At 33.7% G+C, this 57,671-nt stretch carries 46 protein-coding genes (2 of these 46 cut by a window edge); 32 read left to right on the forward strand and 14 right to left on the reverse strand.

Going from position 1 to position 57,671, the window contains the following annotated elements:
- The 23 genes from BM088_RS03200 to BM088_RS03320 all read left to right on the forward strand — a co-directional run.
- Positions 1 to 313 carry the 3' portion of a M24 family metallopeptidase gene (locus tag BM088_RS03200; RefSeq protein ID WP_091979867.1) on the forward strand. Its footprint begins 905 nt before the window's first position, so 313 of the gene's 1,218 nt are visible here — the last part of the coding sequence; the start codon falls outside the window, past its left edge; it ends in the stop codon at positions 311 to 313.
- A gap of 251 nt (positions 314 to 564) precedes the next feature.
- On the forward strand, positions 565 to 1,818 hold the full coding sequence (locus BM088_RS03205) for a tetratricopeptide repeat protein (RefSeq protein ID WP_091979869.1): 1,254 nt from the start codon (positions 565 to 567) through the stop codon (positions 1,816 to 1,818).
- Positions 1,819 to 1,865: 47 nt separating this feature from the next.
- A complete protein-coding gene (locus BM088_RS27100; RefSeq protein WP_177207938.1) occupies positions 1,866 to 2,963 on the forward strand; it encodes a hypothetical protein in 1,098 nt (365 codons plus the stop codon).
- Between the two features lie 3 nt (positions 2,964 to 2,966).
- Positions 2,967 to 4,163, forward strand: coding sequence for a hypothetical protein (locus BM088_RS03225; RefSeq protein ID WP_218156446.1), 1,197 nt, complete (start codon positions 2,967 to 2,969; stop codon positions 4,161 to 4,163).
- Positions 4,164 to 4,342: 179 nt separating this feature from the next.
- Positions 4,343 to 5,869, forward strand: a complete 1,527-nt coding sequence (locus BM088_RS03230; protein ID WP_091979875.1) for a tetratricopeptide repeat protein — start codon at positions 4,343 to 4,345, stop codon at positions 5,867 to 5,869.
- 4 nt (positions 5,870 to 5,873) lie between these two features.
- Positions 5,874 to 7,949, forward strand: a complete 2,076-nt coding sequence (locus tag BM088_RS03235) for a PEGA domain-containing protein (protein WP_177207939.1) — start codon at positions 5,874 to 5,876, stop codon at positions 7,947 to 7,949.
- Between the two features lie 21 nt (positions 7,950 to 7,970).
- A complete protein-coding gene (locus BM088_RS03240) occupies positions 7,971 to 8,234 on the forward strand; it encodes a hypothetical protein (protein ID WP_091979879.1) in 264 nt (87 codons plus the stop codon).
- Positions 8,235 to 8,255: 21 nt separating this feature from the next.
- On the forward strand, positions 8,256 to 9,068 hold the full coding sequence (locus tag BM088_RS03245) for a MotA/TolQ/ExbB proton channel family protein (protein WP_091979881.1): 813 nt from the start codon (positions 8,256 to 8,258) through the stop codon (positions 9,066 to 9,068).
- A complete protein-coding gene (locus BM088_RS03250) occupies positions 9,069 to 10,364 on the forward strand; it encodes a hypothetical protein (protein WP_091979883.1) in 1,296 nt (431 codons plus the stop codon). It begins immediately after the preceding gene.
- A 4-nt stretch (positions 10,365 to 10,368) separates the two neighbouring features.
- Entirely contained in the window at positions 10,369 to 11,457 is a 1,089-nt protein-coding gene (locus tag BM088_RS03255; RefSeq protein WP_091979884.1) for a VWA domain-containing protein, read from the forward strand.
- Between the two features lie 11 nt (positions 11,458 to 11,468).
- On the forward strand, positions 11,469 to 12,473 hold the full coding sequence (locus tag BM088_RS03260) for a vWA domain-containing protein (RefSeq protein WP_091979886.1): 1,005 nt from the start codon (positions 11,469 to 11,471) through the stop codon (positions 12,471 to 12,473).
- Positions 12,474 to 12,516: 43 nt separating this feature from the next.
- Positions 12,517 to 13,119: a hypothetical protein gene (locus BM088_RS03265; protein WP_091979888.1), complete on the forward strand. Its 603-nt coding sequence runs from the start codon at positions 12,517 to 12,519 to the stop codon at positions 13,117 to 13,119.
- Between the two features lie 120 nt (positions 13,120 to 13,239).
- A complete protein-coding gene (locus BM088_RS03270) occupies positions 13,240 to 13,902 on the forward strand; it encodes a hypothetical protein (protein ID WP_218156447.1) in 663 nt (220 codons plus the stop codon).
- An 18-nt stretch (positions 13,903 to 13,920) separates the two neighbouring features.
- On the forward strand, positions 13,921 to 15,390 hold the full coding sequence (locus BM088_RS03275; RefSeq protein WP_091979890.1) for a M48 family metalloprotease: 1,470 nt from the start codon (positions 13,921 to 13,923) through the stop codon (positions 15,388 to 15,390).
- A gap of 94 nt (positions 15,391 to 15,484) precedes the next feature.
- Entirely contained in the window at positions 15,485 to 15,841 is a 357-nt protein-coding gene (locus BM088_RS03280; protein WP_091979892.1) for a hypothetical protein, read from the forward strand.
- Positions 15,842 to 15,966: 125 nt separating this feature from the next.
- On the forward strand, positions 15,967 to 16,569 hold the full coding sequence (locus BM088_RS03285; protein WP_091979894.1) for a hypothetical protein: 603 nt from the start codon (positions 15,967 to 15,969) through the stop codon (positions 16,567 to 16,569).
- A gap of 203 nt (positions 16,570 to 16,772) precedes the next feature.
- A complete protein-coding gene (locus BM088_RS03290; RefSeq protein ID WP_091979896.1) occupies positions 16,773 to 17,993 on the forward strand; it encodes a glycosyltransferase family 4 protein in 1,221 nt (406 codons plus the stop codon).
- Between the two features lie 222 nt (positions 17,994 to 18,215).
- Positions 18,216 to 19,442, forward strand: a complete 1,227-nt coding sequence (locus tag BM088_RS03295; RefSeq protein WP_091979898.1) for a threonine/serine exporter family protein — start codon at positions 18,216 to 18,218, stop codon at positions 19,440 to 19,442.
- A 195-nt stretch (positions 19,443 to 19,637) separates the two neighbouring features.
- On the forward strand, positions 19,638 to 21,026 hold the full coding sequence (locus BM088_RS03300) for a hypothetical protein (protein WP_091979900.1): 1,389 nt from the start codon (positions 19,638 to 19,640) through the stop codon (positions 21,024 to 21,026).
- A 233-nt stretch (positions 21,027 to 21,259) separates the two neighbouring features.
- Complete coding sequence (locus tag BM088_RS03305; protein ID WP_091979902.1) at positions 21,260 to 22,618, forward strand: tetratricopeptide repeat protein; 1,359 nt, start codon at positions 21,260 to 21,262, stop codon at positions 22,616 to 22,618.
- Between the two features lie 11 nt (positions 22,619 to 22,629).
- The gene (locus BM088_RS03310; RefSeq protein ID WP_091979904.1) at positions 22,630 to 24,192 is read left to right on the forward strand and encodes a FecR family protein; all 1,563 of its coding nucleotides are present in this window, start codon (positions 22,630 to 22,632) and stop codon (positions 24,190 to 24,192) included.
- Positions 24,193 to 24,204: 12 nt separating this feature from the next.
- Positions 24,205 to 27,888 carry an outer membrane protein assembly factor BamB gene (locus tag BM088_RS03315; protein ID WP_091979906.1) on the forward strand — a complete coding sequence of 1,228 codons (3,684 nt, stop codon included), beginning with the start codon at positions 24,205 to 24,207 and terminating at the stop codon, positions 27,886 to 27,888.
- 50 nt (positions 27,889 to 27,938) lie between these two features.
- A complete protein-coding gene (locus BM088_RS03320; protein ID WP_091979908.1) occupies positions 27,939 to 30,125 on the forward strand; it encodes a CHASE2 domain-containing protein in 2,187 nt (728 codons plus the stop codon).
- A gap of 3 nt (positions 30,126 to 30,128) precedes the next feature.
- On the opposite strand, the gene BM088_RS03325 is transcribed toward BM088_RS03320, so the two are convergent.
- The 9 genes from BM088_RS03325 to BM088_RS27105 form a co-directional block, all read right to left on the reverse strand.
- Positions 30,129 to 31,355 carry a hypothetical protein gene (locus BM088_RS03325; protein WP_091979910.1) on the reverse strand — a complete coding sequence of 409 codons (1,227 nt, stop codon included), beginning with the start codon at positions 31,353 to 31,355 and terminating at the stop codon, positions 30,129 to 30,131.
- Entirely contained in the window at positions 31,340 to 33,619 is a 2,280-nt protein-coding gene (locus tag BM088_RS03330; protein ID WP_177207940.1) for a bifunctional diguanylate cyclase/phosphodiesterase, read from the reverse strand. The genes BM088_RS03325 and BM088_RS03330 overlap by 16 nt, the downstream gene beginning before the upstream one ends.
- A gap of 82 nt (positions 33,620 to 33,701) precedes the next feature.
- The gene (locus tag BM088_RS03335) at positions 33,702 to 34,352 is read right to left on the reverse strand and encodes a cupredoxin domain-containing protein (RefSeq protein WP_091979914.1); all 651 of its coding nucleotides are present in this window, start codon (positions 34,350 to 34,352) and stop codon (positions 33,702 to 33,704) included.
- Positions 34,353 to 34,452: 100 nt separating this feature from the next.
- Entirely contained in the window at positions 34,453 to 35,661 is a 1,209-nt protein-coding gene (locus BM088_RS03340; protein WP_091979916.1) for an iron-containing alcohol dehydrogenase, read from the reverse strand.
- 83 nt (positions 35,662 to 35,744) lie between these two features.
- The gene (locus tag BM088_RS03345; RefSeq protein ID WP_091979918.1) at positions 35,745 to 37,418 is read right to left on the reverse strand and encodes a methyl-accepting chemotaxis protein; all 1,674 of its coding nucleotides are present in this window, start codon (positions 37,416 to 37,418) and stop codon (positions 35,745 to 35,747) included.
- 89 nt (positions 37,419 to 37,507) lie between these two features.
- Positions 37,508 to 38,074 carry a DUF4136 domain-containing protein gene (locus BM088_RS03350; RefSeq protein ID WP_091979920.1) on the reverse strand — a complete coding sequence of 189 codons (567 nt, stop codon included), beginning with the start codon at positions 38,072 to 38,074 and terminating at the stop codon, positions 37,508 to 37,510.
- An 81-nt stretch (positions 38,075 to 38,155) separates the two neighbouring features.
- On the reverse strand, positions 38,156 to 39,304 hold the full coding sequence (locus BM088_RS03355) for an HlyD family secretion protein (RefSeq protein WP_091979922.1): 1,149 nt from the start codon (positions 39,302 to 39,304) through the stop codon (positions 38,156 to 38,158).
- Positions 39,304 to 39,645, reverse strand: coding sequence for a DUF3302 domain-containing protein (locus tag BM088_RS03360; RefSeq protein WP_091979924.1), 342 nt, complete (start codon positions 39,643 to 39,645; stop codon positions 39,304 to 39,306). Before BM088_RS03360 ends, BM088_RS03355 begins: the two co-directional genes overlap by 1 nt.
- Before the next feature lie 113 nt (positions 39,646 to 39,758).
- A complete protein-coding gene (locus BM088_RS27105; RefSeq protein WP_177207941.1) occupies positions 39,759 to 39,905 on the reverse strand; it encodes a hypothetical protein in 147 nt (48 codons plus the stop codon).
- Positions 39,906 to 40,411: 506 nt separating this feature from the next.
- Between BM088_RS27105 and BM088_RS03365 the strand changes: the two genes are divergently transcribed.
- Genes BM088_RS03365 through BM088_RS03375 form a run of 3 tightly spaced genes read left to right on the forward strand, consistent with a single transcriptional unit; the run spans position 40,412 to position 43,958 of the window.
- Entirely contained in the window at positions 40,412 to 41,680 is a 1,269-nt protein-coding gene (locus tag BM088_RS03365) for a PqiA/YebS family transporter subunit (protein ID WP_091979926.1), read from the forward strand.
- Positions 41,677 to 43,335, forward strand: a complete 1,659-nt coding sequence (gene pqiB / locus BM088_RS03370; protein WP_091979928.1) for an intermembrane transport protein PqiB — start codon at positions 41,677 to 41,679, stop codon at positions 43,333 to 43,335. Before BM088_RS03365 ends, pqiB begins: the two co-directional genes overlap by 4 nt.
- Complete coding sequence (locus BM088_RS03375; RefSeq protein WP_091979930.1) at positions 43,335 to 43,958, forward strand: PqiC family protein; 624 nt, start codon at positions 43,335 to 43,337, stop codon at positions 43,956 to 43,958. The genes pqiB and BM088_RS03375 overlap by 1 nt, the downstream gene beginning before the upstream one ends.
- Positions 43,959 to 44,116: 158 nt before the next feature.
- Here BM088_RS03375 and BM088_RS03380 read toward each other — a convergent pair whose 3' ends face one another.
- Positions 44,117 to 44,881 (reverse strand): peptidylprolyl isomerase, encoded by a 765-nt coding sequence (locus BM088_RS03380; protein WP_091979932.1) that lies wholly within the window; start codon positions 44,879 to 44,881, stop codon positions 44,117 to 44,119.
- Positions 44,882 to 45,180: 299 nt separating this feature from the next.
- Between BM088_RS03380 and ushA the strand changes: the two genes are divergently transcribed.
- Positions 45,181 to 46,833, forward strand: coding sequence for a bifunctional UDP-sugar hydrolase/5'-nucleotidase UshA (ushA, locus tag BM088_RS03385; protein ID WP_091979934.1), 1,653 nt, complete (start codon positions 45,181 to 45,183; stop codon positions 46,831 to 46,833).
- Here the strand turns inward: ushA and BM088_RS03390 are convergent.
- Entirely contained in the window at positions 46,820 to 47,755 is a 936-nt protein-coding gene (locus BM088_RS03390; RefSeq protein WP_091979936.1) for a hypothetical protein, read from the reverse strand. The genes ushA and BM088_RS03390 overlap by 14 nt on opposite strands.
- 2 nt (positions 47,756 to 47,757) lie before the next feature.
- Positions 47,758 to 48,639 (reverse strand): type 2 periplasmic-binding domain-containing protein, encoded by an 882-nt coding sequence (locus BM088_RS03395; protein ID WP_245763743.1) that lies wholly within the window; start codon positions 48,637 to 48,639, stop codon positions 47,758 to 47,760.
- Between the two features lie 217 nt (positions 48,640 to 48,856).
- Here BM088_RS03395 and BM088_RS03400 point away from each other — a divergent pair, with 217 nt between their 5' ends.
- Together BM088_RS03400 and BM088_RS03405 are read left to right on the forward strand one after the other, a co-directional pair.
- Positions 48,857 to 49,711, forward strand: coding sequence for a S1/P1 nuclease (locus tag BM088_RS03400; protein WP_425439270.1), 855 nt, complete (start codon positions 48,857 to 48,859; stop codon positions 49,709 to 49,711).
- 57 nt (positions 49,712 to 49,768) lie between these two features.
- The gene (locus BM088_RS03405) at positions 49,769 to 52,987 is read left to right on the forward strand and encodes a TonB-dependent receptor (protein WP_091979938.1); all 3,219 of its coding nucleotides are present in this window, start codon (positions 49,769 to 49,771) and stop codon (positions 52,985 to 52,987) included.
- Positions 52,988 to 53,020: 33 nt separating this feature from the next.
- On the opposite strand, the gene BM088_RS03410 is transcribed toward BM088_RS03405, so the two are convergent.
- The gene (locus BM088_RS03410; protein ID WP_091979940.1) at positions 53,021 to 53,467 is read right to left on the reverse strand and encodes a MarR family winged helix-turn-helix transcriptional regulator; all 447 of its coding nucleotides are present in this window, start codon (positions 53,465 to 53,467) and stop codon (positions 53,021 to 53,023) included.
- An 84-nt stretch (positions 53,468 to 53,551) separates the two neighbouring features.
- Here BM088_RS03410 and hmgA point away from each other — a divergent pair, with 84 nt between their 5' ends.
- Entirely contained in the window at positions 53,552 to 54,874 is a 1,323-nt protein-coding gene (gene hmgA / locus BM088_RS03415) for a homogentisate 1,2-dioxygenase (protein ID WP_091979942.1), read from the forward strand.
- 2 nt (positions 54,875 to 54,876) lie between these two features.
- On the forward strand, positions 54,877 to 55,518 hold the full coding sequence (maiA, locus tag BM088_RS03420; protein ID WP_091979944.1) for a maleylacetoacetate isomerase: 642 nt from the start codon (positions 54,877 to 54,879) through the stop codon (positions 55,516 to 55,518).
- Positions 55,519 to 55,623: 105 nt separating this feature from the next.
- Here the strand turns inward: maiA and BM088_RS03425 are convergent, their stop codons facing one another.
- Positions 55,624 to 55,857, reverse strand: coding sequence for a TIGR02647 family protein (locus tag BM088_RS03425; RefSeq protein ID WP_091979946.1), 234 nt, complete (start codon positions 55,855 to 55,857; stop codon positions 55,624 to 55,626).
- A 276-nt stretch (positions 55,858 to 56,133) separates the two neighbouring features.
- Here BM088_RS03425 and BM088_RS03430 point away from each other — a divergent pair, with 276 nt between their 5' ends.
- Positions 56,134 to 57,671, forward strand: partial view of a DUF4856 domain-containing protein gene (locus BM088_RS03430; RefSeq protein ID WP_091979948.1) — the 5' portion only. The gene runs 163 nt beyond the window's last position; 1,538 of the gene's 1,701 nt are visible here — the first part of the coding sequence; it begins with the start codon at positions 56,134 to 56,136; the stop codon falls past the right edge of the window.

Below are 57,671 nucleotides of genomic sequence, written 5' to 3' on the forward strand. Positions count from 1 at the left end.
ATGTGGAGAGGTAGATAGTGCAGCGCGAAAAATCATAGAAGCAAATGATTATGGCCCTGACTATGAACTTCCTGGTTTGCCTCATAGAACAGGACATGGTTGTGGATTAGATATTCATGAATGGCCATACTTAGTAAAAGGAACACACACTAAACTTGCAACAGGAATGGTATTTAGCAATGAACCTATGTTGGTGCTTCCTAATGAGTTTGGAGTTCGCTTAGAAGATCATTTTTACATGGACTCTAAAGGCCCAGTTTGGTTTACGCGACCTTCGCACTCTCTAGATGATCCTTTTGGATTAGAGGCTTAATAGATACTTTAAAAGCACTATTATTTATAGTGCTTTTTCTTTATAAATAGAATCTTAATTAAATTTTAAACATATAATTTTTATCGTCTATACTTAACGTAAATAATTAGACTTTGAAATAATTAATAAATCAAAGTACTGAAATAAAAAAGATAAAGCGTACATATAATCGCTAGCAAATAGAAATACTCTGTCAGGGAACTTACTCAAATAGATTTCGTCCGTCATTGGTGTGATTCTGGAGATTAGTTATGACAAAACCTGAGCAAATGCATACTTTTTTGTTATTTTTAGTGATAACTTTATTTTGCACTATTTCATATAAAGTACAGGCCACAAAAAACCCCTTTAAATCTTCTGAAAATATAGAACAAACTCAAACATTAAAACAACAAATTAAAGCATATGAAAATGCAATTGAAACGATAGAGTCACAAGATGGTGTTTATAGCGATAAATTAGCACAGCAACTTGCAAATTTGGCTGATATTTATCAACGTCAAAACAAACATGACTTAGCAATAGATACTTTCAATCGTTCACTTCACCTCAATAGAATTAATGATGGCTTATATTCTAAAGCACAAATACCCCTACTAAAAAAAATAATAGCGAGTTTAAAAATACAGAAAAAATGGAAAATAATCGATCAAAGGTATAATTATTTATACTGGCTACATAATCGTAATTTTTCTGAAAATGATGAAACCATGGTTGAAGTACTACTTGAAATTGCAGGCTGGAACCTGACTTCTTATGCAAGACGATATTCAAAAAAACCTATTGAAAACTTATATAACTCACATATTTTATACACTAAGGCTTTAAAGATAAGTGAAGAACAATATGGCCAGTTTAATGAACGTAATATACCTATATTAAATAATATAATGATAGCCAACTATTTTTTTGCAACTGCAGATATTATGACATCTGACTTAATAGAACCAAATGAATATGCGGCAACAACTAATTTTCAAAACTTAGTGGCGACCCTCAAACGCAAAAGCTTCTCTTCAGGCAAAGAAAATATTCAAAATGAAATACAAATACTCGAAAATCAGGATGAAATAAATCATTTTCAGATCTCAAATGTCAGATTAAAACTTGCAGACTGGCATTTATTATTTGAGAAGCGTCAAACAGCAATGCGTTTATATAATGATGCCTACCTGTATGCATCAATAAATGATAGCCAAAATATTAACGATTTATTTAATAAACCAATCGCCCTTCCTAACTTACCTAATTTAAAAACTAATACTCGAGAAGGCATAACACATGAAGCCCTAGCGTCTAATACTAAGTTTATTCATGCATCTTTTGATGTCACGAGATATGGACGCGCTAAAAACATACAAGTAATAAATTCTAATATGAAAGAAAGTACAAGATTGAGATCTTTAGCCTTAAGATCATTGAGATTCACAAAATTCAGACCTAAGCTAGTAGGCGGTTTACCAATCAAAACTGAAAAAATGAATCTACATATTTTTCCAGAATAATTATAACGATTAAACTGTCGTATACATGAAACAACCGGAGCAATAAAATGACTTTAATGTCCAAGTACATAATGATGATTTTTGTATTAATGATCTTTACTGGTTGTAAGTCAACAGAACAAAAATCTTCTCCAAGTACCCCATCAAAACCAAGCATGCCATCAAAACCAAGCATGCCATCAAAACCGAGTAATCCATCAGCTTCAAGTAGTCAGTCTCAACCTAAAAATAAAACTGAGCCATCATCACAACAATCAGCGCAACAATCAGCGCAACAATCAGCTCAACAATCAGCTCAACAATCAGCTCAACAATCAGCTCAACAATCAGCTCAACAATCAGCTCAACAATCAGCGCAACAATCAGCGCAACAATCAGCTCAACAATCATCACAACAATCAGCACAACAATCAGCGCAACAATCAGCGCAACAATCAGAAAGTGACTTTGGTGATGAGTCAAGTCAAGTATCTCAAAAAGAAATTGACTTCTCACAAGAAGAAACAACTTCAAGCTCAGAATCAACTTCAAGATCAGAATCAACTTCAAGCTCAGAATCAACTTCAAGCTCAGAATCAAGTTCGGGCTCAGAATCAACTTCGAGCTCAGAGTCAAGTTCGAGCTCAGAATCAAGTTCAAGCTCAGAATCAAGTTCGAGCTCAGAGTCAGAGTTAGAATCAAGCCCAAATTCTGGCGCATTAACCAGAGGAGAAAACATTGCAAAACTAGATGAAAAGCTTAATGATTCTATGAGTGAATATGATGGCATGATATTAAGTGAAAGAGCATATATTCAAAATAAAGGCAACGAAGAAGGAAGTGAAGAAGCCGTGGAAGATGCAAATAATGGCTCCCTTTACGATGATGTACTCAATGGTGAAGTACAAAGTGATAAAGCCACAATAGCAAGTATGCCCTCATCATCTGGTCAAGGGAATATGCCCATACCTAATACTCAAAAAGGTGGCGATTTTAAACATACGGAACAACAAATTTATACACCTCCAGCAGATATACCCAGTGGCCAAGATGATGATGTAGTTGCACGTCAAATCAGGGAAGCAGCATTAAAAGAAGCTGACCCTAATATTAGAGAAAAGCTCTGGCAAGAATACCGTAAATATAAAAATCAAATTAAGGAGTAAAAAATGAATAACATAATGCTTGCTCTTAAGGTTAAACTGAATTTAATTACATCCTTAATATTAATGATATTTTTAATTGGTTGTGCAACAACAGAAGTTAAAACAACAAAAGTCACCCCCGTGATTCTAGAAACAGCTGAAATACCTGAATCTAGTTTATTAGATATAGGCATTCAAGTATTTGACCCAGGTTTGGATAAACTCGAACAACTTGATGATGACGCAATATATTTTCCAGAAATTAGAATTGCTGAAGCAAGCTATTTCCCATATTTACTTATGGAAACATTACAAACTAGCTCTGCTTGGGGAGCTGTAAGGGTTATACCGCAACAACATGATTCGGTAGATGTATTAGTTAAAGGGGAAATAATCCAATCAGATGGCGAGTTACTTACTTTAAAAGTCACAGCAAGTGATGCAACAGGACAACATTGGTTTACTAAAGATTACACACAAAAAGCCAGTCGTTATTCATATGATTCTAAAATGCAATTACTAAAGGAACCGTTTCAAAATATTTATAATCAAATAACCAATGATCTCTATTTTTATCAAAAAAAATTATCAAAAGAAAAATCAGTTAAAATAAGACAAATATCTGAATTGAAATTTGCACAATCATTTTCTCCTAATATGTTTTCAGAACACTTAAAACAAGATAAATCAGGAATTATAACGGTTAATCGCTTACCTGCTGAAGGTGACCCTATGATGGATAGGATCAAACAAATTAGAGAAAGAGATTATTTGTTTGTTGATACATTACAGGAATATTATGGACATTATGTAAAGGGAATGAAAGCGCCCTATCAAACTTGGCGTAGTGAAAGCTATCAAGAAGTGATAGCGATGAGAACAATGCAAAGAAAAGCGACAAATCAAAAGTTAATTGGTGCAGCATCAATTATCGCAGGCATTTTTGCTGCAGGTAATTCCAGCGGTGCAACTCGCGCAGCTGGTGCTATCGCCGTTGCAGGCGGAAGTTATATAATTAAAGATGGTTTTGATCGAGATGCCGAGTCACAAATTCATATTGAAGCATTGCAAGAGCTAGGCGACTCATTAGAAGCTAATTTAGAAACACATGTGATAGAGTTAGAAGATCGAACTGTTACTTTAACGGGCACTGTTGATAATCAGTATCAACAGTGGAGAGAAATTCTTAAAGGCATATATAAAATAAATGTAGCTGAATAAAACACTCTGGCCTGATATTTACAAAATAGAAGATTTTATTTTTACAATATCTTGGTGATCAAATAATTAGATCTATTTTTGATTACCCAGATAAAAATAATGCAAGAGCTTAATTTATCAACTATAAATTAAATATACATAAGGAAAAATATTTAAATATAAATCGATAAGGGGGTTTGATGGCTCATAATGAAATTCAAAATAAAGACAATGCTCCTTCGAAGTCTAATGTTTTAAATTCAGATGTTGTTACAAAAAATACTCAAATAGCCTCTTCTTCTAATCATCATTTTACAATTAATAAATTTTATATTGTTTCTTTTATTGTTTTAGGTTTTATTTTATTTTTTGTCATTTTTTATTTACCACAATCAGTAGTACAACCTAAATTAGAGTCTGACAGTAAAGTCTTTATGGCTAAAGAAATGCGCAAACCCATAGATGAATCTCCATGGCATCAAGCTCAATTAGCAAAACATAGAAAAACGTCTCAACAAATTCTAGCTAATGTACTAGAAAAGCAAAGTCACCTTGAAAATTTACATATTGAGTTATGGGCAAAAAATGAGTTTAAATCTGCATTGGAAATTGCCCAAAAAGGTGATTTGTCATACAGAAGCCAAGAGTTTGATACTGCAATTTCTCTATATACTGAGACTCTTCAAGCACTCATAACGATAGAAAACAAAATCCCTGAAATGTATAAAAAATATCTAGCGATTGGAAACAATGCACTTGATAACAGTAATTCAAGTATTGCGATAGACAATTTAAAAATCGCTATGTATATATTACCAGATAAAATTGAAGCTCAAGAACAATATGACCGGGCACTTGTACTAGATAAAGTTCTCTCTTTTGCTAAAAATGGTAAGGCATTAATGCATGACCAAAAGTTCGAAGCGGCTAAAGATATGTTTACGCAAGCATTATCGCTTGATAAACAGTCACCCATTAATAAGGAATTGTTATCAGAAGTTAATACAAAGATAAAAAATAGAAACTACTCTAAAGCGATGTCTCAGGGGTACATTAATTTAAATAACAAAAAGTATGACCTTGCTGTAAAGTACTTTACCTCAGCAAAAAAAATAAATTCTGAATCAGGTGATCCTCAAAACGCAATAAATCAGGCAAAAAATGAAAAAACGCAATCCAAAATATTAGTTTATTTAAGTCAAGCAAAAAACTTAGAGCTTCAGCAAGCATGGCACACAGCTAATCAAAAATATCAAAATGCATTATCACTTGACCCTTCACTTATTGATGCACGTATTGGGAAAATGCGCACAGCAGCAAAAAACAAACTAAAATTAGAAATGCAAGCAATCATCGAAAACCCAATGCGGTTATCAAACAATAATGTTTACCTTGAAGCAAAATCAACTTATATAAAAGCAACTAAAATAAAAAGCCCTGGTTCCCACCTAAAAAAGCAAATTTCATTAGTTAAATTAGCTTTAAAACAAAGTACTTCAGACATTAAAATACAAATTATGTCAGATGATTTAACAACAATTACCATTTATCAAATTGGTAATATTGGTCACTTTACAAATAAGCAGCTCACATTAAAACCTGGTGAATATACAATAATAGGTTCAAGAAATGGTTATAGAGATGTAAGAAAAATTTTAACGATAAAACCTGGTAGTCAAAATAATGTAATTTCGCTCAAATGTAATGAAAAAATAACCAATGGGTGATAATGTGAATAACGATAAGCAAGCTCATACCTTAACTAAAAAAAGTGTTATTCAACCAGCTACCTTTACACCTTCAAGTGAAACGGTTGATAGCACGAAATATCGTTTTAAACGCAAATATTTTGCATCCTTACTTTTTCTCATGATAAGTTTGATAGCATTAACTTATCTATTTATTGCAAAATCAGTTGTATTTGAAACAATTCCAGAAACAAAAAACTTAGAAGTATCTGGGGGTCTTCATCTGAAATTATCAGATCATTATCTAATGATCCCTGGTGACTATGAGCTTAACAGCACATTCCCTGGGCACTACCCTTTAAAGCAAAACTTCACTGTTAAAGAAAACCAAAATCAAACATTTAGTTACTCATTTAAGAAATTACCTGGAAAACTGCAACTTAGCATAAATCCTAAAATAAAAGTAACTGCTAGCATTGATAACTCTCAAGTTTTGATAAAAAAAGGACTTATTTCTAATATCGAAGCAGGTAACCATACGATTATTATTTCTGCAGATAAATATTTTGATTATGAAGAAAAAGTCAATATAAAAGGCATGGAAACAACACAAGAATTAGCGATTAACTTATCTCCAGCGTGGGCAAAAATCGCATTAAATACGATACCTTCACAAGTCAGTGTATATGAAGGAGAAAAATTAATAGGAGTCACCCCTTTATCAGTTGATCTACTTGAAGGTACACATCAATTAACGTTAAAGAAAATAGGTTATAAAGATAGTAGTAAAGAAATTAATGTAAGAGCTCAAAAAGATAAAAGTATTCCATTAATTAGTCTGACTAAGCTTGCAGGAAAAATACATTTAACATCACATCCTACAGGGGCTAGTGTGACATATGGTGATAATTATTTAGGTAAAACACCATTAAAAGTAAATGTTATTCCAGATAAAAAACAATCATTATTAGTTTTTAAAGATGGTTATTCCCAATTTATACAAATATTATTAATAAAGTCAAATAATACATTTACAAAAAAAATAACGCTTGCTCCGATACTTGGCAAAGTTAATTTTAAAGTATCTCCATCAGATGCACTTATATATATTGATGACAGACTTATGGGCAGAGCAAATCAAACCATTACCCTTGGAGTTAAACAACAAAAAATTACAATCAAAAAAGAAGGGTATGTTAGCTATCAAAATAGTATCTTACCTCACCCTACACTAGCGCAAACGTTTAAAATTAATTTAAGAACGGTTGAGCAAGCAAAATGGGATAATATTAGCCCCGTAATATCAGACCCTTCAGGTGGTAAATTAAAGTTATTTAAACCTAAAAAGACATTTTATGCGGGCGCTTCTAGAAGAGAGCAAGGGCGCAGATCAAATGAAGTCAAAAGAACATTAAATTTATCACGTCCATTTTATTTAGGTTTTACAGAAGTAACCAATAAGCAATTCAAAAAGTTTAAAGCTGAACATTCTTCAGGCCATGTAAAAGGTAAAAGCCTTAATGGCAATTACCAACCTGTTGTGAATATTCCTTGGATCCAAGCTGCACAGTTTTGTAATTGGTTATCAAATAAAGAAAATCTTAAAACTGTTTACAAAATTGAAAATAGTATACTCGTTTCATTCGACTCCCAAGCTAATGGTTATAGACTGCCTACTGAAGCCGAGTGGATTTGGGCAACCCGTTTTATTGATGATCAAATGTTAAAATATTCATGGGGTGATGCGCTTCCACCAATAAAAGGCTCTGGCAATTTTGCGGATGTGTCTGGCGCTGTAATTTTAGGTAATGTTCAACCTAAATATAATGATAAATTTCCAGTTTCAGCTCCAGTTGCATCATTTACTAAAAATGAGAAAGGCATTTTTGATTTATCTGGTAATGTCGCCGAATGGAGTCATGATTTATATGAAATCCAAACAGGTTTGTCCACGAAAACCGAATTTGATCCTATGGGACCATTATCTGGTGATTACCATGTGATAAGAGGTTCCAGTTGGGCGCATGGAACAAGAACAGAGTTAAGGCTTTCATTTAGAGATTATGGCAATGAAAAAAGGCAAGACTTAGGCTTTAGGATTGCTAAATACGCAAATTAATTTCACATTTGGAGTTCTTTTATGAATTTAAAGATTATAACGATAATTTTATTTGTCATATCAACAATAAGTTACGCTGAAACTAAAATACAAGAAGATGAATTAAAACCACAAGCATCAAAAATTAAAAGTGTTATAAAAAAACCGGCTAGAACCTTTAGTTTAACCGCTAAGAATACTGATAAAAAAGAAGCAAAACCTAAAGAGCCTAACTCAAATAGAAAATTCATTCCGACTGAATCAATATCAGAAGATTTATCAGTCTCCTTCCCCGTTGATATTTAAAATATAAAAGGATTAATTAAAATGAAGAGATCTTCAGGTTCCGAATTTATTTACCAATTATTTTCATTATTAATATCAGTTATTTTAGTTCATGCTATTTATGTCACTGTGATAAGACCCAATGCTGAGGCCATTCAACAACAGCAGCATGCTCAGCAATTAGCAGGAAGTGAAGTCAATAGCCAAAGATCAATTTATATTGTACTGAAAGATTATGAGCAGGAAACATGTTTTATATTAATGTTATGGGTATTGATGATCATGGCGTATAAAGCAAAACTAGCCTTGCGTGAAACAACGATGCTAAAAACATCTATTTTAAATATTCAGCAAGGGATCCGTATATTACCCCAAGATGCGAATAATTTATGTAGGCCAATTCAAAATATGTCCTCAGAAAAACAAATTTTACTGATCCCCAGAACCTTATTAGTTGCGCTCAAACGTTTTATTGCAACAGAAAATATTGCAGCAGTAGCAACTGCAATTAAAGATACTTGTGAATCTGAAGCTGATAGATTAGATAGTGAATTAGCAATGATCCGATATATTTCTTGGGCAATACCCTCAATTGGTTTTATAGGCACAGTTCGAGGGATTGGTGAAGCACTAGGTCAGGCACACAAAGCCGTTGAAGGCGATATAATTGGTGTGACTAACAGCCTAGGTGTTGCATTTAACTCAACTTTCATAGCATTAGTTATCAGTATTTTCATTATGTTTTTTACCCATCAATTACAATTATTGCAAGAGCGACATGTACAAAATACGCAAGATTATTGTGATGAGAACTTATTAAATCATTTAAAAAACCCTGCAAGTGAGGACAATTAAATGGATCTCATTATAATTAATATTAATGATTATCAGCTTTATATATATGAAAAGAGTAATTCAAGTGTCTATAGCGGCTGTGCATATATAGATGAAAATAAAGTTGTTTTTGGACAACATGCTTTAGACAAAATTAAAACATCCCCTACAGATTTTCATTCTCATTATTGGCAACATTTAGGATATGAAAAATTAAATACAAAAAATAAGCAAGTAAAACATTTTGCAGATTTAGCATATTTACAATTAAAAGAAATAACAAAAAAGTACTCCAAAGGTATTGAAGTCGTTTTTCTCGTTCCTTCGTATTATACGAATGAACAACTCGCTTTACTTTTGGGGCTTGCTGATAGTTGTGAACTAAAGACTGTGGCTTTACTCAGTAGTGAGGTTGTATATTTTAATGATGATTTGAAGAGTACTCAAACTGTTGCAGATCTCGGTCTTCATCATATTAACTTTTCTCAGCTCTCATTTAATGAAAATGTAAAACTTAGAAATTATACAAATCATCCCGAGCTTGGCATGATTGAATTAATTAACTTTATTTGTAACTGGTGTAACGAAATACTCATAAAACAATATCGTTTTGATGCGATGTATAGCGCTCATTCAGAACAGTTATTATTTGTACAAGTTGAAACTATTTTGAATAACCTTGCTGTTGCTGGTCAGTTAACAACAGATTTAATTTCAATAAATGAGAAAAGTATCAAGATTTCTCAAAAAGATTTAAATAATCAAATGACAGTGTTTTTTGCTCCGGCCTTTAATTATGTAAAAAATGACTCTTTAATTTATCTAAAAAATCATTTTTTCAATCTTATTTCTAATACGCAGTTCAGCTCTCTTTGCAAAAAAACACCTAAAATACCTTTATATACAATTGTATCTGAACATATAAAAAGCATTAACCAACAAAATGGTATTTCTTTAATTACTGAATTAACTAGATTTAAAAAACCGAATACAAATAGTGTGGCCCTAAAGATTATAACTCCCTACATACTCACGCAAAATCAAGCCGTTTTGATTAACCACAACCCTTTATACTTAAACAAACAAACAAACGAATTTAATCAGAAACATTTGACATTAACGCGAAGTTCCAATGATCAATCTTTTGCTTCGATCACTTTTATCAATAAAAATATTGAGCTCGATGTTTTACTTAATAAAGAAGTTAAAATAAATCAAAAAACAACGAGTGGACACGCTAGTTTGAATATTGGTGATGTAATTACTTTTTTAAATGAGCCTGCTTTTTCACTGATTAATGTGAATAAGGAGTTGTAATTTAATGAATAAAAAACGTCAGTTTACAACGTTTAGTTTATCATTTCTGGATATTATGTCTTGTGGATTTGGCGCTGTGATCCTTGTTTTTTTAATTATTAAACATGATGTTGATACCATTATTGAAACTCAAAATATTACATTGCAAGCCGAAGTCAATCTATTAGAAGAAGAGGTAATTGAAGGTGAAAAACACTTGGTAAAAATAAAAAATACTATCTCTGCTTTAGATCAAGATATTGTACAAACCAATGGTTTGGCGCGTAGGATCAATGATGAAATTGATGCCGTAGATAATAAAATAACAAAACTTGATGACCCAGATGATGATCAACAAATATTACAGCTTAAACAAAAAATTAAAACATTAATGCTTGAAAAAGAAAAATTGGAAGATGAACAAGCCAAAGGTAACGATGCAAGAGAATATTCAGGACAAGGAAACCGACAATACCTTACAGGTCTTCAACTTGGTGGTGCAAGAACCCTAGTATTATTAGATACATCGGCCAGTATGTTAGATAATACGATTGTTAATATTATTCGAAAAAAATACATGCCTAATGATATTAAAAAATCATCAAGTAAATGGATCCGAGCGGTCTCAGCCGTTGAATGGTTAATCGCTAAGTTTCCTGTTCAAAGTCAATATCAAATTTATCATTTTAACAATGAAGTATCAGCATCAATTAAGAAAACAACCCATCAGTGGCTTGCTATATCAGATCAAGAAAGCTTAAATTCAAGTGTGAAAAATTTAAGAAAAATCATACCAGAAGGTGGTACAAATCTAGAGAAAGCCTTTCGTTCTGTGAGTTTTTTAGATCCCTTGCCTGACAATATTTTATTATTAACTGATGGTTTACCGACCTTAGGTAATACATCTAAAAGCGTAAAAGCGACAGCGAATACGATCACAGGTCCTCAACGAGAAGCATTATTTGAAAAAGCAGTGAATACTTTACCTGAAGGGATCCCCGTTAATGTTTTATTATGGCCAATGGAAGGAGATCCCATGGCAGCTTCTGCATTTTGGCAATTAGCGCAATATACATCAGGATCATTTATGAGCCCATCTAAAGATTGGCCATAGGAGCGTGTTTAATGAAAAATAAACGTCGTTTACAGCAAGAATCAAGTATTGCATTTTTAGATGTTATTTGTTGTGGTTTTGGCGCAATCATTTTACTTCTTATGATCACAAAAACGGTGCAACCTATTGTATTAGAAGAATCAGTCATTAATTTAGATGCGCAAGTCGAAAACTTACAAAAAACGTTGTTTGCCATTAGAGGTGAAACAAACATATTCAATCGAGATCTCACTGCAAAGCATGAGCAAATCGATTTAGAAAAAAAGCGCCTTGCTATCCTCAGAACACGATTAGCCACTATTGAGGCGCAATATGCTCAAATTTCAAAAGCTGCTACCTATAGCTTAAAAGAAAAAGGAAAATTGGCCATTGCGTTACAGTCTTTATCAGATGAAATGACACGCTTACTTGGTTTAAATTATCAAAGTAAAAATAACTTAATTGGCGGTATTCCTGTAGATAGCGAATACTTAGTTTTTATCATAGATACCTCAGGCAGTATGTACAATTATGGTTGGAAAAGACTTCTTGAAGAAATCATTGCAACTTTAGATATTTACCCAAAAGTAAAAGGAATTCAAATAATGAATGATATGGGGAAATATATGTTTACTAATTATCGCCGTAAATGGATCCCAGATACACCCGGTCGTAGAGAGGCAATTATTAAAAGATTAAGAACTTGGAACCCATTTAGTAACAGTAGTCCCGTTGAAGGGGTTCAAAAAGCAATCAGTACTTTTTTTAGTCAAGATAAAAAAATTAGTTTGTATGTTATGGGTGATGAGTTTTCAGGAAGGTCCATTGAAAATGTTTTAAATACCATTGAGCGTATAAATAAAGTAAGTAAAAACAATGAACGTTTAGTCAGAATTCATGCTGTTGGTTTTCCTGTTCAATTTATGCGTCCAAAACATTTACAAACAACGGGAATTAGATTTGCAACATTAATGCGTGAATTAACGTATCGAAATGGTGGTACTTTTGTTGGACTCAATGACTTTAAAGTTCAATAAACTATCGGGTTTGTTTTTGTTGAATACTACAAAGGACTAATAAATGAAAATATTTATTTTTAAGCTAACAATACTCACTTTATTATTTTTAGTTTTAGGTTGTAAAAGTACACTTACTGTTAAAGGAGACTTTCCTACACCAGTTGTTAATAAACTTCCATTCACATTGGGAGTAATTTATGACAATAAGTTTAAAGATTATCAATACTCTGAAGTTGATGAAAAACGAGAAGAATGGGAAATTTCCGTAGGAGATGCCCAACTTCAGTTGTTTAAAACTGTTTTACCTGCGATGTTTTCAAATGTAATAGATGTATCAGACTTTAATTCGACAGAAAATAACAGCATTGATATATTTTTTAAACCCAGTATTGATGAGCTTCAATATAATGTACCTGCAGAAACTAAACTTAACATGTTTGAAGTGTGGATCAAATACAACATGAAAGTGTATGACAATAATGGACAACTACTGGCCGATTGGATATTAACCGCTTATGGAAAAACCCCCACAGCTTTTATGAAGTCGCAGGAAAGTGCGTTAAACGAGGCTATGGTAATAGCGCTAAGGGATGCAGGAGCTGGTTTAACTTTAAAATTCAGTCATATACCAGAAATAAATACCTGGTTACTTAAAAATAAATGAACGCCAGTGGAGTAATTTATACATTAGAACTATGCTTAATTTGTAAACAAAAAATTATAATAATATAAACATGCGCTAATCACTATATTGCTCAATTAATAGGTAATAATGATGATAAATATGTCTTATATAAGAGTAAAGTTCCTACCCTTTTATTTACTAATATCTGCAGGTTGCACTACCGTAACAATTGAAGAAGTGCAACATACTGAAGCCACATTGGTCGAAGGCGAATCAGTTGTTGTGATTGGTCGAAGGACCAGTAATGATTATGAAACAGAGCCCGAACTCATTTCCTGTATTGGAAAGGTATTATCAAAGGGAGATAATCAACTTAATGTCATTCCAGAGCAAACTTTTATGGATAATTTATATCCTTGGTTTGAACCTAGAACTGCACCTTTAAGGGTACGCGATCTACAAAGGTTATTGGCATATGATGCTGTCTCTCAAAAATTTGATGACTTTAATGTACATTACATTATTTGGATTGATGGTAATACTGAAACAACTCGTAGTAGTGGCAGCATTACATGTAGTTTAGGAACTGGTGGTATTGGCTGTTTTGGTTTTGGTACGTGGGATAAAAAAGCTGAATATGAAGCTTCTATTTGGGATTATAAAAATAAAAAACTAATCGGAAAAGTCAGTAGTGAAGCTGACGGCACATCTTATATGCCAGCAATTGTGATCCCAATTCCTATAATTGCTCAAGTACAAGCTGATGCATGTAAGGGGATGGCAGTACAACTAAAACACTTTTTTAATAATTCACAAGGCTAAATTAAAGCAGGACAAAATATGACTCATTCTTTACCTTTAATTTTCAGACTCACTTTGATTTTTTTATGTTTTCATTTAGTTTCCTGTTCAATCAATCCAGCAACGGGTACTCCGGATATTGTTTTAATGTCTGAAAGTTCAGAGATTAAAATGGGTAAAGAGATGCATGAAAAATTAATGAAATCTATGCCTATTTATCAAGATGAAAAACTAACAGCCTATATAAATAAAATTGGACAAAAAATTGTTAAAAATAGCCATAGACCAGATATAAATTACCAGTTTACAATAATTGATGCTCCAGATATTAATGCATTTGCACTTCCCGGTGGCTATATATATATTAATCGAGGGCTACTCAGTTACCTTGATTCTGAAGCACAATTAGCAGCTGTATTAGCGCATGAGGTTGGTCATATTACGGCTAGGCATGTAGTGAGACAAGACTCTGCAAGTAAAGGTGCAAGTATTTTGTCTGTATTATCTATATTTACAACGGGTAGCACTGCGATTGGTGATGTTACGAACCTTTGGGGCACAGCTGCTGTAAAAGGGTATGGAAGAGAAATGGAACTGGAGGCTGATGGATTAGGCGCTGATTATTTATTTAATAGTGGATATGATCCCCTTGCCATGGTTCAAACAATTGGTGTATTGAAAGACCAAGAAAAATTTGCGCGATATAGGGCGAAAGAAGAAGGTAAAAAAGCTAAAAGTTACCATGGTGTTTTCTCTACTCATCCACGCAATGATGTCAGATTAAAAGAAGTTATTGCAAAGGCCGGTACTTTTAATGCTCATTCCACTGTAAATAATAATAAGCAAAATTATAGAGAACAAACAGAAGGCATGATTTATGGTATTAATTACAATGCCCAATTAAAAAAAAGGCCTGTTGAGAAAAACAGATACGTGCATGATAAATTGGGATTTTCATTGTTATTTCCCGAAAATTGGACTGTCAATAATACCCGTAAATCAATTTTAAGCCAGCCACAAAATAAGTCAGCTCAAATAAAGCTGTTAGTTTCAAAACGTGTCAAAAATGTATCCCCAGGCGAGCATTTGAGAAAACAAACTAAAGTGACTATGTTGAAGCGCTCTGAAGATTTTAAAAAAAATGGATTAATAGGTCATACTGGGATCATACCTAAAACAGCAGATAAACATGAGCAACGTGTTGCCACTATTTTTCAAGGAAGCAGAGCGTATACATTAATTTCAAATGTTTATAAACCTGAACCTAACATAGATTATGATGCTTTATTTCTCAAAAGCATTCATAGTTTTAAATCGCATCAGCCGCAAAGGAAATCTAAAAAATCTAAAGTTATTCATTATGTTAAAGCTAATGAGCAAACAAAGTTTTATTTATTAGCAAAGAAATTAAAAATAGGCTTATATGGAGAAGAACAGCTTAGATTGATCAATGGACTATACCCCCGTGGAGAACCTGAACCTGGTTCATGGATAAAAATAATAAAGTAATATTTTAAAACTTAATATCCTTCAATTATTCAGTGCAATTTCTGTTTTGTTTGATTAAACTGCGCTTTTTAAAACTAACTGAAAGGATATTGACTTGATAGATGAGTTACGAGAACAGCTGACACTAATGAATGAAGACTTTGTTGAAAAAAAATCGGGTTTTAAAGTTAAGATCATTCCATATTTTTGTTCTGTTTTTATAAAAAAAAGTGTAAAAAAAGAAGAGGTTCTTACATTTTATACAAATCAATTGCTTAAAGTTGTATTAGTTGTTTTATTTTTATTATTTGGGCTTACAATTTATGATCTTGAAAAGGGTATAAATCATGGGCCAATTCAGTTAGCTTTATCTGTTCTTATTTTTATCAATTTAGTTATCAGTCAAATGGCAATCGAATCACTCAAAACTCGCATATTTTCTTCCAGATTAAATAATGATTTTAATGTGTGAAATTTTAAGTAACAATATCATTACATTAATAAAAGTATATATTTTGTCTGTATATTGAACAAATGAACATAAAGTGGTTTAATCGGGGTCTAAAAATAAAAAAATAAATTGAGCCGTCATTTAATATGGATTTTACTAACGAAGAACTCGACTTTTTTCAGCAGGTTTTCTCTCCTGGAGCGATTGAAACTGGCTGCAAGCTTAAAAAACACGATTTAACCGTTCAAACTAGCATACCTAAAAGCATTGCCCATATTCTAGGCAGTTCTAAATTAACATTATTAGCAGAAATTAGTCATTACCAACTTTGGTTTCCACTGTCCCTTTCAATGGATGAAGAGGGAGAGTTTTCTCCGAAGTTAGGAACGCCTGAAATTATTGATATCCAAGGTATTGATCGAAGTTGGCGCGTTATGTCACCAAAAAATGTCTCCTTGCATAATGAAGGGACAAAACAACAGGTTGAAATACTTTCCCTTTCAAGCTCTGGCATAAAAATGCGTGTAAACTGCCCTGTCAAAGCTAAAAAATTATTTGAAAATAAAGATTTAGAAATACACTTACCAAACCAAAGCCAGGTTAAACTTGCTTTAGAGCCTGTCAGAACCGATAACAATGTGCTTGCTGCAAAGTTTAAAGATGTTGCCCATGGCAGAGATTGCCTGCGTAAATTTCTGTTTAATTTACATCGTTCTAAGTATTCTGAACTATATAAGAATCTTAATTAATCATTTTTCAAAATTAGGATATAACACCTCTTTGTTACATCCTGAACCCTATATCTACCTACCCCATAAATGATATAATGGTTTAATTGTAACTGTTCAAAAATATTAAATCAGGCTTATAAAACCTCCAATCTATTTGCTTTATAGATTTTTCTGAAATTTATATCCAAATTAAATACGACTGATTTGTAAGAGAAAATATCATGAAAAAAATCCTCGTTATCGGCTACGTATGGCCAGAGCCTAATTCTTCGGCAGCTGGTACTCATATGCTCTCCTTGCTCCGTTCATTTAAAAAACAAGATTGGTTAGTTGAATTTGCAACACCTGCTCAAAAAACTGAACATATGACGGATTTAGATTTTGAAGGGATCACAAGTAAAATAATTGCTCTTAACTGCACAAGTTTTGACGACTACATTCAAATTTTTCAACCTGATATTGTGATGTTTGATAGGTTCATGATGGAGGAACAATTTGGCTGGCGTATTGATAAATATTGTCCTAATGCACTTAAAATTCTGGATACAGAAGATTTACAGTGTTTAAGAAATGCGAGGCACTCAGCTCATAAAAAAAATAGAGATATGGAATTAGTTGACTTACATAGTGATATTGCAAAAAGAGAGATCGCAGCTATTTTGAGGTGTGATATTTCATTAATTATTTCTACTTATGAAATGAAATTATTATCTGATACATTTAAAATTTCCTCTAAAATCCTCCACCACTTACCTTTCATGGTTGATTTAAAAAAAGTTCAGGGTAAAACAAAGTCATACGAAGAACGTATTGATTTTATGACCATAGGTAACTTTCGTCACGCCCCTAATTGGGATGCTGTTTTATATTTACAAAAAATTTGGCCCCTGATCCGAAAAGAACTACCAAATGCGCAATTAAATATTTATGGCTCTTACCCTCCGCCAAAAGCAACGGCTTTACACAACCCTAAAATAGGTTTTCATATTAAAGGCTGGGCAGATAATGCTCTTGAAGTAATGGAAAATGCAAAACTTTGCTTAGCACCCTTACGATTTGGTGCTGGTATTAAAGGGAAACTATTAGATGCTATGATAGTTGGCACGCCTAGTATAACAACTCAAATAGGTGCTGAAGGAATGTTTGACGATGAAGTTTGGCCTGGTGCTATTGCTGATAACATTCATGATTTTGTTCATCAAGCTGTAACCTTATATCAAGATGAAAATAAATGGCACCATGCAAAAACATCCGCAAATACCTTACTTAAAAACAAGTATGATAGAGCCTTACTCGAAAAATCATTTATTTCTAAAATAAATGAAACTATCAGTGAGTTAGAAGTTCATAGGCTCGGTAATTTTACCGGGAGTATGCTGAAACACCATACTATGGCCAGTACAAAATATATGGCTCAATGGATAGAAGCAAAAAATAAATAAAAAAAAGCGTGACAGTTTAAATTTTCAATTTAGAATTCACCTAAAAATATTGCGCAATCCTATTGATGACTTTGTGCAAATGAAAAGTTAAAACTTTAAATAATATCAAGAGTATCAATTTTTATTTATCTATAATAATTAATTTATACTTTTGATAAACCTATCGCTACTCTCACTTTATTTTGGCTATAGTTTATTTAAACTTATCTGTGGAATATATTGTTGAACAACGCTACTTTTACACAAAAAAGAAAATTCATTGTTAAGCTCGGTAAGATGCTACACAAATACGGCACACCAGCTTATCGGTTAGAAGCTCACTTACTGAATGTTGCAAAATCTTTTGGTTTACGCGCTTCATTTATTATTACACCAACAGCCTTAACTTTTGTGATTTGGACTGAGGGTCATGAAAATGAATATACACATGCAGCTAGGGTTGAGCCAGGTGAGCTTGATTTAGGGTCTTTATCTCGTACAGATGAACTTGTTGATGAATTATCGAACGGCACACGTACTCTGAGCGAAGCGGATGAACGTTTAGATTATATCAACGACTTACCTAACCCTTATAATCGCATTGCTACCGGAATTGCATTTTCAATGTCAGGTGGTGCATTTGCGATGCTAATGGGCACTAGCTGGAATGATGCATTTTGGTCTGCTTGTCTTAGTCTAATTGTGTATATTTTTGTATTATGGTCTGAGCGCTCAAAAGGGGTTGCTCATATGCTCGAACCGCTTGTCGCTGTTGTTGCTGCATTACTTGCTTGTGCCATCAGCACATATCTCGATCCAAGTATAAATATACGCTTAGTGATACTATCTGCTATTATAGTTTTTATTCCAGGGCTTGCTTTAACGCTCGGTTTAGCTGAGCTTTCTGCTCGGCATCTTGTATCTGGAACAGCGAGAGTAATGGATGCCATAATGCTGTTATTTAAACTCTATTTTGGTGCATTTTTAGGAATGGCTATTGGGTTTGCCTTATTCGGTCAAACTGAGTTTATTCCACCCCAGCCACTAGAAAAATGGACATCTTTAATTGCAATTGCCGTTTTATGTTCAAGTCTAATTGTTATTTTTAAAACAAAAGCCAAACATGCGACCTGGTCAATAGTATCTGGTTTTATTGCTTTTGGGTCGAGTTATTTAGGTGGTATATACTTAGATTTTACGCTAGGTGCTTTTGTGGGGGCTTTTGCTGTTGGAATATATAGCAATCTTTTTACTCGCATAAAAAATGCACCTGCTTGCATTGTCTCTATGCAGGGACTCATTGTACTGGTACCTGGTAGCAAAACTTATATCGGTTTAAATGCTTTAATGTCAGGGCAAGAATTTTTACATACTGAACATATTGGACAACAAACATTTATTATTTTCATGTCACTTATTGCTGGATTAATTTTCGCTAATGTTGCTCTTCCACCTAAAAAAAGTTTATAAAACAGGTCTAAATATCATCTTAGATCTTTGGGACTCTAGTCATATTATACCTAAACTTTCTCTTGCCCCTCTAAATTCAAGAGGCAGTTTAGGCTGTAACTCAATGTAATTATTGGTAATAGTGAGTAATGCTTAATTATTCTTTTATATTGATGTGACATACTGGCCTTCATTGATAGTAAACAGGTTCTAAAAATGAAGTTAAATCCCAGATATAAAAATATGAGTTATATAATAATCACACTAATACTTTTTGGCTGTGGTGGTAGCTCAAATGACTCACATGAAAACGGCTATATTCAATTTTACAATGGCTCTTATAATAGCCCCAATACAACTCTTGTCATTGAAGATGTTATTCGCACAGGAGCTAACTTTGGGGAAGTTTCTACTCGCCATGGCTATCAAGCGGATACCTATGAAATAAGCTATGAGCATCAAAAAGATGATGGAGATTGGAAATCAATTTATCAACAAGATATCAAAATAGATTCTGGGTATAAACAGTTATTACTAATGACGGGAGATTTTAAAAACCCAGATTTTACAGAAGTCACAATTAAAAACATAGATGTGAATGACAAAAACATTTTTAACCTTTCATTCATTAATACTATACGCTCGGATGTAAATTTTGATGTTTATATGGCTGTTGACAATACCAGCTTTTCAGAAGCTAAATTAATAACAACAACCACTTCATTAATGGAAAGTGATTTTATTAATTACTCACCTAACAGTTATACATTTTATATGACTAAAAGTGGTGAAAATGAAGTTATATTTAGTTCTGAGCAAACAAGTTTTTATGAGGGTTCTAGCTATTTAGCAATTATACGAGATGGTTTGAGTGTTGCTGATAACAGCATAATAATTGATATTGTCTCTGATACTAACCATACTACGACATTAAAACATTCAGATGCCAAAGGGCAAATTCATTTTTATAATTCACTTAACCTATATGACAATGTGACATTCACTGCAACTAATCTTAATAACAGTACAGCACCAATCATTGCCGATACCTTTTCAAGTTACATCAAACTTCCTCCGGCTGATTACAGCATCAGTATGAAAGATGAATTAACGGGTAAAAATATTATTGATAATTATCTAATAACACTCAATCATGAAGAAAGCCTAGCTGCAATTGTTTATCAAGATGATAATCGGATTAATCCAAGCATGAAATCAATTACTGAAAACTTAACTCCAAACTCAATTTCTCATGATATTCAAATTATAAATTTAATAGATTCTTATGATGATATTTCTCTAAACCAGGTTGATGTTTATTTTACAAAAACAGGACAAAGTATTGAAGATACAAAAAATCATGCTAAAGATATCAATAAATATGAACAAAAATCTTTAACTATTGATAATGATATTTATACAATACAAGTTGTTTTTGATGATAATGGTCAACTAAGAAGTTTAGTTACTATGACTGAGCAAGCTTTTACAGAGGAAGGACATTACGTATTAATACTTGAAGAGATTGATCATAGTGAAAACCATCCTGGTAAATTCAAAGTTACAATCGAACATACCCTAGCTAGCGCTTTTAAAAAGTATTAACGATTTCATCTTTAGGAAATTATAAAAAATCACTAAATACCACTAATACAAATATTTAGGCAAGGATGCCAATAAATAGCCGTCAACATTCTCAATTATTTAAATTTAGCCTCATTATTGTTCGTTTTATGTACTATTATTATTCTATTATTTTACTTGGTTGATGTATTTGTTGTAGCCAATGATAAATTGAAAATATTCGTTATTTTCGACTTAGCTTTAAGGTTGTAAATATGGCAAATTTTAAGCTCAACTTTCTTAAAGTACATGAATACATTAATTTTTTAATGTGCATGACGATATTAATTGCAACTCCTAGCTTCTGCTGGGCAGAAGAATCCTCCTCTATTGATAAAGTATTGTTATTTAAACAGGCTAATAAATTACTTTCTGATAATCAAATGCAACAACTACTTGATTACCTTTCCCCTCATGAACTTAATCTCGCTGGTAATGTACAATACGATTATTTATTAGGTATTGCTTTGTTGGATACTAAAAACGCAAGTTTAGCAGTCCAAGTTTTACAAAGAGCTATCGATGTATCTCCTAATTATGCCGGAGCTAGGCTTGCGCTTGCGCGTGCTTATTTTGATGTAGGCGACTTTGAAAGAGCTCAATATCACTTTGAGGTACTGCAATCACTGCCCCCTCCTGAAAATATTGCAAATGTAATTGATGAATACCTGCTTGCAATTCGAAGGAATTCAAACCAGTACTCACCTCACTTAATTGGTTGGATTGAAACAAGTTTTGGTTATGATACTAATGCCAATGCAGCAACTGCCGATGATATTTTTCTTGGCTTTAAACTAAATGAACTTAATATTGAAAGTGACTCTGCATTTGCATCTATTTTAGCTGGTGCCTTTTATAATTATCCAATTAATACGCACTGGAATGTTAGTTCAGGTATTAATTTATCGCACAGGGTTAATACTGATGCGCATTTTGTAGATTTATCTAAATACCAAATAGATGCACGCATACAAAGAAAGTTTAATTTTGGAGATATATATTTTAAAGGAGAAGGAATAAAGACGTTAATTGATAATCACTCTAATCATAAACGTCTTCAAGGAGAATTTGGACTCAATATTAATGTAAACGATGACTATACAATAAATCTCAATACTTTATATGCAGAACAAGATTTTACAGATATTTTAGAAATAAGAGATGTAGACTCTTACATGCTATCTTTAGGATTGATCCGTAATTTTTCAGGGTATAACCAAATAGGTATGAATATAAGTTACGCCGAAGATGATGCGGTAAACTTTTCTAGCCCCTACTCTAATCAGCAAAAAAGTGTACAAATATTTTCTCGATATCTCGTTGGTCAAAAAAGCTTTATTCGATTACAAGCTGCCGCAATAAAAATTGAATACGATAAACAATACTTCTTTTTTGGGACCGAGAGAGAAGATGATAAATATGTTATTTCTGCAAGCTATGCTTGGTTAGATTTTCCAGCAACAAATTGGCAACTCACTACAAGCATTGATTGGATCAAACATGATTCAAATGTAAGTCTATATCAATATGACAGATTGCAAACTGCGCTTTATTTACGTAAAACGTTCAACTAACTGGGTGTATTATGCGTTATTTTATTTTCATAATTTCTTTAATTATATCAATTTTAATGAGTTTTAATGCCAGAGCTAATGTAGGTACTGTTTTATTTGCGATTGGAAAAACATCTGTTGAAAGACCATTGGTATCGGTCTTAAAAAAAGGAGACATTGTTTTAGTTGGTGACACGATAGTGACAGGAGATAAATCACGTGTGCAATTAAAAATGTCAGATGGTGCGCGTTTATCTATCAGACCTAATTCTAAACTTAATATTGAAAACTATTTATTTACTAAAAGTTCATCTGGCGCTGCAACAGCCTCAACTAGTGCTTTAAACCTACTTAAAGGTGGGTTTAGAACAATTACAGGCGCTATTTCGTCAGGACAAAATAAGTCTGGATATAAAGTTAAAACAGCTGTTGCGACTATTGGGATCCGTGGTACTGATTACAGCGTTTTATTATGCCAAAGTGACTGCCAACCCTTAGAAGCATCTACCAAAACCCAAATTGATAATGGATTATATGCCGGTGTTTCTCAAGGAGCGATTGTCCTGCTTAATAAGGCAGGAGAACTTCAACTTAATGTTTCAGAGTCTGGCTATGTTGCCTCAATAGATACTTTACCCATTAAATTATTAGGTCCCCCAAGTTCTCTATTTGGACAGACAGTTCCTGTCAAAGAGTCTCAAACAAAAGAAGAGCCAGAAAATGTCACTTTATTGAGTGAAGTTAAAGTTTCTTCACCAAAACCTATGGTAACAAAAGCAAATACTGCCATTGCAAAAAATGAGCAGGGTTTTGAAGAGGAAGTCATAATATCTCAAGTTGTTACGGATAGTAGTGGCAATGAAATTATAATAGATAATGGTATTATTGATACAAAAAACAAATCCTTAGCTATTTCTCTCGCTAGCCAAAATACAACGCAATTGATTTTTAATGACCCCGACAGTCTCACTTTTGATAATCAAAGTAATCTAACGGGTTTCATATTAAACCAGCAAGCTGTAAATATTGGCACTGCCCAAAACTTAAACACGGGTTTTGACTCTGTAACCGGGTTTAGGTGGGGACGATGGAGCAATGGATTTACCAGTAGTGTCTCTGGGGACTCAATAGATCTTTCCGATCAAAGTTTACATTGGGTAAATAATGATAGCTTTAATAGCAGTATAGCCCTGCCACAAAGTGGTCAGGCACAATATGCTTTGACAGGTAATACAGATCCAACAAATAACTTAGGAAATACAGGTATTTTAGGAACTGCTGATTTTTCAGCTAACTTCACTAATCAAACAGTTTCAAGCCGAATCTTATTAGGTATTAATAATCAGGTATGGCACGCAAATGGTACTGGCTCTATTGCTTTAGGGCTAAATCAGTTTAATGGTAATTATAACTCGGTTTTAATTGATGGCTCTGAAGATGGTTCAGGTTCATTTTCTGGTTTTTTTAGCAATATGTTCAATGACTTACAAATACCAGAAGGAGCAGGTATGACTTACTATTTGCAAAACAATTCAGGTACGCAACAAGTTACCGGAAGTCTTATTTTTGGTAAAGCTCTTCAAGTACCACGTTAAGGAGTGGTTGAAATGAATACAAAATTGCTACCATTTTTAGATACATATTTTAAAAAATGTTTATTAATTATATTAAGTCTTTGTTTAATATCTTGTGGTAATAGTGAAGAAAGCGCAACTAACTCAGCATTGTTGGCATCACAATATACGATTAATGGCACAGCAGCAAAAGGCGCATTGATTAATGCAAGTGTAAATGTGTATGAAATGGATCAGACTGGTATGGTTATAAATTCAGAGCCTACTTTTCAAACAACAACAAATGGATCTGGTCAATTTTTAATTACTCTGAATTCATTTGAACAACCTCTGTTAATTAAAACATCTGGTGGTAAATATATTGATGAATCTGATCAAGAGCCAGATATTAATTTAAAGAGAGTGATTAACTTTACCCAAGAACAAGGGCTCAGTTCAGTAATTAATCCAGGCGATAGCACGGCGGCGGTTACCATTTTGACATCAGCATTATTGCAGAAATCTTTAAATGAAACTCATGGAAATGCATTTTTTGCTACGTTAAATAATAATCGTGATAATGCACAGCAAGTATTTGGCTTTGACATTTTTTCAACGCAACCTGCTGATACGATTTCTCCTGATGAAGCTTCATCTGAACAGGCAAAACAATACGCACTGTTATTAGGTGGCTTTGCAAATATTGTTAATAGATCAGGACTAGAGCTGGGTTTTTCAGTACCTAATTTTGATATTGTAGATGCGATTATAACTGATTTTAGTGATGGCATGCTTGATGGTAAATTGAATAATAATTTCATTTCAAAACAAAACTCAAATGATATAACAACGAATATTCCATCAAACATTAATTTAAATGACGAAATAAATCGGTTTAAAAATAATAACTTTACAAGCTTTTCTCAAACAAGTTTGATCGAAATTGATGAAAACACACTGTCTCAAGATCATGCAGACAATAAGATGCCATCCATTGATGCAGGCATAGATATCATAGTAAAAGAAAGTGAAGCAATACAAATAAAGGCAACTGCCAGCGATTCAGATGGCAGTATTGTACTAATACAATGGGAGCAAATATCTGGCCCCGAATTAATACTTTCAGACTCTCTCGAGTTTTCAATGACAGCACCTGAAGTGACACAAACAACAAGCGCAGTTTTACAAGTAACAGTGACTGACAATAGAGGCGCAATAAATCAAGATCAAATTAACATTACCATTGAGGATGTTGCAATTAATCAGAATCCAACAGCCAATGCAGGTCAAGACCAACAAGTTAATGAAGCACAAGTAATTTCACTATCTGGTCAAGCTTCAGATTCAGATGGCACGATAGTTGGTTTTAATTGGCAACAAACATCAGGTCCTAATGTTTCAATTTTAGATAATGATAAAGCAACAGCCAGTTTTACTGCTCCAAATGTATTATCAATTACTGAATTAATATTTAATTTCACTGTTACCGACAATAGCGGTGGCCAAGCAAGCGATCAAGTATCAATATTTGTATCTCCAGTTAATCAACCACCAAATGTAAATGCTGGGGCTGATCAATCTGTTAGCGAAAATACACAAGTCACAATAACAGGAAGCGCACTAGATACTGATGGCAGCATTACAACATTAATTTGGACACAAACTTTTGGTCCAAATGTAGTCATTAATAATGCAAATACCTTAACGATGAATTTTACAGCACCATCAGTTAGCCAAGCGACCACATTTACTTTTAGCTTATCGGCAACAGATAATGAAAATGCTACAAGTTCAGATAGTATTAATATTATCGTTAACCCTCAAGGTAACTTAGCACCGACAGCAAATGCTGGCATAGATCAAGCGGTAGACTCAGGCACTAGTGTGAATTTAACCGGTTCAGGTTCTGATAGTGATGGGACTATTATTAGTTACTTATGGTTACAAACTTCAGGTACATCAGTATCCTTAATAAATGCTAATACAGCAAATGCCCACTTTGTTGCTCCCAATGTTTCATCAACTGAAATTTTAGTTTTTAGTCTCACTGTCACTGACAATTCTGCTGCAACAGGAGTTGATACAGTAAGCATTACCATTAACCCAATAAACCAAGCCCCAACAGCTAATGCAGGTATAGATCAAACGGTAGACTCTGCTGCTACAGTTGATTTAATTGGCACAGGTTCAGATACAGATGGCACTATTATTAGCTATCTGTGGACTCAAACTTCCGGCACAGCTGTTTCACTCAATAATGCAAATACTGCAAATGCAAGCTTTACAGCCCCTACTGTCACTTCAACAGAAATACTTATATTTAGTCTAACGGTGACAGATAATAATGATGCGGTAGGCATAGATAGTATCAGTATAACAGTACAAAGTGCTAACCAAGCTCCAACTGTAAATGCAGGTATAGATCAAAATGTAACATCAAACTCAAATATTACATTATCAGGCTCTGCATCAGACTCTGATGGCTCGATAATTAGCCATTTATGGAAACAAACGGCTGGTACAAGTGTTTCACTTAATAATGCAACATCGCTAAGTGCTACTTTTACGGCGCCAATATTAAGCACGACAGAAGTACTTACATTTTCTTTAACTGTAACTGATAACTTAGATGCAACAGCAAGTGATTTGATAAATGTAACTGTAACACCGTTACAAAGCGGTACTTTATTATGGTCTTTTCAAACATCTGGTCCCGTTTTATCTTCACCAGCACTCGATGTCAGTGGCAATATTCTTATTGGTTCAGATGATTTAAATTTATATTCAATATCTCCTACAGGAATCAAAAACTGGAACTTTACAGCAACAGGATTTGTTAGATCATCACCTATGTATACAAATACGGGTAACATTTATGTCGGTTCTAGCGATAATAAACTTTATGCGATTGATAGTTCAGGAAATTTAATTTGGAATTTTCCAACAGCAAATGCGATTATTTCATCTCCAACGTTATTACCCAGTGGCAATATCTTTATTAGCTCTGTAAATATAATCCATAGTGTCACAACACAAGGCAGTGAAGCATGGCAGTTTACAATTCCAACGGGAGAAACCAGTTCTGGTGCCATTTCAAAAGCAGGTACTTTATTTTTAGGTTCAGGTGATAATTTTATATATGGCTTCGATCAACCGGCTGTTCATCCACCTAAATGGGAATTTCAAATCGGTACTCCTGTGCATGGTGCACCAGCAATAGGTTCCGATGGTGCTATTTTTATCGGGGCTGATGATAATAAAGTATATGCTTTTGAATTAAACTCTGACGGTACAAATACATTAATTCAACGGTGGGTTTTTACAACATCAGCAAAAGTAAAAGCCACACCTGCATTGGGCGCCAATAATGTACTTTATGTTGGCTCTGAAGATAATAATTTTTATGCAATAGATATGACAACTGGCTCATCAGTTTGGAGTTTCCCAACCTTAGCTTCAGTAGTATCATCTGCTGCGATTGCAAGTGATGGCACTATTATTTTTGGATCAGGAGATGGCAATGTATATGCGTTAAATCCAGATGGCACACTTAAATGGAAGTTTCAAACTGGGGCTTTAATTTCATCCTCTCCTGTGATCAGTCCAAATGGTACCGTTTTTATAGGTTCAGCTGATGGAAAAGTATATGCAATATTTGATAATAATGGCGGTCTATCAACAACTGCACCTTGGCCGATGTTTAGGTTTAACTCAACCCATACCGGTAATATAAATTAGTTTTAATGGCCCTATCCCAGCATTATTTTACTTAATGCAGGAAAGCATATATGAATATTAAAAAATTGATGATCAGAGTTTTTCTAACTGGCATAGTTTTTATTTCAATTGTATTTCATAGCTCTGGGCATATAAGTTGGAAAGTCATTAATCAAGTTGAAAACTTTTTTTATGATGCGCGCCTACTCTATTTTATGCCTGATACGGTTGATGAAAAAATTATCATTTTAGATATAGATGAAAAAAGTCTTTTAGAACAAGGTCAATGGCCATGGACAAGAGATAAACTTGCATCATTAGTTAATACCTTATTTGATCACTATGAAATAAATAGCTTAGGGTTTGATGCCGTTTTTGCTGAACCTGACGATAGTTCTGCATTAAACTTGCTAAAACAGCTTCAAAAAAACAATTCATTCATAGATCAAACCGAGCTTAATAAATGGCATCAGAAATATGATACAGACCAACAATTTTCTGAATCGTTAATAGCAAGAAATCTTGTATTAGGTTATGTGTTTAAACAAAGCCATAATCAAAAAACCCTACTTGCATCTGGTTTATTGCCGCCTCCTCTGGCTAAAAGTAGTTTACTCAACTCGGCAAAAAAAATGCTATTTAAACCCGTTGGATTTACTTCAAACATTCCCATATTACAAGATGCGGCTATATTTGGTGGTTTTTTTGATTATGTATCTACTCAAGATGTTTTAAGAAAAGTACCTTTAATACAAGAATATAAAGACGAAATTTACACATCGCTTGCCTTAGAACTAACCCGTCTTAGTTTAGGCTTTCCTGAGGTAAACTTTGTTTTAAGTGAAAGCTCTGATGTAATAGAGTCTATTCAATTGGGTGATTTTTTAATTCCTGTAGATAAAACAGGCTCTATTTTTGTACCTTATCGTGGTCATTTAGGAAGTTTTAAGTATATTTCAGCAACCGACGTACTTTCATTAAATGTAGCTCAGAACATACTTAAAAATAAAATTGTTCTATTAGGAACAAGCGCGGCGGGTTTACTTGATTTACGTTCTACACCAGTAGGAGAAAGCTTTATAGGTGTAGAAGTACATGCAAATATTATATCAGGAATATTAGAGCAAAGATTTTTAAAACAACCAGATTATATTCTTGGAATAGAATTAAGTGTGTTATTTATTTTAAGCTTAATCATGACTTTTATTTTCCCCCGTTTAAAGCCCATAATGGGCGTCATAACAATTATAATATTAAGCTTTGTTTATATTAGTCTTAATTTATATTTCTGGTCTAATCATCAACTTGTTATTCCATTAGCAACGCCTCTTCTACTGCTTGCTGGTTGCGCTTTTTTGCATATTAATTACAATTTTTTTATTGAACAAAAGCATAAACGTCATTTATCAAAAGTATTTAGTCATTATATTCCACAAGAGCTTGTTAAAGACTTTGATATTAATGAAGCACAAATGAGTCTTACAGGTGAGAGCCGTGAAATGTCGGTATTATTTACTGATGTTCGCAATTTTACTGCTATGAGTGAAAATATGCCTGCGACAGAGCTAACACAGTTAATGAATGAGTTTTTAACACCTATAACAAAAGCAATTCATACTAGAAAAGGGACGATAGATAAATATATGGGGGATGCCGTAATGGCATTTTGGGGAGCGCCGGTAAAAAATCTTAATCATGCCCATGATGCAATACAAACAGCATTAGATATTATTGAACAAATGCAGGGGATCAGCACAGCTTTTAAACAAAAAGGTTGGCCTAAAATAAAAGTTGGTATAGGTGTGAGTAGCGGAAATATGAATGTTGGTAATATGGGATCTGAATTCCGTATCGCCTACACTGTAATGGGTGATATTGTAAACTTAGGCTCTAGATTAGAAGGACTAACAAAAATATATGGTGTAGATATTATTGTCAGTGAAGCAACAAGTAAGCTGGCACCCAAATTTAATTATCGCACTTTAGATAAAGTTCGGGTGAAAGGCAAACAAGAACCTATCACTATTTATCAACCTTTAAATATAGACGCACAAAAAATAAATCGATTAAAAATATACCATGATGCACTCACTTTATATTGGCAACAATGCTTCAGTGAAGCAAAAATGATTTTTATAGCACTGTATAGTGAAGCGCCTGAACTTCTTATTGATGTTTATATCAATCGCTGCGAATTATTTGAAAAGTCCCCACCAGATATTAATTGGGATGGTGTTTTTACTCATACAAGTAAATAATTCTCATAAATTAAAATAATGCCTGAATGCCACTTGAAATTGATGTTCGGTTAAATTTATTTCTTGTTTCAAATACCAGCGTGAAGGCCTTTTTGATTGCAACCAATTTAACTCTGTTTGAATAAAACTTCTTTTATTTAATTTATATCTATAGCTTAAAGAGAGTCCTTTGCCATACTCTTGATTGTTATCTCCCCAAGTACTATCTAAATCTGTTACATTAAATTCCTCAGCCCTCATGGCTATCTGGTGCTCATTCCAGAAGTGACTTAACATGATATAACCATTACTAAAATCATTATCTACCACTTTATTTCCATAAGGTGATTGCATGAACGTGCTACCATTCATATATTGTGAAATGAGTTGAGTTTGTTTGTTCAATTTATATTTAAAACCAAAATGCAAAAAATTGGTATCCCACGTATATTGGCCTGCCTTTACAATACTTGGATCTGCATTATTATCATAAATACCCACTGAAAATTGTAAAGTACGATATTGCCAACTTCCTGCTAAATGTCTTCCCCACCGATTATCTAACTCTAAAAATGGATCTGATTTTCCAGCTTGGGCACTTAAAGCCGTTTCTCTTGCTGCAAAAGGTTGCACAATAAGCTTTTCATTTAGTAAAGTTTGTCGACTGCCTATCGTCCAGCCATGCCAAGACAAAAGTGCACCTGCGGTATCATTGTTTTTGAAAAAAGCGAGGTCCAGATTAAAATTATGTTGTGAATTAGAAAACTTTCCAAGTTTGTTTAACGACAGTTCAAATCCTGTGTGCCTTAATTCTTCTCCGATCCAATTATTCAAACTTGAACTTGTTAGTGTATAAGGTGTAGACCAAGCTGTTGCTATATTTTCCAGTGATATTTTAGGATAAAAAACACCCGCTTTAGATTTTAAACGCCAGCCACCTTCGCTTGGTAAACCTTTATAAGATAAAAATACTTCGGTTAAGCCAATACCATTGTAACTCCCATCGGAAAATGCATTGCCTATCACGTGCACAGAAATATTATTTTCCCACTGCGCACTATATTGCAAGCCCAATTGTGCTAATGCGAGTTGCGCATTTGAATCATAACTAAATTTCCCATAACCACCATTTAAATAACTTTCCTGATCATCTGATACAGCAACAAAGCGTGAATCAATAATGCCATTCAAAGACTGCTCAGCACTTAATATAACCGGGCTGAATAATAATAAAATTATAAACTTAGCCATTTTCCTTCCTTTTCCAAAGCGTAAGGGCATTCCTTTAACCAAGTTTCAAATAAATGCGCTTCTATCGGTCTACTTATAAAATACCCTTGTGCTAACTCACAGTTATGCTCTTTTAGCCAAAGTAAAGTTCTTTCATCTTCAATGCCTTCAGCAACAACACTTAAGCCCATATTGTGGGCAAGCTCAATGGTTGATCTGACGATAATTTGATCATCTTTATTTTGCATTAGCTGTTGAACAAATGATTTATCAATTTTCAGTTCCTGAACGGGTAACTGCTTGAGCTGTGCTAAGGAAGAATAACCTGTGCCATAATCATCAATTGAAAGCTTAAAACCATGGGACTTTAAATACGTTAAAACTTCAGTTGCTTGTGCGGGATCTGATAAAACGGCATCTTCTGTAACTTCCAAGGTAATTTCATGATCTGCAATATTGTTATCATTTTTTAAAGCGATAACAAAATCACTATATGATTTATCTTTTAGATTTTCAGCTGATATATTAATCGCAATCTTAATATTGATGTTTTTTTTCTGCCATATAAGATATTGAGTAATTGCTTCTTTTGTTACCCAGCGTGTTAAAGAGTCCATTTGGCCCGTTTGCTCTGCAATACTAATAAATGCATCAGGTGGAATTAACCCATTGATAGGATGTTTCCATCTTACCAGCGCCTCCACATGACTTATTTTCATTGTATTTAATGACATTTTTGGTTGGTAAAATAAAACCAGTTGATCTTGTTCAATGGCTGTTTTTAAACTATTTATTAAATGAAGGCGTTCAACAGTATTAAAATCAAACTGTCTATCATATAGCTGGTGCAACTTCTTGTTTTTCTTAGCATATTGCATTGCTACGTCAGATTTTTTCAATAAATCTGTTGCATCTGTATCAATGTGATCAGGAAATAAGGCTGTCCCGATTGCATATTGTAGATGCAAGCTTAAATTATTAATCTCAAATAAAGGTTCTAGATTTTGTGAAAGTACGGACAAAGAATTTTCAATTGATAAATCTTCTGATAATAAAATGAATTCATCTGCACCTAAATGAAATAGCTCACATTGCAATTGAGATAGCTTCAATCGATTTGCTACTTCAATAATGACTTTATCACCGATCTTATGTCCTAACGTATCGTTCACTTCTTTTATTCTTCTAATATTAACTTGAAAAACAACAAAAGGGGTCGCTCGTTCTTGTTTATACTTTAACGTCTTAATTAGACTGTTCCGATTTGGCAAGTCTGTTAGAGGATCATGATATGCACGATGACTAATCATTTTTTCTCTGGTAACAACTGAGGTTTTCATATGATTAAATTCATTGGCTAACTGCATTAATTCATGGCTATTTTCAATACTAACCGTTTTATCATAGTTACCTTGGGCGATTGATTTAACCTGTGTAATGAGAGATTTAACTGGTCGAGTAATACTTGCAGATATCACATAAGCACTGATCAATGAAAATAGTAACGTTAATAAGAATAGCAATACAAATTGCCCCCAGTCTGCCTTCACACTTTTAAGTATATCTACCTTAGATTTAAAGACTAAAGCGATTAATTCATCGGAGTCAACAGTACCAAGGTAAAATTGGGAAGCGATATAACTCTCATTTTTATTTGAAAGTATTTCTGATAACAAAGTATTTGAAAATACATCTATGGATTGTGAACTGGCAAGCAAAGATAGGTTATGATTTATTTTATTTTTTAATAAAAAACTTACATTTACATTTGTTATTTTTGCTAACTCATTTGCTAAGTCTTCATTTAATACATAACCAAAACCTATCCACCCTATGATACGAGTACCACTTTTTAATGGTGCTAAACTTAATTGATATAAATTATTGGATAAAGGATAGAGTTGTTCTGATGTTTCTGTCTCTAACCAGTCTAAATGCTTAAATTGTTTGCCTTGCTCTATACCAACTTTAGGCTTATTTTCATTATTATTGTTTTTAAAAGTGACCAGTTCTCCAACAATTTTGCCACTTGTATTAATTGCAATTGCAAAATTTGCATCAATTCTCTTTCTGTGATTATCTAGCGCACTTAATAAACTTTTAACGTCATCTTCAATTAATGATTTTAATGCATGATCTCTTGCCACTGTTTTAGCATAAGCAGATAAATAATAACTTCTGCTTATAAATTGAGCTTCAAATACCTGTTTTGCTGTTAATAATTTATTATTCAGTTGCGCAACTTCAGATTTATTGTTTGCCTGGTAGGTTGAGTAAAATGACATTAGCTGGACACAAAGCAATAAAAATATAAATAAAATAAAAATTCTACTTTGCAAACTTTTCATAATCGATAATGTCACTAGTTTAATATCCTTGTAAAAATTCAAACTCTTCTTGATTTGCTTGCTCAGGTATCGGTAATAGTTTTCGAGGTAACGTAAAATCCCATTGCTTGTTTCCCGTAATATTGATTGTTTTAACAATTTGATTATCCGGGGTATCAAGTTGAGGGTGCCAAATTACAAGCTGATATTCACCTAATAACATATTCTCGAAGGTTGCAATACTTTGACTGTTCGTTTGCGTATAAAAAGGAGTGTCTACAACTAATACAAAACCACTCATCCAATCGTGAATATTGCAGCCCATGGCAACTTCACCAAGCGAATTTAACTGGATATTTCTATTTTGAGTTTCAGATTTAATTTTAAAATCAAATCTATTATTTGTTGATACGGAATAGACATGGTGGGTTATATCATCATTATTTTTAAAAACAACAGATTGACCTTTTTGGATAACACCAATATAAGGATTAAATTGTTTATTTTTTTGTGTAACAACTAAAGGAGAAAGTATCTTTTGTTTTATGCTGTTTGAATTTTTAGGTGTTAAAGAAACGACAGTATTTTCAATATTAGATAAATCTGAGTCTAATACTTTTATTTTAATTGTATTAGCAGATGTGCTTAAACTGTACACCAAAAAAAAACTGATAAAGATATGTTGCAACAAATGAATTATCTCCTAAAAATGGATATTTTAATTTTTTAAATTAAGATATCCCAATAGACCTTTTATTTACAAAATAAATTTCAATGCTTTGATTTTAGCTTTAAATTAATAATTTATGTAATAATTCCTCGCATTCATTTTGTGACATAAATTTTGGGACCGGATAATCAGGATGCGCCTCCGAGAGTGCTTTTTTAGCTAATAGTGGAATATCTGATACTTTTAATTGAGCTAATCCTGTTGGAATTTCCATATCCTTATTTAACTTTTCTATTGCCTTAATAAATGATTTCGCTTTATCAGTATCACTGGTAGCTTCATTGGCGATATTACAATACTCTGCCATTTTAGCCAGTGCCTGTTCTGCGGAACGACCATACCAATGTAATATATAGGGTAATACAATCGCATTCGCTAACCCATGAGGTGTGCCATACAAGCCCCCTAAATTATGAGCAATTGCATGTACATACCCTATTGATGTGCGTGTAAATGCTTCTCCCGCATAAAAAGATGCTAACAACATGGCATTTCTTTGAGACACGTTATCTCCATTTTGATAAACGGAAAATAAATTTTCAAAAATCAATTTGCAGGCCTGCAATGATTTATTGTTAGTAAATTTATTGCCATTCACCCCAATATAAGCTTCAACTGCATGTGTTAAAGCGTCCATGCCTGTTGCCGCAGTGATATGTGCAGGTAACCCTAAAGTTAACTCAGGCGATAATACTGCAACTTTAGGCATAAGTACTAAATCAGTAATTGCATATTTTTGTTTATTAATTGGATCTGATACAACAGCTGCAATTGTTGTTTCTGAACCTGTACCTGCGGTTGTTGGAATCGCATATAAATCAGGAGTTTTTTTAAGAACTTTAAACAATCCCTTTAGTTGTGGTACTGACTTTTTAGGCTTAACAACACGAGCTCCAATTAATTTCGCACAATCCATAACAGAGCCGCCACCTAAGGCTATGATCCCTTGACAGCGTTCAGTTAAAAATAATTGCAATCCATTTTCTACATTATCAATTGTCGGGTTAGGTTGCACATCACTGAAAATAATTGCAGAAATATTATTTTTCTCTAAAACGGCTAGCAAAGGCTCTAGCAAACCTAATTGTTTTAATACACCATCGGTAACAAGTAATAACTTATCTTGTTTTTTTTTGCTTATAGCGTTAACTAATTGCGTAAGCGCACTGCTTCCTTGATACAAAACAGGCTGTGGAAAAGGGATTAAAGAGCTGAACATTTTTAAAGAAAAGTGGTAACTGCGATAAAAAAGCTTTGTTGTTGGCCACATAAGGTGATCTCATTTTTATTATTATGAGATCACCTTATCGTTTTTTTGAATTAGTTCAAAGTGAATTAGAGTTTTAATTCTATTTACACTTTAAATTTTGCAAGCTCTTCAGTTAGAACATGCGCTTGTTTTGACACTGCATCTAAGTTATCAAGTATATTTTGTAACTCTGTTAAAGACTCCGTTGATGAATCATTTAAATGATCAATGCTTTTTTCCATGCTCATTGACATTTTAGATTGCATATCCATAGCCGTTGCTATTTGTTCTATCGAATTGGCAACCGTACTTTCAAGCTCCTCAGTATGCTCAAGCCTATTTGCTACTTTATATATATACTCTTGTGCATGTTCAGTAGTTTTATTGCTATTTGCTACGTTATCAACCGCTTGCTTACCTAAAGTTTGCAGTGAAGCGATTGTAGTTTCAATAGCCGATATAGAATCTTGTGTCCGTTTTGCAAGTGCTCTTACTTCATCAGCAACAACAGCAAAACCTCGGCCTTGCTCACCAGCTCTTGCCGCTTCTATGGCTGCGTTAAGGGCCAATAAATTAGTTTGTTCAGCAATATTTTTTATAACATCAAGTACAGAGCCAATTTCACCACTTTGTTTACTTAGCTTTGATATAACATTAGCCGTTTCATTCATATTGCCTGATAACTTTTGAATGTCATGCACGCTGACTTTCATATTTGCCGTACTTTCTTTTATTTCGGAGTCAGTTTCTTTCGTATTTTCAGATGCAAGTTCAGTATTTTGACTGATATCTTGAATATTGGATGTCACATCATGAATATTCTCTGTGATTTCTTTAGTTTGGCTTCCTTGCTCATTTAATTTATTTGCAATGGCACCTGTCGCAATCTTAACCTGATTAATTGCATCTTCTACTTTAGCTGCATTTTCTATAATGCTAATAACTAAACCTCTAAAAGTTGTCAAAAACTGATTGAATTTTTCGGCCACATCACCAATTTGATCATGCTCCCCTACATCTAATTCAGTTGTTAAATCACCTTTGCCTTGTGCTAATAATGATAAAGAAGAGTTTAACTTGTTTGTACGTGATAAGACTATTTTGTTAAATGACCAACTCATAATACCTGCGATAGAAAGCATAATCAGACCTGTAATGATAATGATCTGAACCCTAACACGTGTTGCTTCTGCGTATATGGTACTAAGAGGTTTATTGACAATGAGCACACCTCTCACGTCTCCCAATTTCCAATCTGTTTTTGGCGATTTTGAGTGTGAATTATGACAATCAACACAACCTTGAGCTTGCATGGTATCGGCTAATGCGACTCTTAAAACTGGCTCACCTTCTAATAATGTTTCTTCAGAAATTATTTTCTTAGGATTTTTTGATAAAATGGCCCATGCTTCTTTTTGGAAGTCATCTAATTTTCTACTGACTCTGTTTGGAAATGGGTATTTACTATATAGCTGAAAGGATGTGCCATCTTTTGCAAAAATATCACTGAGTTCATGAACCAAAGTTGCAGGTAAGGGAATACTATTTGGGTTATCTTTATGTTCATAATCAGGTTTCATACCAAATTTTTTAGCTTTTACTATTACATTTTTAGTGTAATAACCTCGCAATGTTTTTATTTGATTAACCGTATTAATTGCATCTTTTTTACTGAGTTCGATCATATTCTGTTCTTGTATATTTGGAAAGAATACAGCAACTAAAACGGCTATAATGATCAATAAAGTAAATATAGGTAATAAAAATTTTTTTAACATAAATAAACCTTAGTTCACAGGCCTGCACTAAGGTTAAGTATAGAAGCTGTACTTGAATTTTCATTCAAATCAAACAAAAATAGCAAATATTAAAAGTTTGCTAAGGTACTAGAAACAATCAGCTTAATTAAACCTTCAATGTTTTCTTTATCATCTTTAGTCAACTTTTTTGTCGCCCAACCATGCCAAGCAGGTTGCTTGGTTTTAACATCATATATATCTATAGCAAGTTCTCCTTGCGTATAATTACGCACATGAGTTTCTGTACTCATTCCTATTCTGCCATAACGGCCATAATATCCACGACCCCAGCCAAAGCCACCTTGAAATGTTGCAGGGTATGAATCTATTTGTATTTTATCTCGACTTCCCACAGTATATGAGACTGCTAAATCAGCTTTTGAAGTATCGGTTACGAATGTATAACCTTTATTTTCAAGTGCTTGTTCTATTGCTTTATCAATACGAACTTTAACAATCGGATTGAAACCTGCGCTTATATGAAGCGCTTTTGACTCTTTTAACCAGGCAAATGTTTTTGCCGAGCTAATATTAATATTTGGATTTTTATCAAAATTAACATTAGGCCCAGGTGCTGCACAAGCTGTTAGCAAAATGATTATTGATGCCAATAAAATGATTTTGATCTGTTTCATATAAGTTCCTAAATTAAAAATCTTATGTTTTAAAGCTGAGGGCGTATAAAAAAGGTCACCCCAAATATATTTTATATATCACTATTTCACTGGATATATATATTTTAACCAACCAAGCATACGTAATAATATTCGTCTTACCAAAGAGACATGCATAATATCGTGTTCATGGTTGATGGTCGCTGCTTGGCCTTGAACGCCAAGTGGTAAGTTATAGCTATTTAAATCTTCATCTAACTCTATTATTGCAATCGCATAACCATGTTTTGTTATTATACTTGAAGAAATTAATGTACCTGTTGCTTGTACTTCTCCTTCAGCCATCGCAGGTAATACTTCAACGACTTTACCACTAAAAACATGCCCTGGAACTGCATCTAAAATCACTTCGGCATCTATTCCCACCTCTAATCGAAGTAAAGAGTTTTGCCAAAATAACCCTGCAATACGTCGCTTTTCTTTTGGTACAAAAGTCATTACAGGTCGAAGCGGTAAGCTTGAAGCTCTGACACCTGGACGAATTGTCACTTGTGTTGGGTAACCATCTGATGGTGCTTTAACATATGTTCGCTCTAAGTCTAACTTGGCTTTATCTTTGGCTGACTTTAATTGTGCAACCTGAGTATTTTCACCTAAAATGGTTGACTCTGTAATGAGCCTGATGCGCCTTTCATCTGCTTTAGCCCCATCAAATGCAGCAAGATCAGCTTCAAAAAGTTTCTTTTTATTATTTACTTGTTGCTCTGAAAATGGCGAATTTACACCGCCTTTAATATGCCCATCTCTATAACGAATGTAAGTTGTTTCACTTCGCTCCAAATTTGCTTGTACTTTTCCCACCTTTGCGATCGCAGCTAACAGGCTTTCATTTTTTTGTAGTGCACCACTTTTCGCCTCAGCTAAAGCCGCATCAGCCTTCGCTAAAGCAATTTTTTGTTGAGTATTTTCAAGTGTAAATAAAATATCTCCCCTATGAACCAATTGATTAGGAACAACGTTAACTGAACTCACTGTCCCTGTAATTTGCGGTACAATAGGAACAGAAACAAATACCTCTTTGGCATATTTTTCATATGGGTGGTTATAATTCATAGTGAATATAATGGCAGATAATATAAATACACCCCCTAAAACAGCTGTGGGTACAGTCCACTTATTTAAAGGTATTTTGAATGCTTTAAAAATGAGAATGCACATTGCGGTATAAGTTAAAATGATTAGCATATCCATTAAGGCTGCTCCTTATCTGCTAATTGTTTTTGAAGCTGTGCGACTGTCTTGTTCAAATCATGTAATTGTGATGATAAATCGTCTCTGTGTCTGTTTTTCTCTGAATTGGAAAAGCCCCACCCTCTATCTTCTCGATATAGAGTGGCCCAGATCCATAAAAAAGGCCAAAGCGCATGCAATGTAAATAAGCTAACCCAACCTGTGGCATGTATTGCATCTTGATGTGGATGGTTGCGTTTTACTGCGATTTCATAGGGAATATCATGAATAACAATAATGCCGTAAAAGATAATGATAAAGACAAAAAAAACTAAAAATAGTGCAAAGTAATCCAAAAACATATTGAGCCTCATTTATTGCTTAGCGTTTTAAAGTGACGTTAAATAGATCGAATTTATTTTACAACGAGTTCGTTGTTATTGACGACGTAGACATTTTATCCTTCATTACACCGCTACATTGCGATTTGTTTTTTTGCTGTTTTAGCTGAGCGTGTGCCTAATAAAGGCAGTCCATCTTTACCAACTTGCGTTGTAATAACTTCTATTTTTTTAACAACCCCCAGTGCAATTGTTGTAGCGTTTACTGTAAAGATGTACACAATATAAAATAAATTAACATCATATTTCTCATGCTTTTTCCTTTAAAAACAAGATTTTTAAATAATTAATCATCCGTTAAACAATGCTAATAGTGTAGACGCAAGAAAATAACCTCGCTATGTTGTTTTCAAATAAAATTGATAGATATGACATAAAATATATGGTTTATAAATGAAGCTTAATAGAACTTAATTTTCAAAAGCACTTGTGTATTACACAAAACAGAGAAATTATTTAAGGAGTAGTTTGCAGAAGAATTAGCAATTAACCACCCTATCCTCAAAGCTGTATCACAATCAATTTTAAGTCAATGGGAAAGTAAAAAACAGGAGATATGTCACAGTAAAAAATTTTGCGATTGAAAGAGTCGGTTATAAATATTTTCCGCCATAGTGGCATACTTTTGGTAGTATATTCATACATATGTATAATCTATGTCATAATTATTATTTCCATAATTTAAATTTAGGTTTTTTATGCCCTTAAATGGTTTTTATAAATCATAATGCAATTACATTTAGCATGCAGACATTGTGATCAACTTGTATATATTGCATCATTGCAAAAAACACAAGTTGCTTATTGTCCAAATTGTCGAAGCAAAATAGCCTTAGGAAAAAACAACAGTGAACAAAAAGTTGTTGCACTAAGTATTTGTGCTATTGCAATGTTACTCAGCTCCCTATTTTATCCCTTTATTTCTTTTAGTGAACAAGGCATTACTCAAACGATTACTTTACTGGATGCAGGTAAAATACTGTTTGAGTTTAACAGTCCTCTCTTAGGTATATTGATAGATATTACGATTATTTTTTTACCTTTAACTTTACTTGTTTTTTTTATTTTAATTCACATTGGCTTATTAAAAATCTTGCCGAGAACATATGCCAGTAAACTATTAAAAATGATTTTTATACTTATTCCCTGGGTGATGTCTGAAATATTTTTAATTGGTATCCTGATCAGCATGATCAAAATTATGTCTATTGCGGATATCAGTTTTGGTCTCAGTTTCTTTTCATTTTCAGCTTTTATCTTTTTTTATTTAATGTGCTTGACCCATATTGATAAAAATAAGCTTTGGCAACATATTGCTATGGTTGATAATAGACCTTTGATAGGCACTCCTGCTCGGGCAATTGAGCACAATTACAGGGCGTGTCATAATTGCCAACAATTAATATCTTCAAATATTTGTGATCGGTGCCATAGTAAAACATATAGTCGCTATCCTTTTAGTATTCAAAAAGTTATGGCACTTTTATTGACATCATTAATATTATATATCCCAGCTAATTACTATCCTATTATGCATACTTGGGTATTAAATCAAGACGAACCCTCAACAATTTTAGGGGGGATTGTGACCTTATGGCAAATGGGGTCATATCCAATTGCTATTATAATATTTATCGCGAGTATCATAATTCCACTAGCAAAAATATTTGTTTTAACCTTACTGTGTTATGTTGTGACCTATAAAAATACTTTAGATTATGCAAGCCAGTATCAGTATACAAAAATGTATCAATTAACTGAATTTATAGGCAAATGGTCAATGCTAGATGTTTTTGTTGTTGCAGTTCTAGTGGCATTAGTTCAATTAGGCGCCCTGATGTCAATCACACCCGGCGTTGGTGCAATATTTTTTGCCGCCATGGTTTTTACTTCTATGTTAGCCGCTCATGCATTTGACTCGCGTTTGCTTTGGGATTCAATCGATACTACACAGGCAAAAAGTCGCTTTCATAATAAAAACCAGGAGTACAAATGACACAAACAGCCAATATTACACAAGGGCCAAAAATCTCACCAATTTGGATATTACCCTTCATTGCACTGTTTGTAGGTATTTGGATGGTATTTCAATATCAAAACGATAAAGGCGAAGAGATTTTTATTCGAATGCCTCATGCAGAAGGCATTATTACAGGTAAAACCCAAATAAAAGTTCGCAGTGTTAATATGGGTATTATTACGGATGTAAAGCTATCTGATAACCAAAAATATGTTATGGCTCGGGCTGAAATTAATAAGCGTTATAAACACTTATTAACTAATGATGCAAAAATTTGGGTTGTAAAACCTCGCATTGATCAAGCTGGAGTATCCGGTTTAAATACATTGTTATCAGGTGTTTACCTTGAGTTTTCTCCTGGTAATTCAAAAGAATCAAATAGCTATTTCACTCTTTTAACCGAACCGCCTCTTATCGCAAATGATATCAAAGGTGGGCGCTATAGTTTATTAAGTCGTGATTCCCAAGTAATAGAAGTTGGTACAGGTTTATATTACAAAGGGTATGAAGTAGGTCAAATAGAAGCGGCTCACTTTGACTGGCAAGAACAAACCATGTCTTATCAAATATTCATAAAGGCACCTTTTCAAAATTTAGTCACTTTTAATACTGTTTTCTGGGTTAATTCAGGGATAGAAGTTGACTTGTCTGCTGATGGCATAAATGTAAAAACAGGTTCTTTAAGTAAACTATTGAAAGGAGGAATTTCTTTTAGTGTGCCACAAAGAGAAAAAGCAGGCGACATTGTCTCTGCAGGGCATATATTTTCTTTAAGCAAAAATTACAAAAAAGCGTTAGAGCAAAGGTATTTTTTATATGATTACTTTGTGATCCAATTTGAGCAATCAATACGCGGTTTAAATCCAGGAGCGCCTGTAGAATATCGAGGTATACGTATCGGTACAGTTGTAGAGTCTCCGGCTATGCTGGTGGTTGGAGATAAGCCTGCTTATTTTGGCACTGAAGATATACGAGTCCCCGTATTAATAAAAGTCGAATATAAACGCATATTTCATAATGCAAAAATTTCAAAAGAGTTTTGGCAAAACAACCTTTTAACTTGGCTTAATAAAGGCATGCGCGCATCATTAAAGCCAGGGAACTTACTCACCGGGGCTTTATATATTGATTTAGATATTTACCCTGATGCGCCTAAATATGTTATGGAGAAAATAGCAGGGCATAATGTATTGCCAAGTATCTCAAGTGGTTTTAGTGTTTTAACTAATCAAGTCTCTGAGGTATTAACAAAATTTAATAAACTCAATATCGAAGGTTCATTAACACAGTTTGAAAATGCAATGGTTGAATATCAGGCTTTGGCAACACAATTAAATATATTAATTAAAGCGAATAAAACACAAGCTATCCCAGACAATTTTAATCAAAGCATGCAACAGGTTACTAAAAGCATGGCTCAGTTTGATAAAACAATGAAGCAGTTCAGAAAAACAATGAGTGATTATGAGAAAGGCTCTCAGGTTTATCAACAAATGCATAAAACGATGAGCCAATTAAAACAATTAACTCAAGAGCTTCAACCATTTTTACGTAATTTGAATGAACAACCAGATATGTTTATTTTTGATAGAAATAAAACTCAAGACATTGAACCTAGGAGCTTAAAGTAATGCGCTTTTCATTCATTTTTATCATAATAATAATGCTTTCATCTTGTAGTCATAAAGCCGCATTTAATAATATACATTATTATCAGTTTTATGGTCAAAATAACAAACTGAGCATTACTAAAAAAGATGATAATGCAATTCTTGTGATTTCGGATATTGTATTACCAAGCAGCTTAAACAATCGCGGCATTGCGATGCGAATATCAAAACAACAATTTCAAAATGCGAATTGGCATCAATGGAATAGCGCACCAGATGAAATGTTACTCTCAATTACTCAGGGAAATTTGGCATCTTTAGAAACAAATTGGTTAGTACTGACTAAAAGTACACCTCATATCTCCTTAATTGCAAAAAAACATGCCTTTTATGAAGTTAAATGGACATTAACGCGCTTTAATGGCGGATTAAATAATAATGCAGAAATAGCAGGAATGTGGCAAATTTTTAAACATCAAACCGATGGTGATATTTCTATTATTCAGCAAGAGTATTTTACAGAGCAAACAACTTTAACCAAAGATGGTTATCAAGCACTTGTAGGTGCGTTAGAAATTACTTGGCTTAAAATTAATAAAGATTTTATGCTCGCTTTAGAAAATATAACAAAGTTAGATGATTAGCATAAACTCATGATGCTATTGGTCGGTTTTCATAATCAATATGGCAGTGTCGGCCACTATTTTTGGCCGCATACACTGCTTTATCAGCTCCCTCTAAAAGCAATTAAACGCTAAAACGTCAATTGCTCTTATTTAAACGATAAACTGATTTTTAACGATTAGTTTAATTTTTTGCGTAAAGATATCAGTGAGATCCCCAATAACATCAACCAATTTAATGAACCACCACTACTGCTGCTAGTATCAGGTGTGGTAACTTGATTTATTAAGGTGTTTTTTACAGGTGACAGTGTATTTGCTGACGCCGGATCATCATCAATGACACTTGTTTGTAATATTGTTACAAAGTTTTCTTCACTTTCAGTGCATTCAAGCATCGGCATTGAACTACATTGTTTTAATTCAGCAATTTTTTCTAAATTTTCCAATCCCGAAATTACTTGACCAAAAACTGTAAAACCTTCATTTTGTGTATCTAATCCGAAACCGTTTTTACTATTATCATGTAAATTTACAAACCATTCGCTCGTTGCACTATTCGGGAAACCTCCCACTTTAGCCATCGCAATAGTGCCTTTTACATTTGACCATACAGCCTCGTTTGTAACCGAAGAAATTGTTTCGATATGGGGTGTTGTGGCTGTTAGATATGAGCCTGAATTTTTATACCCTCCACCTTGAACGATTGTGCCACCACTATTTTCACTTGCAACACGATGAACCAAAACATTCGAGTACTTTTCGTTTTTTACATAATGTAAAAAATTTTCAACCGTTTTTGGTGTCGTCTCATCAAATAAGTTAACTTGAAAGTTTCCCTGACTTGTTTGAAATTCGACTATGGTCGCTAGTGTGTTGTTTGAAAATGTCGTAATGCTTAAGGCAAAAAGAGGTAAGGTGATTTTTCTTATTCTATTTTTCATTATAAATCTTTTTTAGTTATTATTAATGCACCTAGGATAAACAGGAAAAATATAAAAAACCAGTTAATAACATGCCTGATAACACTCAAGCACAAAGAGTAACATTTGGTTACATAGTCATTTATCAGTATTTATTGCAAAAAAATGAATAAAGACATTTAAACAATTTTAAATTCACTAAAAAAAAGTTATTATGCTTGGCTGAGTATCAGATATTTATCTAAAAAATTTAAACTTAACATAAAGTTCAATATGAAAATTAGATAGATATCTGTGATTTAACATATAAAAGGTTATTTATGCTTTTAAGCTTCATTCATAAAACAGTCGTAATTATTGGTTGTATTACATTGTCTGCCTGTACTATTTTTTCCGTTACCAACTCATCAGAACCAAAAAAAATAACCATATTACATACCAACGACAACCATGGCCGGTTTTGGCAAAATGAAGATGGTGAATATGGTATGGCTGCCAGAAAAACATTAATAGATAAACTAAGAGCTCAAGCACAATTAAATGGCAGTGAAGTTTTATTATTATCGGGCGGTGATATAAATACAGGTATACCAGAATCTGACATGCAACATGCGGAGCCTGATTTTAAAGGCATGTCACTATTGGGTTATGATGCCATGGCAATAGGTAATCATGAATTTGATAATCCTTTATCAGTATTGAAGAAACAACAGAAATGGTCTAACTTTCCTTTTTTATCGGCGAACATATTTGATAAAACCACAGGCAAACAAGCATTTCAAGGCTATAAAGTCTTTAATAAAAATGGGCTTAAAATCGCAGTCATAGGTTTAACAACAACAGATACTGCAAAAATTGGCAATCCAGAATATATTAGCCACCTTGAATTTTTAGAGCCTAAAAATGTAACGCAAAATCTTGTTAAAAAGTTAAAAGCCACTGAAAGACCTGATGTTATCATTGCTGTGACACATATGGGACATTACTCTAATGCCAAACACGGTATCAATGCACCCGGAGATGTTAGCCTTGCTAGAAGTTTAAATACAGGCACACTTGACATGATCATAGGTGGTCACTCTCAGGAACCCGCTTGTATGGCAAGTGACAATATTTATAAATCTGATTTTAAACCAGGCGATAAATGTACACCCGACCGTCAAAATGGCACTTGGATCGTACAAGCCCATGAATGGGGCAAATACGTTGGCAAAGCAGAGTTTGAATATACTGAAGGTAACTTGGTATTAACTGATTATAAACTTATTCCTGTGAACTATAAAAAAACTGTCATTTTAGATGGTAAAAAGTCAAAAATATTAACCCAAGCTAAAATTGAAAATGACCCTGCTATTTATTCCTTTTTGAAACAATACCAAGAAAAAGGTCAGGCTAAACTCAGTGCCAGCATAGCAAAGTTAAAAGGTGATTTAGATGGTGAGCGTAATCATGTTAGGTTTCACCAAACAAATTTAGGGCGTTTAATTGCAGCCGCACAAATGGAAAAAGTAAATGCTGATTTTGGCGTGATAAGTGGTGGTGGGATCAGAAACTCTATTCAAGGTGGGGATGTGAATTATAAAGATGTATTGACAGTTCACCCCTTTAAAAACCGTTTAACTTATGTTGAAATGAAAGGAGATGAAATTCAATCATTCTTAACAACTGTTGCAAGCTTCCCTTCAGATGCTGGCGCTTATACACAATTTTACGGAGTATCGCTTACTTTAAAAGATGGCAAAGCGAGTAACATTAAAATTAAAAACAAAGCATTAATACGCAATAAAATATATCGTTTTAGTATTAATAGCTATAATGCAGCAGGTGGTGATGGTTACCCTAAACTTAACCAACACCCAAGCTATGTTGCAACAAACTATATTGATGCAGAAGTTTTAAAAGAGTACTTAATGAAACACAGCCCTATTGATGCAGCTGCTTATTTACCTCAAAACGAAATTACTTACCTATAAGCTCAATATGTTGGCTTTCGATCATTGCTAAACCATAATGATGCAATTTAGAACGAGAGCCTTCTCCTGAGGCCTTAGGCGGATAATAAATCGCTTTAACTTCAGGATAATCAATAAAAACTTCATCTAATGCCGCTCTAATTTCACTCAAAGTTTTTTCTAAACTATTTGTAAAGTTGGGTCGTTTACGGATTGTATGACCAAGCTCAATTAAACGTAAAAAATATTTATTTGCTAAGTCTGTGAGTTCTAAGGGTAAGTCTTTATTTTGATTTAACACTGTTTCCTTATCTAAAATACAAAACTCAGTAAGCGCTATAAAAAAACACAAAGGTTTATTTGCTAAAGGTATACTAACTTGGGTTTGACTGTTAATAATCACTTTACTCTTTAAGTCTATTATTAATATGGGGGTTTTATCTTGTTCTTCATCAAATAATAAGTCTGCATTATCATCTCGCCAATGATTGATATGACTTAAACATAAATAGAGAAATGCAAAGGCAAATAGTAATGGCGCTATATGTAAATATTGCAAAATAGCTAAGTTGTTAACAGCAAGTTCAATTTCAATTGTTTGTCCGGGTGCTAATAATGCTTTATTAATTCTGGTAAAGTTTTGTTTTAAACTCCCAATCTTAAAGCCCTTGATTGCAAGCACTTTCACAGGTGAGTTTTGTGTTTCTAATTGTGCATTAAATTGGGCAATATAAGTAAGTACGGCACTTTGGTCGCCAACACTATTAAATACTTGGTCAGGTAAACTTAATCTAGGTAAATCTAGCGCAATTCTGGTCTCAATACTGTTAATAAAAGTGTTAATGTTTCTGTTTTGGTTAACAAACATACCTATGGCATAGGTAATTTGAAAAACGAGCCAAAAAAGGATGAATGTGATCGTAAGCTTAATGTTTTGTCCCATTATTAGCCCTCCCCTAATATTATATTTGAAGGACATGATTTATAAAGTTTTACTTGATTGAAGTATGAGGCACTTTGCTCCTGAGCCAATTCTAAAAGGTTTTTTTGAACTGCACATAATAAATCAGTATTTTCTAAATCCATTTTTAAATACCATTTACTACCACTAATTTGATCGCTCATAGGTGTTATATAGTTAAGTGAAAAGTTCTTTTCATCATCAGCTTTCCAGTACGAAGCAATTAAATCGACCTTTCCGCTTGATAATAGCGCTCGCAGTCCTTCATGAGAGCTTGCATAAGTTACATCTAAGTGCGCGATATTAATTGCTAAATTCTTAAATAAGGCTTTTGGTAAAATATGGCCTGAACGACTTGTGGGGTAGTCAAGTAAACCAATTTTTTTATCTAAAAAATAGAGTTTATTAAGTTTAGGTTTTTCCTTTAAAGAAATAAAAAATGCAGTGTAGCTTGAGTAGCCAAGAACAGCCTGATAGTTGTAAGTAGATTCAGCCATAAAAGCTTGCATAATATTTTCCTTAGCAAGTATCAGATCTGCAATGCCTTTACCTAGAAACTCTACAGAGTCACCTAGCTTGTAACCCCAATGAACCATTACCTGTCCATATTGCTTTGCAACTACATCATCTTTACATAGCTTTAGCGAAACTTGTTTTGCTACAACCTCAGATGGCACATATATCACTAGATTATTTTCATTTGTGGTGCTCTTTGTTTGACATTGTGCAGAAATATCAAAAAAAACAGGTATAGAATGATTTTTTACAGTTGAACTTGTTAATCCGAGATAAAAAACAATTAGAATTGCGGTACACAAAAATGTAACAATTGTTCTTTTTTTAAAAAATACACGTTTTGCTATCACACTGTTTCACTTAGCTAACTTTTACTAGTTGGTATTTGAACAAGTTTTTTTACTTATTGCAATAGGTAATTTTACCTATGAATTATAAGCCTTTGATTTTAAAGATTTGTTAATAAGTAATGATGAATACTGTTAAGTCCTTTCTATTTAAAAATAAAAACGTGAAAATAAGTAATCGAAACAAATAATTTGTAAATTTTTGCAATTAGGTGAATTAGTGAAAAAACGGTTAACAAATAAAGTAATTATTGGTATTTGCGCAACATTAACACTTGGTTTATCAAATTATGCTGCGGCATGGAGCCAAAACGGCCATAGAATTGTTGCTAAAATCGCTGAAAATCATTTAACCGATACTACTAAAAATGTAATTGCGCCTTTATTAAAAGGTGAAAAGCTGGCACAAGTATCAACCTGGCCAGATGAAATGCGCTCAAACCCCTCTGAATTTTGGCAAAAAAAATCAAGCAAATGGCATTATGTCAACATAAGCAAAGCATCAGACTTTAAACCTGCCTCATATAATATCTCAGCCACTGACGGTAAAATAACAGATGCCTACGCATTAATTCTTAAAGCGACAGCCATTCTTAAAAGCCCTTCGACATCTTTAGATGATAAAAGCTTTTACTTAAAGTTTTTAGTTCATGTAGTTGGTGACATTCATCAGCCCATGCATGTAGGTCATAGTGAAGATAGAGGCGGCAATCGCATCAAGGTTAAATTTTTTGGCGAAGAAACAAACCTGCATACACTTTGGGATAAATTATTGGTTAAAAACCAAAACCTTTCATTTACAGAGTTTACGAATTTTTTAGATACAAATAATAAGCCCACTCTCGCAAACTATTTAGACAGTCAACCAAAAGACTGGATATTAGAGTCATTTTATATTGCTGAAAAATTATATGACGTGGGCAATGCGGATTATAAGTACAACTACGTCTATGAACAAACACCTGTTATGAAAACAAGACTAACGCAAGGTGGGATCAGATTAGCAGGTTTATTGAATACCATATTCGATAAATCAGCAAAACCTTTGGTTAATGCCTTAGGTAATAAGAAGTAAATAATTTTTATAAAAGCAAACTAACTTTCAAATAATTGTTATACGGGAAACGACTAAATGAAAAACCATCAACTATCGAAGATCACCGGCGCATTAATTTTTGCGTTTGGTTTATCGACAAGTGCTTTCGCTGCAGAAACATCTTCAGCTATGCGCGGTAAAGTATTGACTCCACAAGGTGATGCCGCTGCAAATGTTAAAATTACTGTTGTTCATCAACCTACAGGCACTACAAAAGAATTAATAACAAACGAAAATGGTGTATTTGTTGCTAAAGGTCTGCGTGTTGGTGGTCCTTATCGTGTTGTGATTGATTCTGATAAATACAATGATGACTTGTTTGAAAATATATATTTATCTTTAGGTCAAACTGAGCGTTTAAAGTCTCAGTTAGAGTCTAAAAAAATGGAAACAATTGAAGTTTCAGGTACGCGTATTTTACAAGATGTTGGTGGTGCAAGCTCTGTTTTTGGTGAAGCTGCTATAAGAGACATGCCAAGCTTTAACCGTGACATAAAAGATGTTGCCCGTTTAAACCCATTAGTAAGCATTAATGGTAGTGGTGAGATGACGGTTGCAGGTGGTAATCCAAGATCTAACAGCTTAAGTGTTGATGGCATAGGTCAAAATGATGATTTTGGTTTAAATTTTGGTGGTTACCCAACTCAGCAACCGCCAGTAGCACTTGATGCAATTGAACAAATTTCTGTAGATGTATCACCATTTTCAGCTAAAAAAGGTAACTTTGGTGGCGGTACTGTTAATGCAGTAACAAAATCGGGTACTAACGATTTCAAATTTTCAGGTTTTTATGAGCAGTCTTCTCCGGAGTTAGCAGGTGACTCGTTGGTAAATTCTGAAGTTTTATATACAGAAACAGTTGTTGATGCAAATGGTGACAAACATTATCCAGGTCAATCATTCTTAGATGGCACTGACCATAAAACTTTTGAAGAAAAGAAAGTAAAACCAAATAAAACAGTAAAACGTATGGGGTTTAATGTTGGCGGCCCACTCATTCAAGACAAGCTTTTCTACTTTGTTAACTACAATAATTGGAAAAGTACAGAAGATCTTGAATATGGTTTTGCTGATAGTGGTGCTGTAAATGAATATAAAATATCTGAAGCGCAATTTAATGAGTTTATGGGTATTTTAAATAATACTTATGGTATTGAAGACTCTTTAGGTGGTGATAGCGAAGATACTAACGAAACTTTACTTGCAAAATTAAGCTGGAATATTAGCGATGCGCATCGTTTAGACTTCACTTATCAATGGCAAGATGATCAAGAAGCACGTGGTGAAGGTCAAGGCGGTACTAGTGTACAGTTAGCATCTCGTCGTTATACATTTGCGACCAAGTTTAATAACTTCTCAACTAAAATTTATTCAGATTGGAGTGATGACTTTTCGACTGAAATTGGTGTGAGCTATAAAGATGTTTCATCAAAAAGCTTAACAAATTCAGACTTAGGGAGTATAAAAGTTGTTCAAGAACGTAATGGGCCTTCATTTAATTTTGGTACTGACTCAAAACGTCATGCTAATGCCGCTTCAACTAAAAACTTAGTTATTTCATTTGATGCCACTTATTTAACCGATGATCATGAAATTAAATTTGGTGCACAATACGAAAATCTAAATTTATATAACTTATTTGCCGAAGATTCTTTAGGTTCTTGGAACTTTGATAGCTTAGAAATGTTTGCCAATAAAGAAATCGGCAGTTATGACTTCAATTATGGTAATGCCTATACTAACAATGCAGATGATACAGCATATGATGTAACCCGCAGTACTTTTGCGCTTTATTTAGAAGATACTTTCTACTTAACTGATGATTTAGAAATCACAGCGGGCATAAGATATGAGCGTTTAGCATCAGATGATACACCGCAATTAAATGGTAATTTCTTTCAAACCCATAATATCAGTAACCAAGAAAACTTAGATGGCTTAGATGTTATCTTACCTAGAGTGGGTTTTAAATATTACGCAACCGATGATTTAGTCATTCGTGGTGGCATAGGCCGTTTCCAAGGTGGTATTCCAAATGTTTGGTATAACAATCCATTCACTATGGATGGTATTACTTTAGTTTCAGCACCAAACAATGTTATCAATGACTATTATGCAAATAATCAAGTAGATATTACAGCTGTACCACAAGAGATAAAAGATTCCTTAAAGCCTGGTGCTGGTAGTGTAAATTATATTGACCCTGACTTTGAACTACCAACGAGTTTACGCGCTCAAATTGGTTTTGATTATACTCTAGATATCCCTTATTTAGGTGAAGGTTTCTTATGGTCATCAGAATTGATGTACCAAAAGAAAGAGAACGAAGCGACTTGGATAAATACGGGTATTCGTGACTCAGGCAAAACAGCAGCCGACGGTGTTCGTGTGATCAATGAAAGTATCTATGAAGATAACTTTGATATTGAAATGACTAATGCACCAGATGATGGTCGTTCAATCATTTTCTCAACCTCACTTGCAAAATCTTGGGATAGCGGTGTGACAATGACAATGAGTTATGCTCATCAAGATATTGAAGAGAATCATGTCGGTTCTGCATCTCAAGGTCAAGGTAACTATAAGCACAATATCATAAAGAATCGTAACCAAGACATGGCAACACGTGGTTTTTATGAAGTTGAGCATAGCTTTAAGCTAAACTTAGGTTATACCACTGAGTTTTTTGCAGGCTATGCAACGCGCTTTAACATGTTCTTTGAGCGTCGTTCTGGTCGTCCATTTAGCTATACAATGGGCATGTACAAAGATGGCGACTTCGGTGATACGTCAGATTTTTATTCTCAAGCGGCTTACTTACCGTATATTCCAACTGGTGCTGATGATCCAAATGTAAACTGGGATGATTCAGGTTTATCTTGGGAGCAACTAAAAGGTATTTTAGACGAAGCGGGTATTGCACCTTCTGGCTCTATCTCAGATAGAAATGAAGCGACACAGCCTTGGGTAACAACTATGGATATCAGTATTAAACAAGAAATACCTGGTTTCGCTGAGGGTCATTCTGGTGAAGTTTATTTCATGGTAGAGAACTTTGCTAACATGTTAAATAGTGACTGGGGTGTAGAGCGTAAGATTAGATATGCAAATCAAAAACTATATGACTTTGGTGGTTTAGATGACCAAGGTCGTTATAAAATTGATGCGGTATATGGTGGTCGTGATACACGTAACTACTCAACAATTACAGCTTCAGCATGGCAAGCTAAAATTGGTGTAAGCTACAAGTTTTAGTAGTCTTTCCCTAGAGACTCAATAAAATAGCCTTCATTTGAAGGCTATTTTTTTATCTAATTTGTCTATTATTAACATGAGATTTTTTTGTTCGTTCACATCTAAAACAGATAATAAATCAGACTCCCAATCAAGTGCCTTTGGCGCTATTGCATAGTATAAGTCTTTCCCCTGCTCTGTTAACTGTAAATAATAAGCCCGTTTATCTTTTTCATTAACAATTTTAATTAAATCTCCTCTGACAAGCATTATTTTAACTGCACGAGACACGGTTGATTTATCCATAGCAGCAAGGTCGCCTAAGTCTTTTGCTGTCACTAAACCATGTTCAAATAGATTCACTAAAATTCGCCATTGTGGAATACTTAAATCAAATTCATCGCAATAAACTTCAGAAAAAGCTTCACTGACATTATTGGCTAAGTTGGCTAAACGATATGGCAAAAAATCACTTAAATTAATTGTTTTTTTAGTTGTCATCAATAAATCTCACAAGAATATTTGATAATACTCTCACATGAGAGTATTTTTATATAGCTTATAAAATACGTCGAGCTTAAAAACATGAACCAAACAAAAATAAATACGCAAAACTTGCAATATATGACAGGTTTTGGCAATGAATTTGAAACTGAAGCATTAGAAGGTGCACTCCCTATTGGTCAGTTTAGTCCGCAAAAAATAAAATATGACTTATATGCTGAACAATTTAATATCACCGCATTTACAGCACCAAGATCTCATAATTTAAGAAATTGGTTTTATCGTATTCGCCCCTCTGTTGTACAAGGTAATTACGAACCCATTGATAATGCCCTGATCAGAAGTGCACCCATCACAGAAATTCCGACTCCGCCAGATATGCTACGTTGGGATCCGATTGAAATGCCAACAACAAAAACAGACTTTGTTGATGGATTGGTCACTATGGCTGCAAATGGCAGTGTTAATGCACAAACAGGCATAGGCATTCATATATATGTTGCTAATACTTCTATGGATGGGCGTTACTTTTGCAATGCAGATGGTGAATTATTATTTGTACCACAAGAAGGTGAAATTATATTACATACCGAGTGTGGTAAATTGGCGATTAAAGCGGGTGAAATAGCAGTCATACCTCGGGGCATTAAATTTAATGTTGAGCTACTTACAGATACTGCCCGAGGATATATTTGTGAAAATTATGGCAATGCCTATGAATTAGCAGAGCGTGGGCCTGTTGGTGCAAACGGTTATGCTAATGACCGTGATTTTCAATATCCAGTTGCTGCATTTGAAGATAAAGAAGGTGATTTCGAATTAATCACTAAATTTAATGGCAATATGTTCCGCTGTGATATTAAACATTCACCTTTAGATGTTGTTGCCTGGACTGGTAATGCAGCACCTTATAAATATGACTTATCGCGATTTAATGTAATGAATACAGTGAGCTTTGATCATCCAGATCCTTCGATCTTCACTGTGCTTACTTCACCATCTGGTACACCGGGTGTGGCCAACATCGACTTTGTAGTATTTCCACCCCGTTGGATGGTTGCTGAAAATACCTTTAGACCCCCTTATTACCATAGAAACATTATGAGTGAATTTATGGGCTTGATAGAAGGTATATATGATGCAAAAGAACATGGTTTTGTACCTGGTGGCTCAAGTTTACATAACTGCATGTCACCCCATGGCCCAGAAGCTGAGGTTTTTGAAAAAGCATCTAACGCAGAACTCAAACCACAAAGATATGAAAATACATTAGCATTTATGTTTGAATCAAAATATATTATTTCGCCTACAAAATATGCGTTACAAGGGAAAGAACGTCAGTTAAATTATCAAGATTGCTGGCGTGAAATTAAAAAATACTACAAAAATGATAGTAAGGGATAAAAATGAAACTTTATACTTATTTTAGATCGTCGGCTGCATATCGCGTACGCATTGCTTTGAACCTAAAAGGACTAAAGCATGAATTAGTGCCAGTAAATTTATTGGAATCAGCACAAAATTCAAAAGATTATTTAGATGTAAATCCGCAAGGTTTACTGCCTGCGCTTGCAACTGAAAAAGGCAATATAGGCCAATCTCTTGCGATATTAGAATGGCTTGAAGCCGAATTTCCCGATACATCAATACTACCAGGGGATCATTGGCATCAGGCACAAATACGTAATTTAAGTTATGCTGTTGCCTGTGATATACACCCTATTGATAATTTACGTATCTTAAAATACTTATCTAATGAATTAAAAATATCAGACGATGCTAAAACAACTTGGTATAAACATTGGGTTGAAGTCGGTTTTGAAAAAATAGAAGCTATGCTGGAGATGTCAGAGTTATATAATGGCAATTTTTGTTGTGGTGATACACCAACGCTCGCAGATATAAATTTAGTTCCGCAAGTATTTAATGCATTAAGATTTAAAGTAGATATGTCTGCTTATCCAAAAATTGCAGCTGTATATGAAAAATGTAATGAATTACAGGCATTTATTGATGCGGCGCCACAAAACCAATTTGATGCTAAATAACAATCTAAAATAAAAAATTATCATACGAATAGATGCTCACTTATATTTAATATAAGTGAGCATCTATTCGTGCAATATAATTAAGTTAATAATTTAAAAAATATCTTAAGCACTTAACGCAGATTGTAATGTTTGTGCATGCTCTGCTAAGTCTAGTCCTAAATCAGTTAAATATCCCCCATCCTTTTGATCTATAATTCCTTTTTCAAATAAACGATTTGCTGCTGCGACAAGAACAGGGTCTGCATCTTGATGAACTTTAAGGCCTTGCATCATGCTCTCAAGTGGAAATTTTAAGATAAGATCAAGTTCTTCACGCATATGTTGATTAAATTGCATATTTCTTACACCTTAAGTATTTATTATTGTCTGATAAAACATAGCCTGTTGTTAACTTAATTAAAAGTCTTTATTGAACAAATCTTGATTTAAACCAAAATATTATGGTTTTTGTTAGGGTAACAAAAACAACGTATATTTAATGATATAAAATTTGATATTAATCAAATTTATAGTAAAAATGTTAAATTTATTACAAATGATATTGATTATCATTGTTATGGCTATATAATGCAGCCATAAAAAAGTTTATATCAATAGAATCAAGGGATATCAATGTTTAATATGCGCAAATCTATTTTAGCAACAGCTATACTCGCTGCAACTTTTGGTCTTACAGCTTGTGGTGGTTCAAGCGATAAAAAAGAAACACCTGTCGCTGAGCCTGTAAATACGGCACCTAAAGATATCAAAGTTACTTTAACAGATGGAGCACTTTTTTTAGGAAATGTAGCTGGCACGACAGCTGGAACTATATCTGCCACTGATTCTGACTCTGGAGATACATTAACTTTTACAACAACAGATGAAAATTTTGAAATTTCTGGTAGTTCTTTAATCTTAAAGTCAGGTGCTTCAATTGATTCAGAAACTGTCGATGTGACCATTTCTGTATCTGATAATGTGAATGCAGTTGTTGAAGAAACCGTAACACTGACTGTGAGTCAGCTTGAAAACTATTATGGCTTCAATAGCAAATTCGAAGAAAATAAATCAGCTGTTTCTTATTCAGGCCAAATAGCACGCCATGCTTTATTAAATGAAGTAAAGAAATATATTGGTACTTTAACCGTTGCACATGTTAATGATAATAATATAACAGCTGAACAAGTTGAAAGTCATTTAAATGCTTTATTCGCAGACTATGACTCTATTGCTGAAAATGAATTTACCTTTACTGATATTACAAATCTAAAACAAAAAACCTTTGCCGACATTGCTTCGACAGGTAAATCTTTAAAAGGTAAAATTGCTGGCAATGATAGTAGTAAACAAACTAAAAATTGGCTAGTCGAAGGCACATTTATAGGTTGGACTGACTTTGGTTCAGAGCTGAAAACACCTGAAGGCTTGTTAAATCATTTATTTTCTGTGATTGTTTCTCAAGTACAAATGACAAATGACGGTGAACAAGTCAGTGATTATTATGGAAACCCTATCTCAAAACTTTTTATAACGCCTGAAGGTCTTGATTTACAACAATTAGTACAAAAACACTTGTTGGGTGCAATAATGTTTTCACAAGGTACTGATGATTACCTTGAAGATGGTTTAACATCTGATAACACCAAGCAAGATAAAGATACTAAACCTTATACTTCGTTAGAGCATCAATTTGACGAAGGTTTTGGTTACTTTGGCGCTACTCGTGATTACTTAGCTTATACAGATGAAGAAATAGCTAAAAAAAGTGGTCGTCCTGAATACCAAGGTCAACATGATACAAATGGCGATCTATTAATTGATTTAAATTCAGAGTTGATTTTTGGTAATTCTGCAAATGCGGGTAAACGTGATCGTGGTGCAGTAGTTGCGACTGACTTTTCAGCTGATGCTATGAATGCATTTATTGCAGGACGTAAAATTATCAGTGAAGCAGCTCCAAATGCTTTAAGTGATAGTGAAACTGAAGAGTTAAATAAACAGCGCGATATTGCAGTAGATGCATGGGAAAAAGCAATAGCGGCGACCGTAGTTCATTATATAAATGCAGTTCTAATAGATCTAGATAATGGAGCGCAAGAAAACTTTACCAGTTTAGCTAAACATTGGAGTGAGCTGAAAGGTTTTGCTCTTAACTTCCAATTCAGCCC

The sequence above is a fragment of the Pseudoalteromonas denitrificans DSM 6059 genome (genome assembly GCF_900112265.1).
Classification (GTDB): domain Bacteria; phylum Pseudomonadota; class Gammaproteobacteria; order Enterobacterales; family Alteromonadaceae; genus Pseudoalteromonas; species Pseudoalteromonas denitrificans.

Bases quoted from the DNA above. Each gene is read 5' to 3' on its own strand.
- BM088_RS03205 (WP_091979869.1), top strand. From the start codon at position 565: ATGACAAAACCTGAGCAAATGCATACTTTTTTGTTATTTTTAGTGATA.
- BM088_RS27100 (WP_177207938.1), top strand. From the start codon at position 1,866: ATGACTTTAATGTCCAAGTACATAATGATGATTTTTGTATTAATGATC.
- BM088_RS03225 (WP_218156446.1), top strand. From the start codon at position 2,967: ATGAATAACATAATGCTTGCTCTTAAGGTTAAACTGAATTTAATTACA.
- BM088_RS03230 (WP_091979875.1), top strand. From the start codon at position 4,343: ATGGCTCATAATGAAATTCAAAATAAAGACAATGCTCCTTCGAAGTCT.
- BM088_RS03240 (WP_091979879.1), top strand. From the start codon at position 7,971: ATGAATTTAAAGATTATAACGATAATTTTATTTGTCATATCAACAATA.
- BM088_RS03245 (WP_091979881.1), top strand. From the start codon at position 8,256: ATGAAGAGATCTTCAGGTTCCGAATTTATTTACCAATTATTTTCATTA.
- BM088_RS03250 (WP_091979883.1), top strand. From the start codon at position 9,069: ATGGATCTCATTATAATTAATATTAATGATTATCAGCTTTATATATAT.
- BM088_RS03255 (WP_091979884.1), top strand. From the start codon at position 10,369: ATGAATAAAAAACGTCAGTTTACAACGTTTAGTTTATCATTTCTGGAT.
- BM088_RS03260 (WP_091979886.1), top strand. From the start codon at position 11,469: ATGAAAAATAAACGTCGTTTACAGCAAGAATCAAGTATTGCATTTTTA.
- BM088_RS03265 (WP_091979888.1), top strand. From the start codon at position 12,517: ATGAAAATATTTATTTTTAAGCTAACAATACTCACTTTATTATTTTTA.
- BM088_RS03270 (WP_218156447.1), top strand. From the start codon at position 13,240: ATGTCTTATATAAGAGTAAAGTTCCTACCCTTTTATTTACTAATATCT.
- BM088_RS03275 (WP_091979890.1), top strand. From the start codon at position 13,921: ATGACTCATTCTTTACCTTTAATTTTCAGACTCACTTTGATTTTTTTA.
- BM088_RS03285 (WP_091979894.1), top strand. From the start codon at position 15,967: ATGGATTTTACTAACGAAGAACTCGACTTTTTTCAGCAGGTTTTCTCT.
- BM088_RS03290 (WP_091979896.1), top strand. From the start codon at position 16,773: ATGAAAAAAATCCTCGTTATCGGCTACGTATGGCCAGAGCCTAATTCT.
- BM088_RS03300 (WP_091979900.1), top strand. From the start codon at position 19,638: ATGAAGTTAAATCCCAGATATAAAAATATGAGTTATATAATAATCACA.
- BM088_RS03305 (WP_091979902.1), top strand. From the start codon at position 21,260: ATGGCAAATTTTAAGCTCAACTTTCTTAAAGTACATGAATACATTAAT.
- BM088_RS03310 (WP_091979904.1), top strand. From the start codon at position 22,630: ATGCGTTATTTTATTTTCATAATTTCTTTAATTATATCAATTTTAATG.
- BM088_RS03315 (WP_091979906.1), top strand. From the start codon at position 24,205: ATGAATACAAAATTGCTACCATTTTTAGATACATATTTTAAAAAATGT.
- BM088_RS03320 (WP_091979908.1), top strand. From the start codon at position 27,939: ATGAATATTAAAAAATTGATGATCAGAGTTTTTCTAACTGGCATAGTT.
- BM088_RS03325 (WP_091979910.1), bottom strand. From the start codon at position 31,355: ATGGCTAAGTTTATAATTTTATTATTATTCAGCCCGGTTATATTAAGT.
- BM088_RS03330 (WP_177207940.1), bottom strand. From the start codon at position 33,619: ATGTCATTTTACTCAACCTACCAGGCAAACAATAAATCTGAAGTTGCG.
- BM088_RS03340 (WP_091979916.1), bottom strand. From the start codon at position 35,661: ATGTGGCCAACAACAAAGCTTTTTTATCGCAGTTACCACTTTTCTTTA.
- BM088_RS03345 (WP_091979918.1), bottom strand. From the start codon at position 37,418: ATGTTAAAAAAATTTTTATTACCTATATTTACTTTATTGATCATTATA.
- BM088_RS03350 (WP_091979920.1), bottom strand. From the start codon at position 38,074: ATGAAACAGATCAAAATCATTTTATTGGCATCAATAATCATTTTGCTA.
- BM088_RS03355 (WP_091979922.1), bottom strand. From the start codon at position 39,304: ATGGATATGCTAATCATTTTAACTTATACCGCAATGTGCATTCTCATT.
- BM088_RS03360 (WP_091979924.1), bottom strand. From the start codon at position 39,645: ATGTTTTTGGATTACTTTGCACTATTTTTAGTTTTTTTTGTCTTTATC.
- BM088_RS03365 (WP_091979926.1), top strand. From the start codon at position 40,412: ATGCAATTACATTTAGCATGCAGACATTGTGATCAACTTGTATATATT.
- pqiB (WP_091979928.1), top strand. From the start codon at position 41,677: ATGACACAAACAGCCAATATTACACAAGGGCCAAAAATCTCACCAATT.
- BM088_RS03375 (WP_091979930.1), top strand. From the start codon at position 43,335: ATGCGCTTTTCATTCATTTTTATCATAATAATAATGCTTTCATCTTGT.
- BM088_RS03380 (WP_091979932.1), bottom strand. From the start codon at position 44,881: ATGAAAAATAGAATAAGAAAAATCACCTTACCTCTTTTTGCCTTAAGC.
- ushA (WP_091979934.1), top strand. From the start codon at position 45,181: ATGCTTTTAAGCTTCATTCATAAAACAGTCGTAATTATTGGTTGTATT.
- BM088_RS03390 (WP_091979936.1), bottom strand. From the start codon at position 47,755: ATGGGACAAAACATTAAGCTTACGATCACATTCATCCTTTTTTGGCTC.
- BM088_RS03405 (WP_091979938.1), top strand. From the start codon at position 49,769: ATGAAAAACCATCAACTATCGAAGATCACCGGCGCATTAATTTTTGCG.
- BM088_RS03410 (WP_091979940.1), bottom strand. From the start codon at position 53,467: ATGACAACTAAAAAAACAATTAATTTAAGTGATTTTTTGCCATATCGT.
- hmgA (WP_091979942.1), top strand. From the start codon at position 53,552: ATGAACCAAACAAAAATAAATACGCAAAACTTGCAATATATGACAGGT.
- maiA (WP_091979944.1), top strand. From the start codon at position 54,877: ATGAAACTTTATACTTATTTTAGATCGTCGGCTGCATATCGCGTACGC.
- BM088_RS03425 (WP_091979946.1), bottom strand. From the start codon at position 55,857: ATGCAATTTAATCAACATATGCGTGAAGAACTTGATCTTATCTTAAAA.